The organism is Ruegeria sp. BA12 (assembly GCF_056539625.1).
Genome location: NZ_JBQFVF010000001.1, coordinates 450,245 through 505,172, shown reverse-complemented (window position 1 = coordinate 505,172; position 54,928 = coordinate 450,245). Strand labels below are relative to the sequence as shown.

Here is a 54,928-nt window from a genome sequence, read left to right as displayed (position 1 = left end):
ACGTATCATCTGCCTGTCCAGTCCCTTTGCTGTGATCTGGAATATCACCGTTCGTGATGCCAACTCATCCCTTGCCCCCGAAGGCAAACTTGCATAAGTACCACGCGATACACGCCACGCTGTACAGGAACACCATGGAAAACGTCGTTCTCATCATCCACCTCCTCTTGGCCCTGGGCCTGATTGCCGTTGTTCTGATGCAGCGGTCCGAAGGCGGTGGCCTTGGTATGGGCGGTGGTGGCGGTGGCGCCATGACAGGTCGCGCGGCAGCGACCGCTTTGGGCAAGGTGACCTGGATTCTGGCAGCCTGCTTTATCGTGACCTCGATCACGCTGACCATTCTGGCGGCTCAGAAGTCTTCGGGCAGCTCGGTTATCGACCGTTTGGGCGTTCCGGCACCTGCGGCAACCGAAGAAAGCACCCCGGCGGTTCCGTCGGCGGATGATCTGCTGCCACCGGCGCAGGGCGACAACGCACCTCTGATTCCTCAGGCCAACTGATCCACAAAACCTAGAAATCTGAAAGAGAGCTGCAACAGCATCTTGCGGTTCTCTTGCGCTATTGGCGCGAATCCTTTATACGTGAAGTCCCGTGATGCAGCGGTTTTTCGGAACCGTCGGGCAGCTGATTTTGACGTCTCACGGGAGCAGCCGAAAAACATGGCGCGTTTTATTTTCATCACTGGTGGTGTGGTTTCGTCCTTGGGCAAAGGGCTGGCTTCGGCGGCTCTGGGTGCCCTGTTGCAGGCCCGGGGATACTCGGTGCGTTTGCGCAAGTTGGACCCCTATCTGAACGTCGACCCCGGCACGATGTCGCCCTTCGAACATGGCGAAGTATTCGTCACTGATGACGGGGCTGAGACTGATCTGGACCTGGGCCACTATGAGCGTTTCACTGGCGTGGCGGCCCGCAAAACCGACTCGGTCAGCTCGGGCCGGATTTATTCCAACGTGCTGGAAAAAGAACGTCGCGGCGACTACCTTGGCAAGACCATTCAGGTGATCCCGCACGTCACTAACGAGATCAAGGATTTCATCGCTATCGGCGAGGATGAAGTTGATTTCATGCTGTGTGAAATCGGTGGCACCGTCGGCGATATCGAGGGCCTGCCCTTTTTTGAAGCCATCCGTCAGTTTAGCCAGGACAAGCCCCGTGGTCAGTGCCTGTTCATGCACCTGACCTTGCTGCCCTACATCAAGGCGTCTGGCGAGTTGAAAACCAAACCGACGCAACACTCGGTCAAAGAGCTGCGCTCGATCGGTTTGGCACCCGATATTCTGGTCTGCCGGTCCGAGGGCCCGATCCCGACCAAGGAACGCGAAAAGCTGGCGTTGTTCTGCAACGTGCGCCCCGACAGCGTAATTGCGGCGCAGGACCTTTCCACCATTTACGACGCCCCGCTGGCTTATCACCGCGAAGGTTTGGATCAGGCCGTACTGGACGCGTTCCAGATCAGCCCGGCCCCTAAACCCGATCTGACCAAGTGGGAAGACGTCAGCGACCGCATCCACAACGCCGAGGGCGAAGTTAAGGTGGCCATTGTGGGCAAATACACTCAGCTCGAAGACGCCTATAAGTCGATTGCCGAGGCGCTGACCCACGGCGGCATGGCCAACCGGGTCAAGGTCAAGGTCGAATGGGTGGATGCCGAAGTTTTCGATACAGAAGACGCCGCCCCCCATCTGGAAGGCTTCCACGCGATCCTCGTGCCGGGTGGGTTTGGTGAACGCGGTACCGAAGGCAAAATCAAAGCGGCGCAATATGCGCGCGAACACAAAGTGCCGTATCTGGGCATCTGTCTGGGCATGCAGATGGCCGTGATCGAGGCTGCGCGAAATGCGGCGGGGATCACCGAAGCCGGGTCCGAGGAATTCGACCACGAGGCCGGGAAAAAGCGTTTCGAGCCGGTAGTTTATCACCTGAAAGAATGGGTGCAGGGCAATCACAAAGTCGAACGTAAAGTCGGCGACGATAAAGGCGGCACCATGCGTTTGGGCGCCTATGACGCGGTACTAGCCGAGGGCTCGAAAGTGGCCGAGGTGTACGGTGGCACCAATATCGAAGAACGCCACCGCCATCGTTACGAAGTGGACATCAAATACCGCGAAAAGCTGGAAAAGGCGGGCCTGAACTTTTCGGGCATGTCACCGGACGGACGTTTGCCCGAGATCGTTGAATGGTCAGATCACCCTTGGTTCATCGGCGTGCAATATCACCCCGAACTGAAATCCAAACCGTTTGACCCCCACCCCTTGTTCCGCGACTTTGTGCGCGCAGCCAAGGACAGTTCGCGGCTGGTTTGACCTCGGACAAATCACTGTATTGTGTTGGTCGGCGCGAAACATCTTTACGCGCCGACTATTTGCACGGTTAACTGCCGCCATAGCAGCGACAGGAGACCGGCATGACCAACCAGATTACCCAAGCAGAAGAATTCGCCGCCCTACACAAAAAGGGCGAGCCGGTCATCCTGTACAATATCTGGGATCCGGGCAGCGCCGGGGCTGTCCGCGATGCAGGCGCCAAGGCAATTGCGACTGGCAGCGCGCCGGTTGCGATGGCGCAAGGGTTCGGGGACGGGCAGAAAATCTCACTGGATTCTGCCCTGGACAATGCACGCCGGATCGTTGCCGCGGTGGACCTTCCCGTGACGCTGGATTTCGAAGGCGCATATGCTGAGGATGTGCTAAGCGTCGCCGCCAATGTTCAACTTGCGCTGCAGACCGGTGTCATCGGCTTTAACTTTGAAGACCAAATCGTTGGCACCAGCGACCTCTACGACATCGAAACGCAGGAAGCACGCGTCCAGGCAATGCGCGAAGGCTGCGATGCTGCCGGCATCCCGGCCTTCATCAATGCCCGCACAGATATCTTCCTGAAAGCCAAGCCCGACACTCATGATAATTCGATGCTGGACGATGCGATCGCACGGGCCAAGGCCTATGCCGATGCCGGGGCCAGCGGGTTCTTTGCGCCGGGTCTCAAAGACGAAGGGCTGATCGCTCGGCTCTGCGAATCGACCGAGTTGCCCGTCAACATTATTGCCCTTCCCGGCACCCCCGATACGGCCACTCTGGCGTCACTGGGCGTGGCGCGGGTCAGCTATGGCCCTGTCCCCTATCGGCAGATGCTGGGCTGGCTGCAAGAGCAGGCAAAACAGGCGCTTCAGGCGGGTTGATCCATCCGCAGGTGGATCGCGCTCAGCGTGTTCCTGCCAAATCCGACAGTCTTGCGACCATTCTGCCTATGACGGGTGGTCTGTGCTTGGCGGCCCACAAAATATGGAATAACCTGAGCGCATGTTGAAGAAGTTCTTTCAGGCTTTTCGCCCACCGCAGCACGATAAACTGCCCGACCCGGATGCCGAGCTGGCTCTGGGTGCGCTTATGGTGCGTGTGGCGCAGGCGGATCGTGACTATAAGCTTGAGGAAATCAGCCTGATCGACCGCATCCTTGCGCGGCTCTATCAACACAATGCGATCGAAGCTGCCAAGGTTCGCGCGACCTGCGAAAAGCTGCACGCCGCCGCACCTGAGACGGACACATTCGGCAAGCTGATCCGCGAAACCACCGACCTTCACGAACGCCTTGCCGCGTTGGACGCCCTGTGGGAGGTCGTTCTGGCCGATGGCGATACAGACGAAGGTGAGATTAAGATCGTGGAAGAGGCACGCATCGCCATGGGCCTTAGCTTCAATGACAGCCAGACCGCCCGCGAGCGTGTTCAAAGAAGCTTGGAAGAGCATTAAGCCCCATCTATATCTAACCCATGTTTAGTGATTTCCTGTCCCGGCTGACACAGCCCGCCCCCGACCCGCTTGCCGATGATGATGCCCGTCTGGCCTTGACGGCCCTGCTGGTGCGCATCGCCAGATCCGACAACGACTATGCCGATACCGAGATGGCCCGAATCGACAAGATTTCAGCCGAACGTTATGGCCTGTCCCCGTTCGAGGCCGCCGCCCTGCGCGCCCGGGCCGAAGACCTAGAGTCTGAGGCCCCCGACACGGTCCGTTTCACCCGCGCGATCAAAGAGGCCGTGGCCTATGACGACCGTCTGGCCGTGGTGCAGGCGATGTGGTCCGTCGCTTTGGCCGACGGACAGCGCTCGGGTGAAGAGGATTCGCTGTTGCGGCTGGTGGTCAGCCTGCTGGGCGTCAGTGACGTAGATTCCGCCCTGGCACGTCAAAAGGCCGCCAAGTCGTGATCGCGATGCTGGGCATGTATGACATGCCCGCATTACAGCCTGCGAATGATCGGTTATGGGCGTTGATTCGCGATCACCTGGGCTTTGGCCCGGATCAGCTAACGCGAGACACCGATTTCTGGGATGTCTGGCAACACCCCGACCTGACCTTTGCGCAGACCTGCGGCATGCCTTACCGCACCCGCCTACATGGCAACGTACAGCTGGTCGGCACCCCGGACTATGGGCTTGAGGGGTGCCCGCCCGGTTATTATCACTCCGTTTTTGTGGCCCGAAAAAATGATCCGCGCGATCTGCACGGACTTTCGAACGGCACGTTTGCCTATAACGAGGGCCTGTCACAATCGGGGTGGGCTGCGCCAATGGTTCATCTAGAGGCGCTCAACCTGTGCCCCAAAACCATACTTGAAACTGGTGGGCATGCGCTTTCTGCCGACGCTGTGGCCGATGGCCAGGCTGACTACGCGGCGTTGGATGCATTGACCTGGGAATTGCTCAAGACGCATTCCGACCTTGACGCGTCCCTACGCGAGGTTGGAACGACGCCGCCGACGCCGGCCCTACCCTATATCACGGCCATCGGGCAGGATGCACCAGGTATCGCCCGCGCTGTTCGCGCAGCAATTGATGACCTGAACCCACAAGATCGCGACCTGCTGCATCTCCGCGGCCTGATCACCATCCCTGCCGAGAACTATTTGTCAGTCCCCAATCCGGTCCGAGATTGTGCCATCTGACCCAATCGGTGATCATTTTGGTTAGTACGTTTGGTCAATTTGACGGTTTCAGCACCCGATGATGTCAATTGCGCATTGCATTGCCCCGATTTTTGCGCCCTATTACCGCACCAACACCGACAACACATGGGCCACCCGTGACAGATTCCACTCCCGTTATCGAAATCAAAAACCTCCACAAAAGTTTCGGCCATCTCGAGGTGCTGAAAGGGGTCGATATTACGGCAAGACGCGGGGATGTGGTTTCGCTTATCGGATCGTCCGGGTCCGGCAAATCCACACTGTTACGCTGCTGTAACCTTTTGGAAGACAGCCAGCAGGGCGAGATTCTGTTCAAGGGTGAACCCGTACGCTGGGCCGGTGACCTTCACCATCGCCGCCCCGCCGACCCAAAACAGGTGATGCGCATCCGCACCAACCTGTCGATGGTGTTTCAACAGTTTAACCTGTGGGCTCATATGACCATCCTGCAAAACGTGATGGAGGCCCCGGTAACCGTTCTGGGCCGCGACCCGAAAGAGGTCGAGGATAGCGCCCGAAAATACCTGGCGAAGGTTGGCATTGGCGATAAGTGCGATGTCTACCCGGCGCAGCTTTCGGGCGGTCAGCAACAGCGCGCAGCCATCGCCCGCGGCCTGTGTATGGAGCCCGAGGCGCTGTTGTTCGACGAACCCACTTCGGCACTGGACCCGGAACTGGAACAGGAAGTGATCAAGGTGATCAAGGATTTGGCCGCCGAAGGGCGCACCATGATCATCGTGACCCACGACATGAAAATGGCGGCCGACATCTCAAGCCACGTCGTGTTCCTGCATCAGGGCCTGATCGAAGAAGAGGGCCTGCCAGAAGATGTCTTTACGTCCCCCGAATCCGAACGGCTTCGGGGCTTTCTATCCGCCACTCAGGCGGCTTAACTTCAGGACAGAAAACAAAACTGGGGAGTATCCAATGAAAAAACTGATTCTGACTACTGCAGCACTGGCGCTTGGCGCTGGTATGGCCATGGCAGACACCATCCGCCTGGGCACCGAGGGTGCCTATGCACCGTGGAATTTCGTCAATGACGCGGGCGAGATCGACGGGTTCGAGCGTGAGCTGGGCGATGAGCTGTGCAAGCGTGCCGACCTGGAATGCGAATGGGTCAAGAACGATTGGGATTCGATCATTCCGAACCTGGTGTCGGGCAACTACGACGCGATCATCGCAGGTATGTCGATCACCGACGAACGTGACGAAGTCATCGACTTCACCCACAACTACACCCCGCCGGATCCGTCGGCCTATATCGCCATGTCCGATGGCGTTGATCTGGCAGGCGGCGTGATCGCGGCGCAGACCGGTACTATTCAGGCCGGTTACGTTGCTGATTCCGGCGCAACTCTGGTTGAGTTCGCAAGCCCGGAAGAAACCATTGCCGCCGTACGCGGTGGTGAAGCGGATGCAGTTCTGGCAGACAAATCCTTCCTGGTGCCTTTCACCGAAGATGGCTCGGGTCTAGTCTTTGTTGGCGACGAAGTTCCGCTGGGCGGTGGCGTCGGCATGGGTATCCGTGAATCCGACGGTGAGTTGAAAGAAAAGTTCAACACCGCCATCCAGTCCATGAAGGACGACGGCAGCCTGAACGAGCTGATCACCAAGTGGGAAGTGTCCTCGACCTTCTGATCTTACATTCAGCGGCGCGCCTGATCTTTGGGCGCGCCGCCCATGCGCCCTTGCCAGTCAAAGAGGCCCGCCATTTTCTCGTTCTGCACTGATCCCGAAACACTCGGCACGTTCCGCTGGTTCTCGTGTTATCTGACCAACGGTGTGCATTGGGTGTTCTACCTGTCCTTCTTCAAGGTCTTGCTGTTGCTGGCCATTACGGCGCCGGTCGCGCTGGGTTTTGGGTTTTTGGGCGCTATGGCGGCTCGGTCGCATTTCTTGCCGCTCAGCCTGCTGGGCAAAGGTTATATCGCCGTCGTGCGCGGTGTGCCGGATATTGCCTTCTTCATGTTCTTCGTGATCGCACTGGATCAGGCGTTCGAATGGACTCGTCATCAAATATTGTGCCCGGAATGGACTGATCCGATCCGACAAGGCAATGACTTTATCGTCTGTCAGGCCGCCAAGCTGCCGCTTGGCACTGCCCCCGAATGGGTACACGAAACTTACGGCTTCTTTCTGGCCGTCATCACATTCTCAATCGTTTTCGGCGCCTTTGCCGCCAACGTACTATTTGGCGGTATGCGCGCTGTCCCACGTGCTCAGTTGGAAACGGCCGAGGCCTATGGCATGACCCGCCGCCAGACTTTTTGGCGTATTCTCGTGCCGCAGATGTGGGTATACGCCCTGCCCGGCCTGTCAAACCTATGGATGGTGCTGATCAAGGCTACACCGCTGCTGTTCCTGCTGGGCATCGAAGATATCGTCTATTGGGCGCGCGAGCTGGGTGGGTACAAGAACCCGAAATTCACCCAATACCCGCATGGCGACTGGCGCATGTGGTACTTCCTAGCCCTGCTGGTGTTCTATCTTGGCATGACCCGAGTCTCGGAAATCGGTCTTGAACGGCTGATGCGCCGCCTGTCCCACGGTCAGGCGACCTCGGGCGGAGAGCTGCTGCGCAAGGAGACCACCGCATGAGCTGCTTGCAAACGATCCAGGATTACGGCCTGCGCTCGATCGGGATAGGCGAACGTTTGTTGCCACGAAACGATTTCACCCTGTGCGAACAGTTTACCCTGATCGGCTCGGGCATGATCTGGAACATCTATTTCGGGATCATGGCGCTGGTGACCGGGTTCTTTCTTGCCACCGCGCTTGCCATGGGCAAGGCTTCCACGAATAAGTGGCTGCGCAAACCGGCAGAGTGGTTCATCTTCTTGTTCCGAGGCTCACCGCTGTTTATCCAGTTCTTCTTCGCCTATTTCTTTTTCCTGTCGCTGAAGCAGAGCTATCCGTTCCTCGACGCGCTCACCTCGGCCTGGCTTGGCGCGCTGATCGTGCTGTTCTTCAACACCGCCGCTTATTCCGGCGAGATCTTCTATGGCGCGCTGCGGTCGATCCCCAAGGGTGATATCGAGGCTGCTGATGCCTATGGCATGACAGGCTGGGCACGGTTCCGCCGCATCGTGTGGCCAACCATGCTGCGGCTGGCCTGGCCTGCCTATACGAACGAGGCGATCTTCCTCTTTCATGCCACTACGCTGGTGTTCTTCTCGGCCTTCCCGGTCTGGCAGCAACGTGGCGATGCGCTGTACTACGCGGGCTATTTTGCGGACAAAACATTTAACCCGTTCATCCCCTACCCGATTCTGGCCTTCTACTTTATCCTGCTGACCCTCGTGGTCATCTGGAGCTTTGGTCGCGTGAATAAGCACTTGAACCGACATTTGCCCGCAGAAAAGCGGAGCAAAATGAAGCTGAAACTGAACCTGGCGCGCTAATCACAGGCGCGCCAGTCGTCAAATCTGCCAACAACTACAGCAAAAACAGTCACTGCTCCAAGCAGCACATTTTGCACGTTTTTTCAGACTATATTGAGGGAGATGGTACCGCCTCCCTGGCTTGAACAGGGGACCTCTGGATCCACAATCCAGCGCTCTAACCAACTGAGCTAAGGCGGCACTCGTGAGGGGCGATGTATCGAACGCATCCAAGGAATGCAAGAGGATTAAAGCCGAATTTTCCAGCTTTGTTCGACAAGATCGACACCAAAGGAATGCACTGGCTTACTGTCCAGCAACTGCCATCCATTCGCACGATACAGCGTACAGGCCGCCCTGTGGCTTTCGTGGGTCCAAAGCCGCATTTCCGCGTACCCTGCACCACGCGCATAGCCCATACAGGTGTCCAGCATGCGCTTTCCCAACCCCCTCCCCCGTGCTTCGGGCAGCAACAGAAAGAGCCGTAGTTTTGCAGTATGTTCGTCCAATGCGACGCAGAATATGCTGCCAAGTCTTTGGCCGTCGCTTTCCGCTATCCAGCCGCGTTCACACGTCGGATCATGGCTGGCCACAAAATCCTCCAGAATGCTCTGCACCAAAGCGCCGAACGAGGAATCAAACCCCTCGTCGCGCGCATAATACCGGCCGTGCTGCTCTACTAGCCAGGCTGCATCAGTGGCGCGAAAGGGTCTGATCTGAATATTCTCCATACCTCATCAGACCGCAAAGGCAGCTTGATTCTCAACCCTTTGCGCGTTAGCACGAACACCTAGTCCCGGAGGCGAACATGGGCATCAATACCGAACGCGACATTCAGGCAAACCTGCAGATCGGGCCCACTGATCACGGCATGGTGCGGTTATTCATCGAGGCAGACAACCTCGAAATCCCAATGGATTTCGATCCCGAAGAGGCCGAGGAAATCGCGGATGAAATTCGCGCTGCTGCTCAGGCCGCCCGCGCTGTCCAAAGCTAATCGCTTAAATCCTGGGATCACGTAGCGCTTGCAACCTGCGCGCCGCGTCGGTTGCGAATTTCTGGATCATCTTCTTGCGCCGCGCCGGTGCAACCTTGTCTTCCGGCGCCATGCGCACAATCTCGGCGTCATAAGCGTCGGCGATGATCAGACCGGTTTCCGCAGGAAGCAGATCGGTTGGAAAGTCGATATCGACGGCCCAGAAGAATCGATCACACCACTCCAGATAGCCCTGCCATTTGGAATCGGACTGATAATCAGCTCGGCTGGATTTGCATTCGATCACCCAAAGCTCGCCCTTAGGGCCCAGCCCCATAACATCGACGCGCAGCCCACGCATCGGTACGAATTCTTCAACTGAAACAAAACCATGCGCCGACAAATGGCGGGCCACGCCGCGGGCCAGCTTTTGTCCGGGTTGCAGATCGAGTGTCATTTTAGAAATGTGAACAATTCGTGAACAAAAATCAAGAACCACTTCAGGCTTGACACGATACCATTTGGTACTGCATTTAATATGATACCAAAAGGTATTACGAATGGTGAAGCACATGCAGCCTCAAACCCAAAACGCATTTCGTGCGCTGGCCGACCCTACCCGCAGGGACATCGTTCAGATGCTCGCCGCGCAGGACATGACCATCGCTCAATTGACCGAACGGTTCGACATGACCCGCGCCGCCGTCAAAAAGCACCTGACTGTCTTGTCGGATGGCGGTCTGATCTCGGTCGAGACACGCGGGCGGGAACGTATCAACCGACTGGAGCCAATGGGGATGGCCCCTGTTCTCGACTGGTTCAGCTATTTCGACCAGTTCTGGGACGACCACCTGAACAAACTGAAAGAAGCCATTGAAAGGAAAGACACATGACACATACCGTTCTGCAAAAAACGATCTTTCTACGGGCCGAGCCCACAACCGTCTGGGCCTATTTGACGGACCCGGACCGTCTGGCCGAATGGTTTCACAAACCCGAACGCCCGCTGGCCGCCGGACAAAAGCTTGAGATGTTCGGAACAACCAGTGGTGATCTGTTGATCTGGGGAGAAGTGCGCGTTGCACGCCCACCGGAATACCTGGAATACACATTCACCGTCAAACCCATGGGGGACGCCGTCAGCGTGGTGAAATGGACGCTCGAACCCGTTTCGGGCGGTACACGGCTTGCGTTGCAACACGAAGGGCTGCCTCAGAGTGCCGAAGCCTTTGGTCTGATCCTGTCGCTCGATAGCGGCTGGGATGAGCATTTTGCCAAAATGCGCACCGCCCTGCACGAAACAGTCGATGCCTGACCCCTTGTGCAAACCCGCCGCAACCCCTACTTAGGCGCGTGGCGGGTTCTGCCCTTCTTGTGATAGGTAGCATTCTGGTGGCCTTAAGCAATTCCGAGGGGGCTGGCTCTGTTCAGGTCCTGGCCTGATTACCTGGCGCCCACCTGTACATACAGGTCCTCGGGAATCACACCGCACGGTTGACTGGCGGTCCCGCCACATTTTTCTGAAGCAAAATTACTTCGGCTCAGGCGCGTTCTGTTGAACTGCAACAGGTTCAAAGCTGTGTACGACGGGTGAGCCACGACGCGGACCACCCGGTTTCTCTGCCAAGCTCATGATGGAATAGGCAAATTGAACACCTGCGAAGACAATGCCGTTCATGAACCAGATCATGAACAGCGCTATCAGACCGATATCCGATCCGCCAATCAAACCGCGCAAATTGGCCACGTTAAGCGCCAACAGCACCCCGACAAAGATGGCCGAGATGACAAATCCCCAGATAACCTGAGTGATGTACAATCGGATCAGTTTGGGCATGGCGGACCTCATTGCGCTTGTACAGTCAGTGTAGCGCGTGTCGGACCATGGTAAAGGCGTCAGAACGCCTCGGGCTGGGCCTCGCGCGCCATGTGATCCAGCACGGCGTTGACGAATTTTGGCTCTTTGCCTTCCGGGAAAAAGGCACGGGCTACATCGACGAACTCGGTAATGACGACTTTGGGCGGAGTGTCGCCCTGAGTCAGTTCGGCCCCGGCGGCACGGAACGTGGCGCGCAAAGTCGGGTCGATGCGCGCAATGGGCCATTTGGCGACCAACGCGCGGTCGGTCATCTGGTCAATGGGCGCCTGATAGTTCACGGCGTCCTCGACCAGTTTGCGGAACACGCGGATATCGCCGTCCAACATCTCTTCGCCCTCATAGACAGCACCGAAACGGTGATCCAGAAACTCATTCACAACCTGTTCGGTCGTCTGACCCGACTGCTCCATCTGGAACAGAGCCTGCACGGCATAAAGCCGGGCGGCGGATTTCATCAGGCGTTTCTGGTTGGCCGGTTTCGGCGCATCTGTCTGGGTCATGCTGTCGTGGGTCCGTTGCTGTCGCCCGCCACAAGGATGGACTCGGACGGGGGCTTGAAGCCAACGCCCTTTTGTGAGGCGCCCCACTTACGGCTGAGCGCGATCAGATGCAAGGCCGCAGCGGCAGCCCCTCCACCTTTATTCATCTTTTCTGGATTTGCGCGGACTTCGGCCTGATTGTCATTTTCCACTGTCAGAATACCATTGCCGATGAGCAGACCTTGCAAACCCATCAGTTGGATGGCGCGACTGGAGTCATTGCACACCGTTTCATAATGCGTGGTCTCGCCACGAATGACGCAGCCCAGCGCGACGTAACCGTCGAAATTACACTGACGGTCCGCCATAGCGATGGCGGTCGGGATTTCCAACGCGCCGGGTACTTCGACCACGTCATAAGTACCACCAGCCGCTTCGATCTCGGCTTTTGCACCGGCTACCAGACTGTCGGCGATGGCGCGATAGAACGGGGCGACCACAATCAGCAGTTTCGCCGGTTTGTCGAAGGTTGGTGTCGGCAGGACGCCGTGTTTGTCTTGTTCAGCCACGATCAGTCATCCTTAAGGATTGAGCGGGTGCCGACGATGGATAGGCCAAAAGCGTCGAGCCCCAGATATACAGTTTCCGGCGAATCTGTCAGCAGTACCAACTCCTGGATACCCATCTTGGACAGGATCTGCGCGCCCAGGCCGGTTTGCTTGATGGTGCGCGGGCCTTCGTCCTCGACCGCGTAAAGCGAGTTGCGCGGCTGACGGAACAGGCACACCACGCCGCGGCCCTCTTCGGCTATCTTTTCCATTGCCCGCGGCAGTTCGCGCGAAGATTTCGGGCCCAGACCCAGAATATCGGGTGCTTCGTGCAGGGCGTGTGTGCGGGTCAGCACCGGGTCGGGTGTGGTGATGTCACCTTTGATCATGACGACATGTTCGATGCCGTGGGTCTGATCGGTGAAAATACGCAGCTCCCACTCTCCGCCATATTCCGAGGTAACAGTCTCGCGCGATGTTTCGACCACCAGATTGTCATTGCGAGACCGATACGCAATCAGGTCGCTGATCGTGCCGATCTTCATTTCATGTTCTTTGGCGAATTCGACCAGATCAGGCAGACGCGCCATGGTGCCGTCAGTCTTCATGATCTCACAGATCACGCCCGAAGGGTTCAGCCCAGCCAGACGCGAGATATCCACGGCGGCCTCGGTGTGGCCCGCACGGACCAGCACCCCGCCGCGCTTGGCGCGCAGGGGAAAGATGTGGCCGGGGGTGGCGATATGCGCCATCGTGTTCTGTTCGTTAATCGCAGTGGCGACCGTCAATGCCCTGTCAGCGGCGGAAATGCCGGTCGACACGCCCTCACGCGCTTCAATCGAAACGGTGAATGCAGTTTCGTGTCGGGATGAGTTGTTCACCGCCATCATCGGCAGTTCAAGGGCGTCCACCCGTTCGGCCGTCATCGGCAGGCAGATCAGCCCGCGCCCATGTGTGGCCATAAAGTTGATCGCGTCGGCATCGGCAAACTCGGCGGGGATCACCAGATCGCCTTCGTTTTCACGATCCTCGTGGTCGACCAGAATATACATCCGGCCCTTGCGCGCCTCGTCGATGATGTCTTCGATCGGGCTGATCGCGTCGCGCAGCTGGGCTTCGACAGGTCCTGGGGTTTCAAAGCTCATGAGGCAGCCTTTCACAGAGCATGTTTGACCCGGTGGATAGACTACCAGACGGTCAAAGGCCAGAGCACTTGCGGCACCAGGCAATCCCGACGCGACGTAGTTTCAGGACATTTCGGCCAGGCGCGCGACGTAGCGGGCCAGTGTGTCGATCTCAAGGTTCACCTTGTCACCAACCCCTACATCACCCCAGGTTGTGACTTCCTTGGTGTGGGGGATGAAATTGATGCCGAAATCACAATCATCCACATCGTTGACGGTCAGCGAGGTTCCGTTCAATGCAACCGAACCTTTTGGCGCGATAAACCGGGCCAGTTCTTTGGGGGCACGCAGGGTGACGCGCGTGCTGTCGCCGTCGTCCTGCACGGCGACCACCTCGGCCACACCGTCCACGTGACCTGAAACGATATGACCGCCCAGCTCATCCCCGACTTTCAGGGCGCGTTCCAGATTGACGCGCTTACCGACCTGCCAACTGTCCAGATTGGTTTTCGAAACCGTCTCAGCGCTGATCTGCACGTCATACCAATCATCGCCCAGCGCGATCACGGTCAGGCACACGCCATCACTGGCGATCGAGGCGCCGATATCAATTCCCGCCGTGTCGTAATCCGTTTTGATCCGCGCCCGCAGATCGCCTTGCTGATCCAGCTCGATGACGGTGCCGATATCGGTGACGATCCCTGTAAACATTCTGCTAACCCTCAGCTCTTAACCTGATCCAGTGTTCCAAGCCGAGGTAAGCGCAAGCGGCGTGACGGGCAAGCCCCACCTTGCCGGGAAAGGTCGAAACAGGCATAATTTCCTGAACAAAAGGCAAGAGCAGTAGTGATGTCACCCGACGCCAAAGGCCTGAACCGTCGTGTTTTCCTGTTTTTGCAGGGACCGCATGGCCCGTTTTTCAACGGGCTCGGGCGTATGCTGCGCTCTACGGGGGCCGAGGTTTGGCGCGTAGGGTTCAACGCCGGGGATCAGGCGTTCTGGTTTGACAAGGCCTCGTACATCCCATTTCTCGACACGCCCGAGCTTTGGCCGGACAGGTTGTCTGAGTTGATCGCAGATCGCGAAATCACGGATATTGTCCTGTACGGCGACACGCGCCCAATTCACGCCAGCGCCGTTAAGATTGCCCAAGCCAACGGCGTCACGGTTCACGTGTTTGAGGAAGGTTACCTACGCCCCTGGTGGGTAACGTATGAGCGGTTCGGCTCAAACGGAAACTCACGCCTGATGTCTTTGGGCGTCGATCAGATGCGACATGCACTGAATCAGTCGACAGCGCAGACACCACCGCCACCTTCGCATTGGGGGGATATGCGGCAGCACATCTTTTATGGGGCGCTCTATCATTGGTTTGTATTGTTTCGGAACCGACGTTATCGAAACTTCCGGCGGCATCGCGACCTACCTGTATCAAAGGAATTTAGCTTGTATTTCAAGCGGCTGGCACTGATGCCGTTTCACCGGCTTCAGCGCCGCTGGGCCACAGCGCGCGTTCTGGGGAGCAGTCACCCTTACCATCTAGCGCTGCTGCAACTGGGGCATGACAGCTCGGTTCAATCCCATTCGGACTATTCCTGCATGTCCGACTTTCTTGCGGATGTAATCCGTGGTTTTGCCAACGGCGCGCCCGCGCATCATCGGTTGGTGGTGAAAGAACATCCGCTGGAAAACCACCGCGAACCACTACGCCACCGTGTGTATGCGCTGGCTCAAGCGCATGGAATTGCGGATCGCGTGCATTATGTGCCCGGCGGCAAGCTCGCCAAGCTTCTGGATGGTGCGAGTTCTGCCGTGACGATCAATTCTACTGCCGGGCAGCAGGTTTTGTGGCGTGGCATCCCGCTGCGCATCTTTGGCAAATCGGTCTATGACAAACCCGAATTCGTATCGCGCCAACCATTGGCGGCGTTCTTTGCGGACCCGATGCCCCCGGATCAGGATGCCTATCAGACCTATCGCCGGTTTTTGTTGAAAACGAGTCAGGTGCCCGGAGGATTCTATTCCCGCCGGGGCCGCAGGCAGCTTTTGCGTGGCGTGGCGGATATGATGCTGAACGCCGCAGACCCCTATCAATCTGTCCTGTCCCACAAAGAGGCGCAGACGCCACAGTTAAAGCTTGTTGAGTAAAACTGGCCGGTTGGCGCTAGAAGTTATCGCGCGAACCGGGTAGCCTGCGCCCAACAAAAGACCATAACAAAAACGACCGAGGATGACCGGCAGTGCAGCGCTTTCCAATCCGATGGATACGGGGGATATCCCTTGTGACCGCAATTGGCCTGTTGGCCGGGTGTCAACTTCCGAAATCAGGGCCCAACAAGTCTGAAATTTTGGCGGGCTCCACGGAAAAAGGTGGCAATGCTTTTGTGGTCGAAGTTGATGACCGCGTCGCAAAGGCCACTTCAGCCATCCCTCAATACGGGTTTTCGTCCTCTTTTCGCAGTGCGCAACGCCTGGCGGCTGACACTGTTCGCCCCGGTGACGTCCTTGGTTTGACGGTTTGGGAAAACGTCGATGACGGCTTGTTGTCCGGTGAAATAAGCTCCTCCACTATCCTTGAACAGATACAGGTCGACAGCGACGGTTTTATCTTTGTGCCGTATGCCGGACGCATCCGAGCCTCGGGCAACACGCCCGAGCAACTGCGCCAACTGATCACCAGCGAACTGCAGGAACAAACACCTGATCCGCAAGTCGAAGTGCGCCGTGTCGCAGGGGATGGCGCAACCGTTTCGCTTAGCGGGGAAATCGGGGCAGCGGGCATTTATCCAATAGAGCGGCCAAGCCGTACCCTGTCCGGAATGCTGTCGCGGGCCGGCGGCGTTGCCGTAGGTTCGGACATCGCGCTGGTGACGCTGATCCGCGGAAATGACCGCGGGACGGTCTGGTATGACGATCTGGTGCGTAATCCCCAGTTGGACGTCGCGCTGCGCGGCGGAGACCGCATTCTCGTCGAAGCTGACAGCCGGTCCTACATCGCGCTTGGGGCCACCGGGCAGTCGCGCGTGGCATTCGACACACAAGACCTTTCGGCGCTTGAAGCTCTGGCGCAGGTGGGCGGCTTGCAATCCCTGTCCTCGGACCCGACCGGTATTTTCGTACTACGTAAGGAACGGCAGGACATCGCGCGCAACGTCATGGGACGTCAGGATTTGCAGGGCGATCAGCGCATGATCTATCTGTTGAACCTGACCGCGCCCAATGGATTGTTCGTCGCACGGGACTTCGTCATCCGTGACGACGACACTATCTATGTGACCGAAGCCCCGTATGCGCAGTGGAGCAAATCGATCTCTCTGATCGCCGGTGGCCTGACACCGGTTGCAAACGTCGCCACGCTGACGGGCGGCTGATGCAACTTGACCCAACAGCCGGGGCACAACGGACCCGGTTGCTTGTATATAACGGTGGTTTCCTGACCCAACGCCGCATACGGCGCATCCTACACCTCAAGGGTTACGACATCCGGCTGGGTCTTCCCCGCGACGGAGACGTAGTGGGTGTTTGGGGCAACAGCCCGACTGCGCATCGCGGCTTTAGCATCGCGGCCCGACACAACGCGCCGATTCTGCGTGTCGAAGACGCCTATTTGCGCTCGTTATATCCCGGGCGGACGGGTGAGCCCCCGCTAGGCCTTTTGCTTGATCGGTCGGGGGTTCATTTCGATCCGGCACAGCTTTCGGACCTTGAATCCCTACTGGCCACGCATCCGCTGGACGATACTGCCCTGCTGAATCGGGCCCGGTATGGGACCGAAAGGATGCGCGAATTGCACCTCAGCAAGTATTCTGCCGTCGATCCCACCCTGCCCCCACCTGAACCGGGTTACGTACTGGTGGTCGATCAGGCGCGAGATGATGCCTCGGTCACGGCAAGCGCGGGTGATGACGCACGCTTCCGCGAGATGCTGGTCATGGCACAAGAGGAAAACCCCGGTGCCCGTGTCCTGATCAAGACACATCCCGAAACCGCTGCCGGACATCGCAGCGGGTATTACTCGGATCAAGATATGACCGACCGGGTTTCGTTTGTAACCGAGCCCATCAGCCCATGGACTCTGCTAGAGGGTTCGGTCGGCGTCTACACCCTGTCATCGCAGTTGGGCTTTGAGGCTATAATGGCTGGCCACAAGCCGCGTGTCTTTGGCCAGCCCTTCTATGCCGGATGGGGGCTGACACAGGATGAGGTCTATTTCCCTCGCCGCCAGCGCAACCTGACCCGGGCACAGTTATTTGCCGCAGCGATGATTCTCTATCCTACATGGTACGACCCATACCGAGATCAGCTGTGCGAGTTGGAAACTGTGCTGGACACGCTCGAGGCGCAAACGAGGGCGTGGCGTCAGGATCATAAGGGGTGGACAGCCTCCGGCATGCGGCTGTGGAAGCGCAAACACCTGCAAGAGATGTTCGGTCGCGAAAAGAAGATTCGCTTCACTCCGACCCCGCCCGATACACCCGACTGCCCGCATATGGTTTGGGCCAACCACGCCCGCGATGCGGAAGACGCGATCAGGATCGAGGACGGTTTTCTGAGGTCCCGCGGGCTTGGCGCCAATCTGGTGCCGCCCCTGTCTTTGGCAACGGACGATCTGGGCATCTACTACGACCCGACACATCCAAGCCGGTTGGAGGAATTGATTACCGCGCGTGAAACCCTGCGCCCGGATCAGGAGTTACGGGCCGAACGGTTGGTGGCGCAGATCGTTTCGGGCCAACTCAGCAAATACAATACCGGCGGGGCGCCCCCGGAACTGCCCGAAGGGCATCGCATTCTGGTTCCGGGTCAGGTCGAGGATGATGCCTCAATCCTGCTTGGCACTACGACTGTCCACACAAACACCGACTTGCTGAGGGCCGCGCGTGAGGCGAACCCAAATGCGATCCTGATCTATAAGCCGCATCCTGATGTCGAGGCCGGACTGCGCGAAGGGTCGATTGACGACGAAAGTCTCGCCGACGTGATCGCCACAGACACCGATCCAGCCGCGCTGCTGGCCCAAACACACGAAGTCTGGACGATGACCTCTTTGCTTGGGTTCGAGGCCCTGTTGCGCGGGGTCCGTGTGACCACGCTTGGGGCCCCGTTTTATGCTGGGTGGGGGCTGACGAACGATCTGGGAACGGTACCGGCGCGACGTGGCGCAAGACCGTCCATCTTGGGTTTGGTTCATGCCGCGTTGATCGATTATCCACGATACCACGATCCGCTTACCGGATTGCCCTGCCCCGTCGAGGTCGCGTTGCAACGCCTGACAGAGGGCAATGAACGCAAGGGCGGTTTTTCTCTGCGCTTGTTATCGAAACTGCAAGGCGCGCTTGCCACGCACGCTCGCCTATGGCGTCGCCGCTAACGCAGCGCCCTCGCCCAGCGATGCAAAACATCCGGCCCGATGGCGCGGGTTTCGATCAGGTCAAACCGGGGGGCGGCGTCCAACTTGTCCAGCCCCATTGATCCAATGGCGGGCAAGCCTTCGGCACCAATTGTCAGCCCCGCGCTAAAGCCCACCAGCTCATCCACCAGATCATCGGCCAGCAAGGACGCCGCAAGCGCCGACCCACCTTCGCAGAAAACGCGCGTCAACCCGGCCTGGCCAAGTTGTTGTAACAGGTCAGCGGCATCTATGTGATGTTCCTGCAGCGCACAGGGGATCAGACGTGCGCCCAGCCCCTCCCACGCGCGGGCCCGATCGGCATCCGGGGACGGACCATGGCATAACCAAACCGGTATCTCAGCAGCCGTACGTGCCAATTGCCCCATCAGCGGAATATCCATGTGGCGTGACACTACCACTCGCACTGGCTGCGCCTCGACCCCCAGATCGCGAACAGTCAGAGACGGATCATCAGCCCTCGCTGTCCCTGCTCCGACTATCACCGCATCATGACGCGCGCGCATCGCGTGGACCGCCCGCCGCGCTTTCGGTCCCGTAATCCACTTGCTGTGACCGGTCGACGTCGCAATGCGCCCGTCAAAACTGCTGGCCAGTTTGAGCGTCACAAACGGGCGCCCCTGTTCGGTCTTCAGGAAAAACCCCGCGTGATCACGTGCGGCTTGTTCCGCCAAAACACCGGTGGTGACCTCAATCCCAGCCTCGCGCAACATGGCAAACCCCTGCCCTGCGACGCGCGGATCGCTATCCTCAATCGCGGAAACCACCCGCGACACACCTGCCTTGATCAGCGCCTCGGCGCATGGCGGTGTTTGACCGTGATGAGAACAAGGTTCCAGTGAGACATACGCAGTTGCGCCTCGCGCGGCCTCGCCCGCTTGGGCCAACGCTTGGGTTTCACCATGCGGTCGACCACCGGGTTGGGTCCAGCCACGCCCGACGATCCGACCGTCGCGCACGATAACACACCCTACCGCAGGGTTGGGCCAACACGTGCCCTGACCGCGCTGCCCCAATGACAAGGCCAGCGCCATATATCGCTTATCTGTTTCGCTCACTCGTCCGTCGAAGGCTGCGGCGGGCGCAGTTCGTGGACAAACTCCTCGAAGTCATCGGCCGCCTGGAAATTCTTGTATACACTCGCAAAGCGAACATAAGCCACGGTGTCGATCCGCGCCAGAGCTTCCATAACGATCTCACCGATCTTGCTGGACGGGATATCGGTTTCACCCATGCTTTCCAGACGGCGGACAATGCCCGAAATCATCTGGTCGATCCGGTCAGGATCAATGGGGCGTTTCTGCATCGAAATGCGGATCGAACGTTCCAGCTTATCCCGGTCGAAATCCTCTCGTTTTCCGTTGGTTTTGATCACCACCAGATCGCGCAATTGTACACGTTCATATGTGGTAAAACGCCCCCCACAAGCGGGACAAAACCGACGTCTGCGGATCGCGACGTGATCCTCTGCCGGGCGTGAATCTTTGACCTGAGTGTCGATATTACCGCAAAACGGGCAGCGCATTCGCCCTCTCCTCGTCCCTTGTTCCGCTTCTTATTGTAAGCGCAGTGGCTTAGTTATCCACAACTATAGGGCAGCCGCTAGGATTTGGGTAGTCGGAAATTTTAACCGCTAGATCATGAATCTACGCGAAATGCGCCGCAACCTTTCGGTGATGCGGCGCAGTTCGATGTTCAAACAGATATATACCCTGCCAAGTGCCCAGAACGGGTTGTCCGGACACCACAGGAATCGACAGGGAAACCGGCAAAAGCGCGGCTTTGATATGGGCTGGCATATCATCGGGACCTTCATAGGTGTGCCGCAGATACGCCATCGACGGGTGATCCGACGGCGGCACCAGCCGATCGAAGAACGCACGCAAATCCGCCTGCACTTCGGGGTCCGCGTTTTCCTGAATGACCAGCGAACAAGAGGTGTGCCGCACGAACAGTGTCAGCAACCCATCCCCCCCGACTGAGTTCAGCCAGTCACGCACATCCGGAGTGAACTCATAAAGTCCGGGACCCCGCGCTGAAATTAAAAACTCGGTCTTCATTAGGTGGACAGGCCTGTATTAGTCAAAGATTGGCCGAGCAGTACACCGGCCATTGGCGGCCGAAACTGACATACTGAAACCCGGCTGAAACCCCGCCGAGAAAACACCACTGCTTTGCTGCTGAACGGTCTCCGGTGCCGTAAGCGAAAACTGCACGGCTGTTCTGCGCCCCGTGGCTTCACTTGGACCATAACCGCGTTTGACATAAATCCGCTGTTGCCAGCTGGCGCCCAGTGTTCTGCGTGCAAAATCTGAAGCGGCACACCAATACCCGTCTATATCGGTCCGTCCGCGCGGGATCACCTCAAAGACTGTGTTGCTAAGCGCTACGGTCTGATAGCCAAACCGAGCGAACGTCGCCGATGCCGGCGTGGTCAACACCAACGCCGCGAATACCGCGTAAGTCATAACCTTTTTCATAATCACACTCTTTCCTGTTTCGAGGTAGGTATTGACCTAGTGTACTCTAAATTCAAACAAAGCCGGTTCACGATGAATTCAATCCGGGTCCATCTGTACGTGAACAAGTTTCAACCAGGCGCTACACCGGATCAATACCCCAAGGCCCGGCACTTTGGCCGAGACATCAAAGCAAAAATCCCCTGTTTCGCTCTGCCATTCTACGGTTGATGAGCGTGGCAGCAAAAATGCCGGGCAACGAAGACCCAAAATGCTCAGGCCCCGGATGTGGATCAACAGGTGTTCAGCTTCGACCTCGGGTTCCAGCCACAGCGTCAGCCAGCCCAGCTTTTCACGAACGCAATCTGCGCCGTGATCAAATGTCAGGAGGGATCGAGTCGTGTGGCCATCAAAATCACGTACCCACTGCCATGTGTCATCGTCACGGTCTATCCGAACTTGCACCGGTATGTCGTTGGCGCTTCGAGGAAACCGTCCGAGGTGCAAAGCAAGCCTGATCAGCCACCCTCGTCCCTCGACAATATCGCACCGTCCCGCGTAGTGACCTGTGTTGGAATGCAACTGCTGAAGGGCCAAGGGCACTTCTACCCCGGCAGGAAGGGATTGCAAAAACGGATCGGGTTCCACTCAAAATCCCTCGGGCAAAAAACGGGATCGCAGTGCGGCATCCGGGATCATACAGGTCGGATTGCGTCCGAATATCTTGTACCTGTTACGTGCAATGGCATGATACAGCGGGTCTTTGATCCAACTGGGCAGGAACCTACAAAAAGACAAGATCGGCCAAATCCCCGGCAGCGCGCCCATCGCCGCGGCGAAGGCATCCAGACGTTGATGTACATTGCCGTTCACGATCACCAGGTTGGTTTCAAAATCCTGCATGGGCAATCCAAGCTCTTGGTACAGCCTTTGCCCTAGCGGCGATTGCGCCGTTACGAATTTAAAACGCTGCGCTTTATCCCTCATCGTCATGAATTGAAAAAAACCTGAACACAGAACACATTCCCCATCAAAAACAATGGCATCCTGAGAATCCACCAATTCTGAGACGGCAAAGTTTGGCATATCTGTTGCGCCCGTTAGCTTTCCTACCCGCACCCTTTCACCATGGTCCGGACCGGGCAATGCGACATGAGGCCGTCTGTTTCAAACGCGTGAATGTGCCGGGGAGCCACCGGTTTTGGTGGTTTTTATCCAGGGCTCTGACCTCATCCCCACAAGGTGCTGACCCGACAACGGACGGGGAATACAAAATGTCTGACCTTGGGTCTTGTGTTTGCCGGCCAAAACCATTCGAATTCCAGACATTGAAGCAATACATGGGATCGACAAACGCCCAATACGCAACAACGGCATTAAACCCGATTGAAAACACGGTGGAACAGCCATGGAAGTTGATATCGCCCGCATTCAGCTATTGACCAAAGCGCTTGATCAACGAACAAACGGCACCGAAGCATCTGACCGTATACTGGAAAAGTGTGAACTCTCACGGGATAGAATTGCAGCGCCGACCACAACGTGCAGCGCCCATCAAGAAGCCCTGTTTGCACGCTATGCCTGCGATACCGTCGGAGATATTACCTTTGCCGCGCAGACCGGGTTGCAGTTTTCTTCGTCCTCTAGCCTGACGGCGTATATCAGTAAGTATTCGCGCGACCTGCGGCAGGTGATCGAGAACACCTCGCGCTTTCATATGTTCATCGACCCGGCCATAGCCTTTGCACTGCGCCTTGCCGGAAACTTTGCCACTATTGAGGCCGAATGGAAGGATGCCAGTTTTGCCCGGTATCACCGCCGGACCGAATTCCTCATGTTCGCCGGATTGGCCCGCATGCGCACCCTGACGCAATCGAATTTCCGTCCCATTGAGATACGGTTTCAGCACGAGGTTGGGAAAAGCAGAGAAAAATTTCAAAAACTTGCAGGGTTTCCCGTTGTTTTCGGTGCAGAGAGACTGGAAATCGTCTTTGCCGTATCCTCGTTGGATTTGCCGGTTCCGACCTACGATTCAAACCTGCGCGCGCACCTTCTGGAATATGGTGAACGTGTCCTGGCAGAGCGACGCTCGCCCAAGCAAAAACTGCGCGCGCAGGTCGAAGGGCTGATTACCCGCTCGCTGCCCGGCACTGTCATTCACGCCGATGAGGCCGCCGCAAATCTGGGGATGAGTCCGCGCACTTTCACACGGCGGCTCAAGGAAGAAGGGGCAACCTATCGCGATATCGTCGACGATCTTAGATGCGATCTGGCGCAAACCTTTATCACCAATGGCATGGCGCTGTCCGAGATTGCCTATTCGCTGGGCTACGCCGATCAACCGGCCTTTTCGACCGCTTTCAAACGCTGGACCGGTCAGGCCCCCAGCACTTTCCGCAGTCGTCTGGATTAATCGGATGCGCTATATGGCAAGTGGCCGGGGGTCATCAGCCGCAAAGCCTCACCCCGGCCTGTCCCATGAGTGGACAATGCGGATATAAAGAGGTGCAGGGGTCTTGCCTTGTGACTTCCCGCCAATTTGATCTTTCCAATAGACAATGTGAAAGCGCGTGGGGTGAAAGAAAAAAGGCGCCACTCTCGGGGCGCCTTGGTTTTATTGATCCAGGAAAGACCGCAGCTTTCGCGACCGGCTGGGATGTTTCAGCTTGCGCAACGCTTTCGCTTCGATCTGACGGATACGTTCGCGGGTCACACTGAACTGTTGACCGACCTCTTCCAGCGTATGGTCGGTGTTCATGCCGATGCCAAAACGCATCCGCAGCACCCGCTCTTCGCGCGGGGTGAGCGAGGCAAGAACCCGTGTCGTCGTTTCCTTGAGGTTTTCCTGAATGGCGCTGTCCAGCGGCAGCACGGCATTCTTGTCCTCGATGAAATCGCCCAGCTGGCTGTCTTCCTCGTCGCCAATCGGCGTCTCAAGGCTGATCGGCTCTTTGGCGATCTTCATCACCTTGCGAACCTTTTCCAGCGGCATCTGCAGCTTTTCAGCCAGTTCTTCTGGCGTCGGCTCGCGCCCGATCTCGTGCAGCATCTGACGGCCGGTCCGAACCAGCTTGTTGATCGTCTCGATCATGTGGACCGGAATACGGATCGTACGGGCCTGATCCGCAATTGAGCGCGTGATCGCCTGACGAATCCACCAGGTCGCATAGGTCGAGAACTTATAGCCGCGGCGGTATTCGAACTTGTCTACCGCCTTCATCAGGCCGATGTTACCTTCCTGAATAAGATCAAGGAATTGGAGGCCGCGGTTCGTGTACTTTTTGGCAATCGAAATCACCAGGCGCAGGTTTGCCTCGACCATTTCCTTCTTGGCCTGCCGCGCCTCTTTTTCACCCTTCTGAACCTGCTGCACGATGCGGCGGAATTCGGGGATGTCGAGACCGACATATTGCCCGACCTGAGCCATATCGTTGCGCAGTTCCTCGACTTTGGCAGTCGAGCGTTCGATGAACATCTGCCAACCCCGACCGGGTTTTTCAGCCATCTCGGCCAGCCAGTTCGGGTCCAGTTCACGGCCACGATAAGCGTCGATAAACTCGCGACGATTGATACGGGCTTGATCCGCCAGCTTCACCATCGCGCTGTCCAGCGACATGATACGGCGGTTGATGCCGTAAAGCTGGTCGATCAGCGCTTCGATACGGTTGTTGTGCAGGTGAAGACCGTTCACCAGTTCAACAATCTCGGCCCGTAGCTTTTGATAGGTCTCTTCGTCCTTGGCGCTGAACGTGCCATCTTCGTTCAGCGTGGCCGAAATCCGGCTGTCCTGCATTTCCGAAAGCATCGCGAAATCGGTCGAGATTCGCTCCAGCGTGGTCAGCACCTGATCTTTCAAAGCCGCTTCCATCGCGGCCAGAGACATGTTGGCCTGATCATCTTCGTCATCATCGTCATCATTGGCGATCGGATTGCCATCCGCGTCCAGTTCCGGTCCGCTGTCCTTGGCTGGCTTTGCCGCCTGTACGGCTGACGTGTCGACGACCGGTTCTTCGACATCGCCGTCTTCGTCCAACTGGTTGCCAAATGTGGCCTCCAGGTCAATGACGTCACGCAGCAGAATGTCTTCGGACAACAATTCGTCGTGCCAGATGGTAATCGCCTGGAAGGTCAGCGGGCTTTCGCACAGACCGGCGATCATGGTGTTGCGACCGGCCTCGATCCGCTTGGCGATCGCAATCTCGCCCTCACGGCTTAGCAGTTCGACGCTGCCCATCTCGCGCAGATACATGCGCACGGGGTCGTCAGTGCGGTCCAGCTTTTCCGTTGCAGCACCGGACAACGCAACCTCACGGTTGCTTTCCGTGGTGGTCAGTTCGGTCGAGCCTTTGTTCTCTTCCTCTTCGGCCTCTTCATCTTCGATGATGTTGATGCCCATTTCGGACAGCATCGACATAACGTCTTCGATCTGTTCCGAGCTGACCTGATCAGGCGGCAGCACCTGATTGAGCTGGTCGTAGGTGATGTAACCTTTCTCGCGGGCCTCGGCGATCATCTTCTTGACGTTGGCCTGGCTCATGTCCAACGAGATTTCCTGTTCCTGCTCGTCGGATTTGCGGTCTTCGTTCGTATCCTTGGCGGCCATTCAATGCTCCTGCAGGGATGGGTGATTCGTTTCAACCGAATCATTAGCGCGTAGAAGTGATTCGGCCACCCGTTTACCTGTTTTTCTTTTCCAGTGCCTTACGAAAACACCACTTCACCGGCGTTTCCGTTCAAAATTGATGCCCGACATGATTGCCTTGAACGCATCTTTCTCGTCGCGGTTGATCCGCGCGCCATTGTCGGCGATGTCGAAAACGGCCCTGTCCTCGTTCTGGCTGCGGCTTGTGCGGTTGCGTTCTTCGGCGGCTTGCGCCAATCGGTACGTCAACGCCTCATCGGCCAGATCGGACAGTTCCTCTGCAGCTTCGGCAATCTCAGCATCCAACCCCCGGAGCGCTTTGATCTTTGCGAGTTCCTCGGCCAGCGTCATCTCGGCCTTTTCAACGTCGCCTGGCTTGTACACACAAGGGATTACTGCGACATGGCGAAGGGCCAGCAGGTTTTCAAGGGCTTGGGGCCCCAAAGTTTCGGCAATGTGGTCTTTCAGGTTGTCAGGATCATCAATCGCGTGCCGCAGGATCGCATGGCGCAGGGCTGCATGGTCGGAATCGCGGCACTCCATATCCTCCAATTGATGCTCAAACTGCACAACGACTTCGGGGTTAAGCGCAGCAATTGCAAGAATAGCCGCTTCGCGCAGTTGAATCTCGGCACCTTCAGACGAAGCCAAAAACGATGCCCGCGCGTCAGGCGTTGCTGGCTGTTTCTGCGGTTGCCACTTGCCCCGAGGTTGCCATTGGCGGTTCCCAGATTGCCGCTGCGGGCGGAACAATTGCCACCGCAGATCCTTAATCTCTTGCCCGTAATGAGAGCGGATCGAAGGGTCACGGATCAGTTTGATCTTGTCCCTCAGCACCTTATCCAACGCTGCCTTACGTTCCGGGCTGTCAAAGACCTTGCCTTCGGTTTCGCGCTGCCACAGTAATTTGACCATCGGAATGGCCCCATCCAGCACGGCCTGCACCGCCCCTGCCCCTTCGGCACGCAACAGATCGTCGGGGTCCTTGCCTTCGGGCATCAGGGCAAAGCGCAGGGATTTCCCGGCCTCCAGCAACGGCAGAGCCAGATCAACCGCCCGCATGGCGGCCCGCAGACCCGCCGTATCGCCATCCAGTGCAATGATCGGCTCGTCCGAGATACGCCATAGCAATTGCAACTGATGCTCGGTAATCGCGGTACCTAGCGGCGCGACCGAGGCACCAAACCCAGCCTCTGCCAGAGCAATCACGTCCATGTACCCTTCGGCCACGACCAAGGGCAGCCCTTTGCCCGCAGACTGCCGAGCGGGCCCGTGGTTATAGAGGCTGCGTCCCTTGTCGAACAACTCAGTCTCGGGCGAGTTCAGATATTTGGCGTTGTCGGCCGGGTCCATCGCCCGCCCGCCAAAGGCGATGCAACGCCCGCGCGGGTCGCGGATCGGGAACATGATCCGATTGCGGAACGTATCATAAGGCTTTTTGCCCTTGTTCGAAGGTTTGGCCAAACCTGCGCCAAGGATCAAATCCTCGGCCACGTTCTTGCCCCGTAGATGGTCCCACAGCGCCTGCCAGCCGTCAGGGGCAAAACCAATTTCCCACCGCTCCAACGCCTGCACATCCAGCCCGCGATTGGCCAGGTAGTCACGCGCTGCTCCCCCTGCCCCGGTCTTAAGCTGCAATCGGAAGAACTGCACTGCCTGCTCCATGACCCCGGCCAGTTGCGACCGGCGATCCTGTTTTTCCTGTGCTTTGGGATCGCGCGCAGGCATCGGCATTCCGACCTCGCGCGCCAGAATCTCAACCGCTTCGATGAACGATACATTCTCGGTTTCTTTCACAAAGCTGATCGCATCGCCTTTGGCATGGCAACCAAAGCAGTAGTAGAATCCCTTTTGATCATCGACGTGGAAAGAGGCGGTCTTTTCATGATGAAACGGGCACGGTGCCCACATGTCACCCTTGCCCTGATTGGACTTTCGCGCATCCCACATGACCTTACGCCCAACGACCTGAGACAAGCTCAGCCGGGTGCGCAGTTCATCCAGAAATCCGGGGGGCAGTGACATGGGTTAAACTTGACAGAAACAGGAACGCGCGCCAAGGGTATGACGCGCGTTTGTCCACAGGGAAATGATGGTGCTGTGGATTATTGCTGCAAACACAGCTCAAGCCACGCGGCGCCCAGATCCTTTTTGCGCACGTCGCGCATCTTTTGCTCGTAAACCCAGGGGGCGATCAACGGAATGGCCGCGTTGTAGTTCTCGGGCCAGGTCGGGCTTGTATCAGCCACCGCCTGCGGTACGTCGCGCTCCTTGACCCTGTCCAGACGCGCCTTTTGGATTGCCGCAACGACATCAGCCTGATACTGGCAGCTTTGTTCTTTAGTTTCCTCAGCAGCCAGAGGTGTGGCCAACAAAAGGGCCGCGATGGCGGTACGCAACATGGGGATCTCCCGGAATCGTTTCTTTCGCGGCAGCTTACCTGTCAGGCGCACTGCCTGCCATCTTCCTTTTCACCGCTTGCGGTCAATTTAGGTCGGACAGCAACAGGGGCAATCGGATCGTGGCCCGACCGCCCCTGTAATGCAACGGATCAAAGCCCTTTGGCGCGGTAGCTTTTCGAGACGCGATCAATGGCCACGATATAAGCCGCCGTCCGCAGATCTTCGACATCATCACGACTGTGCCAGACCTCGCGCATGGATTGGTAGGCAATGCGCATCGTGTCATCGAGGCCCGAACGAACCAATTCCAGCTCATCCGCACCTTTGAGGTATTTGGCCTTAAAGTCCGGGGACATCGACCACGCATCGCCCAGATACCGATCCAGCCGCTCCAACTCGCTGACGATCAGCTCGTGGCGCGCTTCTTCCTGACGACGCTGCATCCGGCCAAAGCGGATATGGCTGAGGTTTTTCACCCATTCAAAGTAAGACACCGTCACACCGCCGGCATTCGCGTACATGTCCGGAATGATCACGGTGCCTTTTTTGCGCAGGATTTCATCCGCACCCGCCGTCACAGGACCATTCGCCGCCTCGATGATCAAGGGTGCCTTGATCCGTTCGGCGTTGGCTAGGTTGATGACACCTTCAAGGGCCGCCGGAATGAGGATGTCGCAGTCTGCTTCCAGAACCTCGGCACCTTCGGCAGAATGCGTTGCATCCGGATAGTCGCTAACACCGCCATGCTTGACGATCCACTGCCGGACCGATTCAACGTCAATCCCGTCGGGATTATAGAGCGCACCATCCCATTCAACGATACCGACAATACGAGAGCCGTCCTCTTCACTCAGGAACTTTGCGGCGTGATATCCCACGTTGCCCAACCCCTGCACGACAACGCGTTTGCCGTCCAGCTTGCCGGACAGGCCTGCCTTCTGCACGTCCTCAGGGTGGCGGAAGAACTCACGCAATGCGTATTGAATGCCTCGCCCTGTGGCTTCGACACGTCCGGCGATACCACCGGCATTCAGCGGCTTGCCGGTGACACAGGCACGCGCATTGATATCGGTTGTGTTCATTCGTGCGAACTGGTCCGCAATCCACGCCATCTCGCGCTCGCCCGTGCCCATATCGGGCGCAGGCACGTTCTGAGACGGGTTGATCAGATCGCGCTTGGCCAATTCATAAGCAAAACGCCGCGTGATCTGTTCCAACTCATGTTCTTCATACTGCCGGGGATCAATGCACAAGCCACCTTTCGAGCCGCCAAACGGTGTCTCAACCAATGCACACTTGTAAGTCATGAGTGCCGCCAGAGCTTCGACTTCGTCCTGGTTCACGGCCAGAGCATAGCGAATACCGCCCTTGACCGGCTCCATATGCTCAGAGTGAACCGACCGATATCCGGTGAAAGTATGAATCTCACCCCGCAGGCGAACGCCGAAACGCACGGTGTAGGTCGCATTGCAGACCCGGATTTTCTCCTCCAACCCCGGAGGCAGGTCCATCAGGGACGCTGCCCTGTTGAACATAAGGTCCACACTCTCGCGAAAGCTGGGTTCTTTAATGGCCGTCATTTAATCCTCCGTGCCAGCGAACGGTTTACGTTCTGACGTTTTGTCGCACCCATTGGGTAAACGATCAATAATTAAGCAGAAATAAAACTCGAAAAACGCATCAAAAATACTGTGACGGTCGCTGAGTCGCCCAATTCGGCACCCGACTTCGAAATTGTCGCCCAACCGAAGACAGAAGCGCCCATCGCCCGCGAATTATCCCGCTTTTGCTTGTAAATCAGTCAAGTCAGCAGCTTTTTCGCCTAAATCCCGCCACGATTCGGCGTTAATTTTTGAGAGTTAATATTTCCTTAGCAGTTTGGATGTCTGCTCAGCGAGGTCATCAAGATGAATAAGCGCGTATTTCAAAGCGGCTCAAAGAGATTTGAAAAAAAGGCTTCGGTCGCCCGCCGTTTCGCCAAAGACGAAGGTGGTGCGGTATTCACGCTTTTTGTGCTTATCGGCCTTCTGATGATGTTTGCGACAACCGGTCTGGGCGTCGACATCATGAAGTTCGAGCGCGAAAGAGCGACGATGCAAGCAACGTTGGATCGCGCTGTCCTTGCTGCTGCCAACTTGGATCAAGTTGATGTAGACCCCAAGCTGGTGGCTGAAGAGTACATCAAGAAATCTGGGTTGGGTGACGTCAACTACGACATCGAGGTCATTGAAGGCATCGGATCTCGGAAAGTGATCGCGTCGGCAGATAAAACCGTCACAACAAACTTCATGAGGTTTGTGTACATCGACACTTTGACCGCCTCAGCGACAAGTACCGCGGAAGAATCTGTTGGTTCTGTTGAAATTTCCCTAGTTCTGGACATGTCCGGTTCGATGACTCGGGCATCCGCCACGGAAGGCCGATCCAAAATTGCGGTTCTGCGCGATGCGGCTAAAAGTTTCGTGGACACAATGTATGAGAAAGAAAATCCGGATAAGATTTCAATCTCGATCATCCCCTACGCCACGCAAGTGAACGCGGGCGAGGATATTCTGGGCAAGTTCACAAACGTAACAAATGAACACAATTACTCGCATTGCCTGAACTTTAGCTCATCAGATTTCCGGCAGGCTGCTTTGGACCCAACCGCCTCGTTTGACCGCACCGCCCATTTTGATCGATATCGGACAAGCAGAACGCAATGGGAAGAACCCAGGTATCTTACTTGCCCAACGCGGGACGGTAGTGAAATCACCGCTCATACAAACGATATCGATAAATTGCATGACCGGATCGACGATCTTACGGCGCAGGGCAACACTTCGATCGACATCGGCGTAAAGTGGGGCATGGCGTTGCTGGACCCCGATTTTCAGGACATCATAAATGACTTGTCGACACAGAGAGTCAGCTCGTCTTCGACCGAGACCATTGTTCCTGCTACTTTCGGTGACCGTCCGAAAAACTATGAAGACGATGTAGAAAAAATTCTCATTGTGTTTACCGATGGCGAAAATACCTCACAATACAGGCTGGAAGAAGATCTGCGTGACGGGAATTCGGATGTCTGGTTCAACGCTGGATACACGCATTGGGACGGCAAAGTAGGTGAATACAGCGTCAGAATTACGGAACCTGGCGTAGAACCGCCCGTTTATTATTGGTCCCGTCAGCAGGAATACCGTAACCACCGTCATGGCGATCAAGAGGATGGTGATGCCATTCGCCTGACTTATCCTGAATTGTTCAACCGTGCGTCTCTGCGCTGGAACGCCGAAAACAACTACCGCTTTGACAGCAATCGTATCAACAACTGGTATTACGGTGCATATAACTCTATCGGTTCGTCCACTAAAAATATTCGCACCTCGGATATTTGTGCGGCCGCTAAAAATAAGGGTGTGATCGTCTACGGCATTGCCTTCGAAGCACCTGCAGTCGGCGTGACCACCATCGAGGATTGCGCCAGCAGCCCCAGCACAGTTTATGCAGTCAACAGCGATGGGACGTTGGGCAGCGCCAATCTGACCCTTCAACAGGTGTTCGAATCCATCGCTGCTTCGATCAAACAATTGAAGTTGACGCAATGACCCGTGGGTTTCTGAAAAATATACTACGGTTCAGACGGTCCGAGAAAGGCGGGTTGGCGGTTGAGTTCGTCATCCTGTTCCCCTTGTACCTCGTCGTCATACTGTGCGCCGTGGAATATGCACTGGTTTCCGTAAAACAAGTTATGCTGGAACGTGCTGTCGATATGGTTGTCCGTGATATTCGCCTTGGGACCGGATCAGGGCCCACGCACGATCAAATCAAGGATGCAATTTGCGAAAGATCCCTCGTAATTGACGATTGCACGAGTAACTTGCAGCTGGAAATGATCCGTCAGAGCGCCTTCACTGGCGTCACGCTGCCTGTGTCACCGGACTGTACGGACCGTGCGGAACCGACAAAACCCGTTCGGGAATTTACGAATGGTCCGGCAAATGAGCTGATGATCTTGCGCGCTTGCGCACAGATTGATCCGGTTTTCCCCGGATCAGACATGGCAGTCGCCTTAGTCAGTGACGATGGTGTGATCTCTCTAACTTCAACGACCGCTTTTGTTCAGGAGCCTTGATACAATGCGTTTTCTTACTAGAATCCGACAGTATCTGAGAAGCTCCGCACGGCGTGAGAGCGGGAGCCTCACCCTGGAGTCCCTGCTGTTATTCCCGATCTTCGTTATGACGATCTCGCTGACCTACACGTTCTTTGACGGCTTTCGCCAAAGCACTTTGAACGTGAAAGCCGCGTATACGGTAAGCGATCTGCTCTCGCGGGAAAAAGACACTGTTACTGACACTTACATCGAGTCCATGCACACCCTAATGCAACGGATGGTAAACAGCACCGCCGAGATGAGATTGCGTGTGTCATTCATCCGGTATTTCGAAAACGGTGGCGACGACTACTACGATGTGGAATGGTCAACAACCTGCGGATTTCCCGGGATATGGGACAACGGCAATATCGACAGGTTGCGCGACCGACTTCCACCCATGGCCGACCTAGAGCCGATGATTATCGTGGAATCGTCAAACGATTATGAATGGACAGTCAAGCCCGCCTGGCTGGATACCGACTATCAATTCGAGAACTACATCTTCACGCGTCCGCGCTTCGAAAATCAGATTATTGGGGTTGTTTCTCAACAGGGCTGCCAGTCGTAACCAGAGCCTGCAGTATTTCGCACATAAACTTGGTTTCGGCGGCCGTTGTTACCCCGCCGACACCCACCCGGCGTCCCAATCGCCACCACAGACCAGGCGCCCAGCTATTTTCGGCACTTTGCCGTGTCTTTAGAAGAAACCCGTTTGAGGGTTTGAACGCAAAGACACCCCGGTCAATGCTCTCGATATCTTCGACTTTGGCAATCAACCGCCCTGCCCCGGTTCTGAGTTCGGTTTGCGTCAACTCGATCGCATCATCGGTCGCGAACCACATTCGGTAGGCCAACCAGAAAGACGCACCACCCACCACAAGCAGGAAAACCAGCCATATCGGTTCGGATGGATGTGACAACGCGACATACAGAACAAGTACACCGACACAGCCCAACATTCCGGTGCCCAGCCAACGTCTGGCGATTGAGGGCCTGATGGTGGCCAAAACCTCTTGATGCATGTGACTCCCCGATATTTTCGTCACGGTTTAACGGTTTTGTTCCGGGAAGGACAGAGGGGTAGATTTCCGCACAGCACCCGTTCTTTTCTGCTGATTGACCCGACCCGCGCTTATCATACATGCAAGCCAAAGCTATGGAGGTCACAATGTCCCTACGACCGGTTTTGGAAACCCGTAAATCCACACCAACGCTTGAGGGCGCGGGCGTAAAACTGCACCGCGCGTTCGGGTTTCAGGACCCGACTGAACTGGATCCCTTCTTGCTGTTTGACGACTTTCGCAATGAGAACCCGCAGGATTATCAAGCGGGTTTCCCATGGCACCCTCATCGTGGCATCGAAACGATCACCTATGTTCTGGCTGGCACGGTTGACCACTCGGACTCATTGGGCAACAGCGGGACATTGGGCGCCGGAGATGTGCAATGGATGACAGCCGGGTCTGGGATTTTGCATCAGGAAATGCCGGTAGGTAATGCCGCTGGCCAAATGCATGGTTTCCAGTTGTGGGGCAACCTGCCCTCGGCACAGAAAATGACTGCGCCGCGCTATCAAGATGTGCAAAGCAAGGACATCCCGGAAATCACTGATGATGACGGAACAACTGTGCGTGTGATTGTAGGAGAGTTCTGGGGTAAAACCGGTCCGGTCGATGGGATCGCAGCCGACCCGCAATACCTAGACATTCAAATCCCCGCAGGGGTCAAGAAAACATTCCGGATAGATACCTATCGCCGTGCTTTCGCATATGTGTTTGAAGGTCAGGCAGCCTTTGCCGATGCCTCGCAACCAACCGGCGTTCTGCTGGAAAAAGAGGTTGCCGGGCAAGAAGTTAATATTCGGGACATGTCCGGTGATCGCACGCTTGTCCGCTTTGGCAGCGGCGATGAGATCACGGTGCAGGCCGGGGCCGGAGGCGTGCGATTCCTTTTGATCTCAGGGGCACCGATTGCCGAACCTGTGGCTTGGCACGGCCCCATTGTCATGAACACGCGGTCCGAATTGGAACAGGCCTTTCGCGAATTGCGTAATGGCACGTTCATTCGACCGGCACACTAGATCGAGACCGATCTGCGCACCATGTCCCAATAGACCAGCTCGACTTCGTCCAGCGACAAGCGTCCACCTGCGCGATACCAAGTCATTACCCCGTTCAGCATGGCAATGACGGCGAGGGTGGCGATCTTGGTATCCGCGATATCGAACACCCCGCCCTGCTGCCCGCTGCGCAAGATGGTCTCTAGCGCGTTTTCATAGCTGCGGCGCAAGGCCTCTATTTCCGAGAAGTTTTCCGGTGTCAGGTTGCGCAATTCCATATAGGCAATGAACACCTCATCTGGGCGCTCCAGGTGAAAGCGGATATGAAACCCTACGAACTGGCGCAACGCCTCGGACGCATCGGCAGGATGGTCAAGGTCGTCATAAGCCAAAAGCAGCTCTTGCATGTGTTCGTGCATCAGACGGTATAGCAGGCTTTGTTTATCCGGCGTGTAGTTATACAGAGCCCCTGCCTGCACCCCGACCTCGGACGCGATCTGGCGCATCGAGACGGCCGCATAGCCGTGACGGGCGAACAAACCCAGCGCCGCCTTGCGGATGCGTGGGCCGGTAATATCGGAATGTGAACCTTGCGTACGTGCCATTCCCACACAGTATCTGAACGTTTGTTCAGATAGAACCCCGCTTGAACCAAGTCACTAAAAGGTGCATCACAGTTTCAGTTGATGTTGAAAGAGTTCTGCATGAAACCCCTGCCTTTGCTGATACTGATGCTCGCATGTGCCGGATGCACCGATATTCCAGAATTGGAAGGGCGCGAGTTGCCGGAGCTGGAGTCGGCACGCTATCCTAAGCTTATCCCGCTGCAGGAAAAACTGGGCCCCGCCGTTGATCCGGTGAACGAGGCCGCCGTGGTCGAAGAAGACTTGATTGCGCGGCGTGAGGAACTTGAGAAAAAGTCAGAAGAACTCCAGAACGCGGAAATCAACTAAGCCCCTACGATTAAGCCCCATCCGGGACCGGTACGCATTGCACCCTAGCGCTGAACCCGCTAAGGCAGCGCTGAACGGGCAAAAGGCCCGAAACCACGTAAATTTCGAGCGGAAAGGAACCCACGGGATGACACAGGCGCTGCGGCTGGGAATTGCGGGCTTGGGAACGGTTGGCGTGGGTGTCGTAAAGATCATCCGCCGCCACGCAGACCTGCTGCAGGCGCGCACGGGCCGATCTGTCGAGATCGTTGCCGTTTCGGCGCGCGATGCGAATAAGGATCGCGGTGTGAACCTGTCGGACTACGCCTGGGAAACCGATCCCGTGGCGATGGCGAAGCGCAATGACATCGATGTGTTTGTCGAACTGATCGGCGGCGAAAACGGCCCGGCCAAAGCCTCGGTCGAGGCGGCGCTGGCCACTGGCAAGGACGTGGTGACCGCCAATAAGGCGCTGCTGGCGATCCACGGTCAGGACCTAGCCGAAAAGGCCGAAGCAGCCGGTCGTGTCATCCGGTTCGAGGCCGCCGTTGCAGGCGGTATCCCGGTGATCAAGTCGCTGACCGAAGGGCTGGCCGGAAATGAGATCACCCGCGTCATGGGCGTGATGAACGGAACCTGCAATTATATCCTGACCCGCATGCAATCGCAGGAGCTGGGCTATAACGCGCTGTTCGAAGAATGCGCGCAGCTTGGGTACCTTGAGGCCGATCCGAACCTGGACGTTGGCGGCATCGACGCGGCGCATAAGCTGGCGTTGTTGTCTTCGATCGCTTTTGGCACCAAGCCGAACTTCGATGGAATCCAGATCGAAGGCATTCAGCAGATCACCCTAGAAGACATTCATCAAGCCGCCGATATGGGCTATCGCATCAAACTGCTGGGCGTCGCGCAACGCTCGGCTCGTGGTTTGGAACAGCGTATGCAGCCGTGCCTTGTACCCAGCAGCTCACCCTTGGGGCAGTTGGAAGGCGGCACAAACATGGTGGTGATCGAGGGCGACGCGGTCGAGCAAGTCGTGCTGCGCGGCCCCGGAGCTGGCGAAGGCCCTACGGCAAGCGCAGTGATGGGCGATGTCTGCGATCTGGCACGCGGGCTGCAAATCCCGACCTTTGGTCGCCCCGCAACCTCGTTGCAAGATGCCAAGCCTGCGGTGACCGGACTGCCCGCCCCCTATTATCTGCGGCTTGCCCTGTTCGATAAACCTGGTGCGCTGGCCAAAGTGGCGGCTATTCTGGGCGATGCAGGTGTTTCAATCGACCGGATGCGCCAATACGGGCACACGGAAAGCACTGCTCCGGTTCTGATCGTCACCCACAAAGCCACGCGCGCCACGCTGGACGTTGCCCTGAACGGGCTGCGGGATACCGATGTGGTGGCGGATGAGCCAGTTGCATTGCGCATCGAAGAGGTTTGACCCTTGCGGCCTGCCCAAGACGCAGGCTATGCCGAAGAAAACGCCGATACTGACCTGAGGATAGTGAAAAATGAGTGCTGCCAAGATTGATTTCAACGACCGACTGTTGTCTCTGGGCCTTGCGCGGGTCGCAGAACAGGCCGCACTGGCGTCCGCCTCTCTGGTTGGGCGTGGCGACGAAAAAGCCGCCGATCAGGCAGCAGTAAACGCCATGCGCGAACAGCTGAACCTGCTGGATATCGCGGGTGTGGTTGTTATCGGCGAAGGTGAACGCGACGAAGCGCCGATGCTGTATATCGGCGAAGAAGTCGGCACCGGAAACGGACCTGGTGTGGATATCGCGCTGGACCCGCTGGAAGGCACCACCTTGACCGCCAAGGACATGCCGAATGCGCTGACCGTGATCGCCATGGGCCCGCGCGGCTCGATGTTGCATGCGCCGGACGTTTACATGGACAAGCTGGCCATTGGTCCGGGGTTCGCCGAAGGTGTGGTCAATCTGGACATGTCGCCCCGCGAACGGGTCGAAGCACTGGCCAAGGCCAAGGGTTGTGAGCCTGCCGATATCACCGTCTGCATTCTGGAGCGTCCCCGTCACGAAGCGATGATCGCTGAAGTCCGTGAAACCGGCGCCTCGATCCGCCTGATCACCGATGGTGACGTGGCCGGTGTCATGCACTGTGCCGAAAGCGAAGAGACCGGCATCGACATGTATATGGGTTCGGGTGGCGCGCCCGAAGGCGTTCTGGCTGCGGCTGCGCTTAAATGCATGGGCGGGCAGATCTTTGGCCGCCTGTTGTTCCGCAACGATGACGAACGCGGCCGCGCCGCCAAGGCAGGCATCACCGATCTGGACCGCGTTTATTCCCGCGACGAAATGGTCACTGCCGACGTGATTTTTGCTGCCACCGGTGTCACCGGCGGTTCGCTGTTGCCGCGCATCAAGCGCGAACCCGGCTGGGTCGAAACCACCACGCTGCTGATGCGGTCGAAAACCGGCTCGGTCCGCCGCATGTCGTATCGCACGCCAATGTGGCCCCACGACAAAGCGTGATGGCTTGCGCCATTGCCTTCGGCGAGAGTATTTGGAAAAAGATGAAGAGGCCGGATCCGAGAGGGTCCGGCCTTGGCGCATAAGAGGCACACCATGAGTTATCTTGGGGTTGAGCAGTCACTATCCGGGCGACGTTGGGTCGGCCCAGTGCCCGACGTTGAGCGGGCCGCTGAAATGCTGATCCAACAGGCCGGTCTGCCCCGCGCGGTGTGTCAGGTTCTGGCGCGACGCGGCGTCTCTGCTATGGAGGCGTCCGGGTTTCTGGAACCCAAACTGAAAGAACTGCTGCCTGACCCGCGCGACATGAAGGATATGGAAAAAGCCGCAATGCGATTCCTGTTAGCGGTCACGAACAATGAGCGGATCGCAGTGTTCGCGGACTATGACGTAGATGGCGCCAGTTCTGCGGCTTTGCTGCTGGTTTGGCTGCGGCAGATGGGCCTGCAGGCTACTTTGTACGTGCCCGACCGAATTGACGAGGGCTATGGCCCCAACGTGCCCGCGATGCAGGAACTGGCCGCCACGCATGACCTGATCATCTGCGTCGATTGTGGCACGCTGAGTCACGAACCGATTGCAGCAGCCAAGGGCGCAGATGTGATCGTGTTGGATCACCACTTGGGCGGCGAAACTCTGCCCGATTGTGCCGCCGTGGTGAACCCTAACCGGCAGGATGAAAGCGGCGAACTGGGCTTTCTCTGCGCCGCCGGTGTCGTGTTTCTGATGCTGGTCGAAGCCGGACGTCAACTGCGTGAGGCAGGTGTAAAGGGGCCTGACTTGATTGGTCTGCTGGATCTCGTGGCGCTGGCGACCGTGGCTGATGTGGCCCCGCTGATCGGAGCTAACCGGGCGCTTGTGCGACAAGGCCTGAAGGTTATGGCCCAACGGCAAAGGCCCGGTCTTGTGGCGCTGTCGGATGTGGCGCGCATGGACTCGGCGCCTAACAGCTATCACCTGGGGTTTCTGCTGGGTCCGCGCGTGAACGCGGGCGGGCGCATTGGTCAGGCGGACCTGGGCGCGCGGTTGCTAAGCACAGAATCGATGCATGAGGCGCAGGCGCTCTCGCAACGCTTGGATGAATTGAACACCGAGCGTCGTGACATCGAAAACGCCGTACGTGCCGCAGCGTTAGAGCAGGCCGAGGAACGTGGTCTGGATGCGCCGCTTGTTTGGGCTGCGGGTGAAGGCTGGCACCCTGGCGTGGTCGGCATCGTGGCCTCACGCCTGAAGGAGAACGCCAACTGCCCCGCGATTGTCATCGGTTTCGACGGGGATGAGGGCAAAGGCTCGGGCCGTTCGATCTCGGGCGTTGATCTGGGTGCGTCGATCCAGCGGCTAGCGGCCGAAGGGTTACTGGTGAAGGGCGGCGGCCACAAGATGGCGGCGGGGCTGACCGTGATGCGCGACCAGTTGGAACCTGCCATGGCGCGGCTCAGCGAATTGCTGGCCAAGCAAGGCGCGGGTGACGGCGGTCCGGCCGATTTGAAACTGGATGGCACCCTGATGCCTGGTGCAGCCACTATTGATCTGATCGAACAGATCGAAAAGGCAGGTCCGTTCGGGGCCAGCGCCCCAGCCCCGCGATATGCGCTGCCCGACCTGCAGGTGCGTTTTGCCAAACGCGTTGGTGAATCCCATCTGAAACTGTCCCTGTCCGACGGTGTTGGCGGCGGTCTGGATGCAATTGCCTTTGGGGCCTTTGACGGTCCGATGGGCGAAAAGCTGTCAAATCACGGCGGCGCGCGCTTTCATTTCGCCGGGCGGCTAGAGGTGAACTCATGGGGTGGACGCCAAAGTGTGCAACTTCGGCTGGAAGACGCAGCAGAGGCGATTTAAGCCCGATTTCGGGTCTGGGAAAAAACTTTCCCATCCTTGCATTTTTCGGCTTGCGGGGGTCCGGGTGAAACCGTAAAAGGCCCTCCACAAGCCAGCGTGGCCCGTTCGTCTATCGGTTAGGACGCCAGGTTTTCAACCTGGAAAGAGGGGTTCGATTCCCCTACGGGCTACCACTTGTGCTTGCGCCATACCAAATGGCCCGTTCGTCTATCGGTTAGGACGCCAGGTTTTCAACCTGGAAAGAGGGGTTCGATTCCCCTACGGGCTACCACTTCCCTATTTAGACACCAAACTTCTCGCGGCACAGATTTTGTATCTGCCCCCAGGTCGACTTGAATTCCGGTGTGTTTTCCGCCGCATAGTGAAAGTTCTTCATCAATCCTGTGAGCTGCGTAAACACCTGCCGAACCTCGGCCTTGTCAGCGAACTCCGCAGTTGATTGGGTCACGTCGTAGACCAGCTTGAAGGTCATTTTCTGACGTTCCAGCGGCACCGTCGCGTCCACTTTGTCAAACGCGTCCTGCTGTAGATAAACCATATCCACAAACAGCGCTTTTTGCTGGGTTACGAAATCTTGGATCGTGACGCCCTCTTCCCCCGTCACCTGCATCATCTGATCGACCTGTTCGCCTTTTTCGATCAGTGCCAGCAAATCGCGGACCTTGCCGGTCCAACCCGGTTCGGCGTTTTTGTCGTACCAGTCGGACAATTGATCCGTATAGCGCGACCAGCTAAGCATCGGATCGACCGCAGGATAAAACCGCTTGTAGGCGCGTTCCGAAGACAGGCCGAGGAAACATTTCACTGTGGACAGGGTCGATTGCGTGACCGGCTCGTCAAAGTTGCCGCCGGCGGGCGAGACGGTTCCGATCAAGGTAAGGCTGCCCAAATCGCCGTCATTGGTTTTCATTGCTCCGGCACGCTCATACAGCCCCTTGATCGAGCTTTCCAGATAGGCAGGAAAACCCTCTTCGCCCGGGATTTCCTCAAGTTTCCCGGATGTTTCGCGCATCGCCTGCGCCCAGCGGCTGGTACTGTCGGCAATCAGCAACACGTCATAGCCCATCTGTCGATAGTATTCGCCCAGCGTAATACCGGTGAAGATCGAGGCCTCGCGCGCGGCAACCGGCATGGACGACGTGTTGCAGATGATGATCGTACGATCCATCAGACTGCCACCCGTGGTTGGGTCGGTCATCTTGGGAAACTCGTGGATCGTCTCAACCACTTCACCCGCACGTTCGCCACAGGCTACGACAATGACGATATCCACCTTGGCATTGCGCGCGATCAGGTTTTGCAGAACGGTTTTGCCCGCCCCAAACGGCCCAGGAATACAGGCCGTCCCCCCGCGTGCGATGGGAAAGAACGTGTCGATCAGGCGCTGGGAGGTTAGGACCGGTTCGGTCGGATACAACCGCTCGGACAGCGCGCGTTTCAGAATGCTTTCCGATAAAGGCCGCCGCACTGGCCATTTCTGGCATAAGGTCAGCGTGTGCTCGCCGCCATGCTCATCTTCCAGACGGGCTACTATGTCGTGGATCGTGGCCGCGCCTTTTTGTACCCAGATGACCTTGTAATCGCCCATCCAGTTAAACGGCAGCATGATCTTGTGGGTGAAATGTCCCTCGGGGACCGTTCCGATGCTGTCACCGGCCGTCACCGTATCCCCGACCTTGATCGAAGGGCTGAACGACCATTTTGCCTGATCGTCCAGCGGAGCTACATCGGCCCCGCGGGGCAGGAAGGTGCCAAAATCAGCCGCTACTTTGGGCAAAGGCGATTGCAACCCGTCGAACACCTGCCCCAACAAACCCGGCCCCAGCTCGACCGACAGCAATTGGCCAGATTGTTCGACCGGGTCGCCCACGGCAACCCCGTCGGTGCTTTCATAGACCTGCACATCCGCCGTATCGCCGCGAACCCGCAACACTTCGGCCTTCAGACGTTCCTGCCGCCCACCCGGCCCGGGGCGTGTTGGCAAGATAAAGAGCACTTCGTTCTTGACCAACTGCCCGGGCTGGCCCGAGGCGTCATGGTTGGCCCGTATCTGCACCAGCCCCTCTTGCACCGAGACGACACGGGCGGTGGCGGTCTGTTTGGCAGAGGTTGGGGCGGTCATGCGTTAGCTCCGTCAAAATTGATATCGGCGACATTAGCCATGGCTTGCTGGGCCAGATGCTCAAATCTTTTGGCCGCCTCCTGCGCATTGCTTTGCGCCCAGCGGTCGAAAATGTTCCAGATCAGCACGTAGATCACCACCGCTTCGAAATCGAAATAATGGCGGGCAGCGTGGCGTTTCAGTTGCTTGTGGCTGACCGACAAGAGCAGCCGCTCCAAGCCCAAAGGATCTGCGGCGTCCAATAGTTGCTGGGCCTCCTTGATCCAAGGCATCGGACCTTCCAATCGAAAGCTCGGGTCGTTCCAATTGGCAGGGATATGGCGAGCCCAACGCCCCATACCGAACGATCCGGCAGGTGGGCTGACCCCCTGTTTGCGCAGGCGCAGCGCGGCCACTACAGTACGCAAGTCCATCCGCTCAATAAGCATCTTGCGCAAGGTGGGCTGCGAGATATCGTGCAACGCCTCGTTGCAGCGCCCAATGGCCTGCGCGTCGGTTACCCCGATGTCGTAGTCGCCCCAGTTCAAAGCATGCTCCAACACCTTCAAAACGCGCGCATCCTCGGGTGTCAGCGCCGTTAAACGTCGATCCAGCCGCAACCGCGACAAGGGCGGCTGTTTGGCGACAAACAACCGCTCCGACCCCGGTAAGCTGCTGATCAGCGCGATATAGGCGTCAGGGTTTGGCATTCTAACGGATCACCCCCTCCAGAACGGCCCGGAAACGCGGCTGTAGATGCTCCATCAGCAACGAGGCCACCGCTTTATCCGTCAGATCCAAAGCCACGCCTTGATCGTCTGCCCGCACCTGTATGCCACCCTCGGCATCATCCGAGGCGTGCAGTTCGACCTGCTCGCGCAGCATTTCAGCGGTCAGACCCAGTACGTATTTGGTAAGCTTGCCAGATTGGATATCGTCGGCATTCTGTTTGATATCCTCTTGCGTGGCGATCTTCGCGGGCAAAATGACTTCTACCTTTCCGTCCAGATTGGCGCCTTCTGCCGCACGGCCCACAACTTCGAGTATCATCTGCTTCAGCAGGTCTGGATCAGCCATTTCCTTGGTGACCAAACGTTCGACATCTTCGCGGAAGCGGTCCGTCAGGCCGGCTTTCATGGTCAGCACCGCATCCCGCATGGCAGTGTTCAGCGCCTCTTCGCCCGCTGCACGGTAGTTGTCAGAATCCGTGCGGGCCTTCTTTTGATACACGTCCGCCTCGCGTTTGGCGTCGGCCAGAATCTTTGCCGCTTCGGCCTTGGCATCGGCGCGCAGTTTATCTGCATCCGCCTGGCCAGCTGCCACCCCATCATTGCGCAGCTTGTCGATCAGCGCGTCAACACCGTGAGAGATCATGCCATCCTGCGCCATCAGCTTATCCCCGCGCTAATGACCAGGGCAAAGACGAAGGCAAAGACGCCAAAGCCTTCGATAATTGCAGCAGGTGCCAACGACAGCCCGAAGATTTCCGGCTTTTCCTTGGTTGCATTGATCGCTGCTGCACAGGCCCGGCCCTGCCAGATACCGCAATACATCAAGGCGATGCCCGACAAGATGCCGATCCCGAACAACCCGCCCGCATTTTCAGGCGTCACCTCACGGTTCAGGGTGAACATGATGACGATGCCATAGATCACCATGGTCGACGGAAAGGCCGAAACGCCGACGAACCGACCATAGCCCCCCTCGGTCTCGGTCATGGCCCCGATACTGGCCATTCCGGCAATGGAACAGCCAATGGCGCTTGCCGCCGCACCCAGTGCCATCGGTGCGTAAATCCCCAGCCAACCCAATGTAAGAACAAGCTCATTCATTCCTGAACCTCCTTGCGGGCAAACGGGCGAAAGACGATGCCTTCATCCGGCAAACCCCATTTAAAGAATTCGATGTAATTTAGACGCAGCCCGTGGACGACGCCGCTCATCATCGCTAGGGCGAAGTTCAGGGCGTGACCGACGATCAGGATCAGCAGAGCGAACAGGATCCCGGGTCCCTTCAGCGCGTGCATCACTGACACCGCCAGATCGTTGAATGTGATCGCCAGCGAGGCCGAGGCCAAGCCCAGCGCGAACAGGCGCATATAACTGAGTACGTCACCAAACGCCCCCATCGCTCCGGCCAGGGCTTGGATGCCGCCAATCAGACGCCATAACCAATCGATTGGCTTGTTGATCTGGCGATCGCTGGAAAACCAAAGGATCGCCAGAACGCCCGCGCTAAGGATCACCGCACCGGGTGTTGCAGAGTTTCCCTTCACATAGCTGAGCCACAAAACAAATCCGCCAATCAGTGCAGCGATCCAGCCCAGATTGGCAATCGCATTGCGCTGTCCCCAGGCAGCGTGGGCGGCCAGTGCATTGGCCAGCACCAGATGCAGAACTCCCACAACAATCGAGACCATCATCATGGCACCAAAATTGTTCAGATCGAGCAGTTTCACCTTGGCGAGGATCGACCCTTCCGGCGGTGACACACCGAAATAACTGCCCACCAGAACGCCATATACAATCGTCGCGCCCGAAATGATCAATCCGTACCGACGCCATGATTTCTGCCCGGCAGTTCCGTCCATTCGTTTCCAAAACAGCAGCAAGCCCAGCAGTATGGTCGCGCCGTACCCTGCATCAGCTACAATCATGGCAAAGAAGAACGCGAAGGACACGGCGACGATGACGCTTGGGTCCCAATCTTTGTAACCTGGAACTTGATAAAACAGCGCCAAATCTACGGCAGCGTTACGTTTTTCCGGCTGCTCCAACAGAGTGGGTGGCGAGTCTTCGGGGCCTGGGTCCTCGATCAGAATCGCGGCGTCCTTACCCTTCGCCATGTCCAACACGGCATCAACGCGATCTTCTGGCACCCAGCCCTGAAGGGCAAACATCGCCTCTTCGTCGCGCACTTTCTGCGTCGCATGGGCAAGCTCTGCTGCGCTCTCAGCCACCGAGAGGTTACGCCGCATCAGCGTCAAGTAGCGGGTCTGGGCGACCCGTTCGGCCTCAAGCGCTTCGATGGCAATTTCCGCCTCTTCCAACTGGGCCTCAAGCTCATGAATGGGCAGTGACCCCGTATGGGTGCGCGGTACTGGCAGAATGTCGTCGGCGGGCTCATCCGACGAGATCAGGACCGCATAGATAAACCGATGATCATGCTCCAGAATCGCCCAGGGCAGCGTCAGGTCATTCAAAGCATCTCGACGCTTTAACGGCAGTTGGTAGAACCATAGCCGGTTGCCCGCCAGAACGTCATCGGGCGGAAAATCCAGATCGCCCCACGGCCGCACCTTCGCAATGCGATCGGCCAGAAAATCCCGCCTGTCTGTCATGTCGCGGCTGCGTTGCATCAGGTCGCGCACATCCTTGACGAACTGATCCATATTAAAGTCCGTGTCGCGCTGAATTTGGCGGCGTGGCTCAGGTACATCTGTCAGGAATCGCAACGCCTTATAGGCATCTCTTGCACCGCGCGCGCTGATCTTTTCCGGCTCAGATGGTGGCGGGGCCAGTGGCAATACATGCATGCACCCCAGTTCCTGCAAAGCCTCAAGCGTTTCGGTTTTCTGCGCTGCTCGTCCTACCAGCGAGAGCTTTTTGAGGCGGGCGATACTCATGACGCCGCCTCTTGCGCATGTTTACGCTTGGAGATTTTCGAGCGGACGACGGCCTGCATCTGCTCATCACTCAGGTAGATGCGGATCTTCTTGATATTGGCCTTGGCGCGCGGGATCAGAACCTTTTCGAACAGGTTCACCCGCTGCGTGATCGTGGCAACGGCCTTGTCGAAAATCCTGACCCGCTCTTCGGCCACTTTGACCCGCAGGCGCGCCTCGATCATATCATGCAGCAACTGCGCCGCGGCATCCACCCAATGGGGTTTTGCCAACAGCGAATAAGGGCGCACAGCAACCTCGATCCGGTCCAGATCAGGCATCTTGACGCCCACCACGTTGACCTCTTTGACCCTGTAGTCTTTCAGTTCCACCAGCCCGTCCAGATCGATGCTTTGCTGTGCCAGCATTGGCAGCTTTGCCCCCACCTGCTGGGCCAGGTCTTGCACCTCGTCCTCTAGCCGTCTCACCTCCTCACGGGCTTTCACACGTTCCGCCATCAATTGCTGGCGCTTGAGGTCCAGTGACGGCAGGAACCGCTCATAGCTTTTCAGCTGCGTCTGCTCGCGGGCGAGCGACGATTTATTCAGCTGCAACCGCGCCATCGGCATCCTTTGGGAAATATTTGTCGACCAGAGATTGCTTCATCAGCAATTGTTCTGGGGCAAAACACTCAGCCAGGGTTTTCCAGCCCAGATCAAGCGCATCCTCCAGCGGGATCGAGACGTTGATATCCATGAATCGCTTGCGGAACAGCGCGCCAAACTTCAGCAGTTGGTGATCGTAATCCGACAGGTCAAAGGCCATCGCCTGCTTCTGCGCGGCGTCCCGGCTTTCCGAATAAAACCGGATCATCGTGTTCATAATCTGCCCGTGGTCTTCGCGGGTCGTCTTACCAACTACGTTCTGCTTGAGGCGCGACAGGCTGCCGAACGGGTCGATCACACCCGAATGCAGGTAAATCTGGCCTTCGGTGATATAGCCCGTGTTGTCCGGCACCGGATGGGTCACGTCATTGCCTGGCATTGTCGTCACGGTCAACACGGTGACCGACCCGCCCTTGGCGAAATCACACGCCTTTTCGTACCGGCGCGCCAACTGCGAATAGAGGTCACCCATATATCCGCGCTGCGATGGAACGCGTTCCTGACTGATCCCCACTTCTTTCATCGCATCGGCGAAAGCGGTCATGTCAGTCATCAGAACCAGCACGCGCTTGCCCTCTTCCACCGCGAATTTCTCGGCCACGGCCAACGCCATATCCGGCACCAATAAGCGTTCGACCAGAGGGTCCATCGCCTGATTGACGAACATCACGGTGCGCGAGAACACGCCCGCATCCTCAAAGGAGGTGCGGAACGTGTAATAGTCATCAAAGATCAATCCCAGCCCGCCGAACACCACGATATCGGCATCCGCCTGAATACCGATTCGGCTGAGAAAGGCGTTGAACGGCTCACCTGAAACCGAGAAAATCGGGATTTTCTGGCTTTCGACAAGCGTGTTGAACACGTCGATCATCGGCACATCCGTGCGGATCATCTTGTTGGGAACCGCACGCTCGGCCGGGTTTACGGTCGGACCACCGATGTCGATGCGCGGCTCGGCAGTCAGGTCGGGTCCGCCGTCGATCGCCACCCCCGCCCCGTCGAACACGCGCCCCAAAATGTTGGCCGAATAGGGCGTCTGCATTGGGTGGCCAAGAAAGGTCGCCGTCGCCTCGGTGGATATGCCCTTGGTGCCCGAGAACACCTGCAACGTCACCACGTCCCGATCAATTAAGATCGCCTGAGCCAGAGTTTTGCGGCCATCCACCGTCTCGATCACCGCCAGATCGTTAAAGCGAACGGCTGGGTCGCGCGCGCCATCAATCGGCACCCGAACCTTGATCGTGTCACCGACAATTTCCAGAACACGCGTGTACTTCAACAGGCTTCGGGACATCACTTACCCCCATGCGTCAAAGAGATTTTCAGTAAATTCGCCACGGTGGTCAGTGGCATTTTTTGTAATTGTAAGGACAGCTTACAACGAATTCAGAAATTGGCAACCGAGGATAAATCAACCCTTCGAAACCGGCGGAATTTTCATTTACTAAAAATTTAGTTTGACAGGTGCGCAGAAAATCGCTGATGCTGTCGGTCATCCGGTTAGCACCGGACAACCATAATTTTTGGGAGGAGACAGATGCGGAGACATCTACTTTCCGCAGTGGCGGCGGCTGCCGTCATTGCGGGGCACGGTCCCGTTTGGGCCGACGAAGCCGCAGCACAACGTTGGATCGACGACGAATTCCAGCCATCGACCTTGTCGAAAGACGAACAGATGTCGGAAATGCAGTGGTTCATCGAAGCTGCACAGCCTTACGCTGGCATGGAAATCAACGTCCTGTCCGAAGGCATCCCGACACATTCTTACGAATCCGAGGTCCTGACCAAGGCGTTCGAGGAAATCACTGGCATCAAAGTCAACCACCAGATCCTCGGTGAAGGCGAAGTGGTTCAGGCGGTTCAAACCCAGCTGCAGACCGGCCGGAATCTGTATGACGGCTATGTCAACGACAGTGACCTGATCGGCACCCACTCGCGCCTGCAACTGGCCTATCCGCTGACCGACATGATGGCTGGCGATTGGGCGGCGACAACTTCGCCGACGCTGGATCTGGATGACTTCATGGGCATTCAGTTCACCACCGGTCCGGACGGCAAGCTGTACCAGCTGCCTGACCAGCAGTTCGCGAACCTTTACTGGTTCCGCAAGGACTGGTTCGACGACGAAGCCAACAAAGCCGCGTTCAAAGAAAAGTACGGCTATGACCTGGGTGTTCCGGTCAACTGGTCGGCTTACGAAGACATTGCCGAATTTTTCACCAATGACGTAAAGGAAGTCGACGGAGTGGCGATCTATGGCCACATGGACTACGGCAAGCGCGCACCTGACCTTGGTTGGCGTATGACCGATGCGTGGCTGTCAATGGCCGGTGCCGGCGACGTTGGCGAGCCGAACGGCATTCCGGTTGATGAGTGGGGTATCCGCATGGAAGCGGGCACCTGTAACCCTGTTGGTGCATCCGTGTCCCGCGGCGGCGCTGCAAACGGTCCCGCTGCGGTCTATGCGATCCGCAAATGGGATGAGTGGCTGCGGGCCTATGCGCCTCCGGGTGCGGCGTCCTATGACTTCTACCAGTCGCTACCAGCGCTTAGCCAAGGCAACGTCGCCCAGCAGATCTTCTGGTACACCGCCTTTACTGCCGACATGGTGAAGCCGAAATCCGAAGGTAACAACACCGTGGATGACGAGGGCACGCCGCTGTGGCGGATGGCACCCAGCCCGCACGGCCCCTACTGGGAAGAAGGCCAGAAGGTTGGTTATCAGGACGTGGGGTCTTGGACCTTCCTGAAATCGACCCCTGCGGATCGTGCTCAGGCGGCTTGGCTCTATGCTCAGTTCGTGACCTCCAAGACTGTCGATGTGAAGAAGTCCCACGTGGGTCTGACCTTCATCCGCGACAGCTCGGTCAATCACGAGTCCTTCACCGAGCGCGCACCCAAGCTGGGTGGTCTGGTCGAGTTCTATCGCTCGCCTGACCGTGTGGCATGGTCGCCCACCGGCATCAACGTGCCGGACTATCCGAAGCTGGCCCAGATCTGGTGGCAGCAGATCGGTGACGTGAACTCGGGTGCGTTTACCCCGCAAGAGGCGATGGACCGTCTGGCTGAAGAGATGGACATCACCATGGCCCGTATGCAGGCTGCGGACGAAAGCGCCGGTGTCTACGGTGGTTGTGGTCCACGCCTGAACGACCCGCAGGATCCTGCCTTCTGGCTGGAAAAAGAGGGTTCGCCTAAGGCCAAGCTTGAGAACGAAAAACCGCAAGGCCAGACCGTCAACTATGACGAACTGGTTCAGCGCTGGCAGGCTCAGTAGACCATTGAAACCCGGGGGTGCCGGTTCAGGCATCCCCACCCCAAAGACCAGTGCGATGCACTGAAGGACCGGAACTCACGGACATGATCGAATTACAAGATGCCACCAAACGGGTTGGCAACGTCATCCATATCAAACCCACCAACCTGACACTGCAAACGGGCCATTTCAACGTGCTGTTAGGCGCGACGGGTTCGGGCAAGACCTCTCTGATCAAGATGATGGCCGGGCTGGACCCGATCGCCTCGGGCAAGGTTTTGATGGATGGGCAGGATGTGACACGGCTGAACACGCAAAAGCGTCAGATCAGCTTGGTACACCAGTTCTTCGTGAACTACCCGCATATGAGTGTTTTCGACAATATCGCCTCGCCCCTGCGCGTGGCTGGTATGGCGCAATCCGAGATCGAGGGCCGCGTGGAAGAGGCCGCCGATCTGCTGCAATTGCGCCCGATGCTTAACCGTCGACCGCATGAGCTGTCGGGCGGGCAACAACAACGTACCGCGCTGGCCCGTGCCATCGCGAAAGAAAGCCGCGCCGTGTTCCTGGATGAACCGTTGGCGAACCTTGACTACAAATTGCGCGAAGAGCTGCGCGAACAATTACCAGACCTGTTTGCAGGTCGCGGTGCCGTCGTGGTTTATGCCACCTCGGAACCAGAAGAGGCCCTGCTGTTGGGTGGATACACCGCGCTGATGGAAGATGGCCACGTTACTCAGTTCGGCCCAACCGCTGATATCTATCGTAATCCCGAAAACATCGCCGCTGCGCGCGTATTCTCGGACCCGCCAATCAACGTAGCCCGCATATCGGTATCCAGTGCTCAGGCGCAACTGGCGGGCGGGGGCGGCTGGACCGTTACGGATATGGCTGATGGAGAATACATGGTCGCTGTGCGTCCGCACCGCGTGACCCCGGTCCGCACCTCGGACGCAGATGTGGAACTGACCGGTCGTGTGATCGTCACTGAACTGTCCGGTTCCGATTCCAGCGCGCATTTCCAACATGGGGATGAAGCGTGGGTCTCGCTGGCTGCCGGTGTGCATCCCTACCAGGTCGGTGAGGATCACAGCTTCTATATGAACCCGGCGCATTGCCGGTATTTCGGCCAAGACGGCAAAAGGGTGGCCTGACATGGCACAGATCAAACTTTCAAACCTGCGACACAGCTATATGCCAACGCCAAAAGGCCAGGAAGATTACGCGCTGAAGGAAATCGATGTGACCTGGCGCGATGGTGGGGCCTACGCGCTGCTCGGCCCGTCGGGCTGCGGCAAGTCCACTCTGCTGAACATCATCTCGGGTCTGTTGACGCCGTCCGAGGGGCAGATTCTGTTCGATGACCGCGACGTCACCACCCTGCCCCCCGATCAACGCAACATTGCGCAGGTGTTCCAGTTCCCGGTGATCTACGACACGATGACGGTGGGTGAAAATCTTGCCTTCCCGCTGAAAAACCGCGGCGTGGACCCAGCGACAATCAAACGTCGCGTGGATGAGATTGCCGAAATGCTGGACGTCACGGATATGCTCAACACCCGCGCATCGGGCCTGAGCCCTGACAACAAACAGAAAATCTCGATGGGGCGCGGTCTTGTGCGCGATGATGTAAACGCGGTGATGTTTGACGAACCGCTGACGGTGATCGACCCGCATCTGAAATGGAAACTTCGGTCAAAGCTGAAAGAACTGCACCAGCGCGTGCAGGCCACGATGATCTATGTGACCCACGACCAGACCGAGGCGCTGACTTTCGCGGACGAAGTCGTCGTAATGCAGGAAGGCGAAGTGGTTCAGATCGGCACTCCAGTCGAACTGTTTGAACGCCCCCAGCACACATTTGTCGGACACTTTATAGGTTCACCCGGTATGAATGTCCTGCCCTGCGAGGCCAAAGGCGACCGCGCCGTGTTCGAAGGCCACGAGGTGATGCTGGAAGGTCCCACCCTTGGTGACGGAGGCCGTACACACCTGGGAATCCGCCCTGAGTATGTGGGCTTTGGGGACACCGGCATCCCGGCGCATGTGACCAAAGTGGCCGATATCGGCCGCCACTTTGTTGTCAGTGCGATGGTCGGGAACACGGCCCTTAAGGCTGTGACCGAACACAGTGTACCCGAGCCCGGATCACAAGTCTTTCTGCAATTCAAACCTGAACAATCCCGCGTCTATCGTGACGGCTGGATCGCAACCGAGGAGCGGGTGCAATGAGAACCGAAAACCAAAAGGCATGGTTCTTTGTCTTACCCGTTCTGGCGCTGGTCGCGTTCAACGCGCTGGTGCCGATGATGACCGTGGTCAACTACTCGGTGCAGGAAACATTCGGCAACAACCAGTTCTTCTGGGAAGGTCTTGGTTGGTTTGAACAAATCTTGCGATCTGACCGATTCCAGGCCGCACTGGGGCGGCAGTTTCTGTTCACCTTCCTGATCCTGATCATCGAGGTCCCGCTGGGTATCATCGTGGCCCTGTCGATGCCACGCAAAGGGTTCTGGGTGCCGGTTTGTCTGGTGCTTATGGCGCTACCGATGCTGATCCCGTGGAATGTGGTCGGCTCGATGTGGAATATCTTCACCCTGCCCCAGATCGGCCTGTTGGGTTACTTTCTGAATGACGTTTTGGGCATCAATTATGACATGACCCAACAGCCAATCTCGGCTTGGATCACTGTCGTCGTCATGGATGTCTGGCACTGGACCTCGCTGGTGGTCTTGCTGTGCTATGCGGGGCTCGTGTCGATCCCTGATGCGTACTACCAAGCGGCCAAGATCGACGGTGCCACCCCGTGGTCGGTGTTCCGCTATATCCAGTTGCCCAAGATGAAAACGGTTCTGACCATCGCAGTCTTGTTGCGGTTCATGGATAGTTTCAACATCTACACCGAGCCATTCGTTCTGACCGGCGGCGGCCCCGGCAACTCGACCACCTTGCTTTCGATCGACCTTGTGAAGATCGCGCTGGGGCAATTTGACCTTGGTCCTGCGGCCGCGATGAGCCTGATCTATTTCGCCATCACGCTGCTTGTGTCGTGGCTATTCTACACTCTGATGACAAAGGATGACGCAGAATGAAAAAGCGTTCCATCATCCCGATCCTCTATATCGCATTCCTGATGCTACCGATCTATTGGCTGGTGGCGATGTCCTTCAAGACCACGAATGAAATCCTGTCGGGCTTTTCCCTGTTTCCCCAGACCTTTACGTTGGAAAATTACATCACCATCTTCACTGACCCAACATGGTATTGGGGCTACATCAACTCGATCACCTATGTGACTCTGAACACGGTGCTTTCTGTCTGCGTGGCTTTGCCTGCCGCCTATGCGTTCTCGCGCTATCGGTTTCTGGGTGACAAACAGCTGTTCTTCTGGCTGCTGACCAACCGTATGGCCCCAGCGGCGGTCTTCGCCCTGCCGTTTTTCCAGCTTTATTCGTCGATCCACCTGTTCGACACGTATCTGGCCGTGGCGTTGGCGCATACGCTGTTCAACGTACCGCTTGCGGTGTGGATTTTGGAAGGCTTCATGCGTGGCATCCCGAAGGAACTGGATGAGACGGCTTATGTCGATGGTTATTCCTTCCCGCGTTTCTTCGTGACCATCTTCCTGCCCAACATCAAAGCGGGCGTGGGCGTCGCGGCGTTCTTTTGCTTCATGTTCTCATGGGTTGAGATGCTGCTGGCCAAAACCCTGACCGCGGTCGAGGCCAAACCTATCGCAGCCGTGATGACCCGCACCGCGTCCAGCGCGGGGTATGAGTTGGGCCTGCTGGCCGCCGCCGGAACGCTCACCATCATCCCTGGCGCCATCGTCATCTGGTTTGTCCGCAACTACATCGCGCGTGGTTTCGCGATGGGTCGTGTATGAGGTTCGAAATGCGAAAATTGCTACTCATCCTTCCCTTCCTGCCCTCGACGGCTTTTGCACAGGCTCAGGCCGGATGGGGCAATGTCGGCCAGCAAGAGGAAAAGGGCTTTTCCTGGACCGCACCCCTGTGGCCCGATTTCTGGATGGCCTGGACCCCGGCCACATTGGCCGTATTCGTAGGCATCTTTTCGGCCATTGCCCTGATCGGCGTTCTCGAAGGTTTCAAGTACCGCGACGGCATCGAACGACGGGGTGTTTTAGGCCTGACAACCACGCTGGGCGACCGGCTGTTCATCACCCTGCTGGGATCAGCCTATATCTTTCTGGCCTGGCTTGGTCTGGTGGGTCAGCCGGTCTGGACACCACTTTTTCTGTCCGTCGGCTGGGGCATCTTCGTCTTCTGGAAAGTTTAAGCTTTGCGAAACAGCGAAAGGATGCTTGTCTGTCAGGCATACTAAAAAATGCGACACGAAAGACCGATGCGAAAGAAAAAAACAACAAACCTGCTGACCGAAGTAGAACTTGAGTTCATGAACGAGCTCTGGGCGCTGGGTCAGGGCTCGGTCCGTGACGTGCTTGATCGCCTGCCAGCCGAACGCAATCTGGCTTATACATCTGGCGCCACCATCCTGCGTATTCTCGATGAAAAAGGATTTGTCGAAAGCCGCAAGGATGGAAAGACGCTGATCTATACGCCGCTGCTGGAGAAGGACAGATATCAGGCGCGGTCGCTGCAAAACTTGTCGCGGACCCTGTTCGACGACACGCCCGCCACACTGGTCGCGCGATTGGTTGACGACGCAGGGCTCAGCGAAGCCGATCTGGAGGAAATTCGAGCACTGGTAGAGAGGAGACTGCAAAATGACAGCGGTTAAACCGGTTCTCGACGCGTATCTTGAATTGAATCTGGTCCTTGGGTTAGCCGCGCTTGTGTGGCTGGCAGCCCGAGGCATTCTGTCCAAAACATCCTTCAGCCACGGATTTGTGGCGCAACTGCGCGCGCTCAAGGCGCTTTGCCTGTGCGTCGTCCTCAGCCCCGTTCTGGCATTGGGTGTGTCCGTGCTGGCCACTCACACCCCGGCAAAAGGCACTGTAGCCATCGGTGACATCGCCGTGGCGGCCTATCTGCGTGGTGATATTGCCATGCCAGCCACCCAGTTCGAAGCCTTGCTGAACACACGCCAGCGTTGGGTCGATGTTTTGTTCAGCGGGGATCACCCCGTTGTTTTGGTGATCCTTGCGCTGTTGGCGCTGGCAGCGTTGATTTATACCCTGCGCGTCATCCGCGACGGGCTGTCGATCCGCGAGACAGTGAACACCAGCTTTCTTTGGCGACGCTCTGCCAAGGTGGACATCCGCCTGTCCGACCGCATCGCCGTTCCCTTTGCTGTACGCGGCCTGCGTCGACGCCATGTAGTGCTGCCCAGCCATCTGCTGGATTCCCCGCACGAAATGCGCTTTGCCCTTGCGCATGAGCTGCAACACATCCGCGCCGGTGATGTAGAGTGGGAGCTGGGGTTCGAACTGCTGCGTCCCCTTCTTTTCTGGAACCCCGCCTATCTGGTCTTAAAATACCAGTTCGACCGCCTGCGTGAGTTGGCCTGTGATCAATCGGTCGTTGCCCGCAAAGGCATCGACACGCAGGACTACACCAGCTGTCTTTTGGACTATTGCGCCCGAACAGTTGTG

59 protein-coding genes and 3 tRNA genes (1 of these 62 only partly in view) are annotated in these 54,928 nt (G+C 57.4%); 35 read left to right on the top strand and 27 right to left on the bottom strand.

Features of this window, described 5'->3' with window-relative positions; genetic code table 11:
• Positions 1-134 precede the first annotated feature (134 nt).
• From secG to ACR0B0_RS02500, 10 genes are all read left to right on the top strand, one after another.
• On the top strand, positions 135-500 hold the full coding sequence (gene secG, locus ACR0B0_RS02545; RefSeq protein ID WP_058280875.1) for a preprotein translocase subunit SecG: 366 nt from the start codon (positions 135-137) through the stop codon (positions 498-500).
• 159 nt (positions 501-659) lie between these two features.
• Positions 660-2,303 carry a CTP synthase gene (locus ACR0B0_RS02540; RefSeq protein WP_170348279.1) on the top strand — a complete coding sequence of 548 codons (1,644 nt, stop codon included), beginning with the start codon at positions 660-662 and terminating at the stop codon, positions 2,301-2,303.
• A 101-nt stretch (positions 2,304-2,404) separates the two neighbouring features.
• The gene (locus tag ACR0B0_RS02535) at positions 2,405-3,178 is read left to right on the top strand and encodes an isocitrate lyase/PEP mutase family protein (protein WP_480646284.1); all 774 of its coding nucleotides are present in this window, start codon (positions 2,405-2,407) and stop codon (positions 3,176-3,178) included.
• Positions 3,179-3,299: 121 nt separating this feature from the next.
• Entirely contained in the window at positions 3,300-3,749 is a 450-nt protein-coding gene (locus ACR0B0_RS02530) for a tellurite resistance TerB family protein (protein ID WP_170348277.1), read from the top strand.
• 20 nt (positions 3,750-3,769) lie between these two features.
• Positions 3,770-4,207, top strand: a complete 438-nt coding sequence (locus ACR0B0_RS02525) for a tellurite resistance TerB family protein (protein WP_170348276.1) — start codon at positions 3,770-3,772, stop codon at positions 4,205-4,207.
• Positions 4,204-4,944 (top strand): phosphate/phosphite/phosphonate ABC transporter substrate-binding protein, encoded by a 741-nt coding sequence (locus tag ACR0B0_RS02520; RefSeq protein ID WP_480646282.1) that lies wholly within the window; start codon positions 4,204-4,206, stop codon positions 4,942-4,944. The genes ACR0B0_RS02525 and ACR0B0_RS02520 overlap by 4 nt, the downstream gene beginning before the upstream one ends.
• Positions 4,945-5,081: 137 nt before the next feature.
• The gene (locus tag ACR0B0_RS02515; RefSeq protein WP_480646280.1) at positions 5,082-5,858 is read left to right on the top strand and encodes an ABC transporter ATP-binding protein; all 777 of its coding nucleotides are present in this window, start codon (positions 5,082-5,084) and stop codon (positions 5,856-5,858) included.
• A 34-nt stretch (positions 5,859-5,892) separates the two neighbouring features.
• Positions 5,893-6,606, top strand: coding sequence for a transporter substrate-binding domain-containing protein (locus tag ACR0B0_RS02510; protein ID WP_170348273.1), 714 nt, complete (start codon positions 5,893-5,895; stop codon positions 6,604-6,606).
• Between the two features lie 72 nt (positions 6,607-6,678).
• On the top strand, positions 6,679-7,566 hold the full coding sequence (locus ACR0B0_RS02505; RefSeq protein WP_170349373.1) for an ABC transporter permease: 888 nt from the start codon (positions 6,679-6,681) through the stop codon (positions 7,564-7,566).
• Positions 7,563-8,369 (top strand): ABC transporter permease, encoded by an 807-nt coding sequence (locus ACR0B0_RS02500; protein ID WP_170348272.1) that lies wholly within the window; start codon positions 7,563-7,565, stop codon positions 8,367-8,369. The genes ACR0B0_RS02505 and ACR0B0_RS02500 overlap by 4 nt, the downstream gene beginning before the upstream one ends.
• A gap of 103 nt (positions 8,370-8,472) precedes the next feature.
• On the opposite strand, the gene ACR0B0_RS02495 is transcribed toward ACR0B0_RS02500, so the two are convergent.
• Positions 8,473-8,549, bottom strand: a tRNA-His gene (locus tag ACR0B0_RS02495).
• A 47-nt stretch (positions 8,550-8,596) separates the two neighbouring features.
• A complete protein-coding gene (locus ACR0B0_RS02490; RefSeq protein WP_480646278.1) occupies positions 8,597-9,079 on the bottom strand; it encodes a GNAT family N-acetyltransferase in 483 nt (160 codons plus the stop codon).
• A 77-nt stretch (positions 9,080-9,156) separates the two neighbouring features.
• On the opposite strand from ACR0B0_RS02490, the gene ACR0B0_RS02485 reads away from it, so the two are divergent.
• A complete protein-coding gene (locus ACR0B0_RS02485; RefSeq protein ID WP_226688614.1) occupies positions 9,157-9,345 on the top strand; it encodes a DUF6324 family protein in 189 nt (62 codons plus the stop codon).
• Between the two features lie 4 nt (positions 9,346-9,349).
• Here ACR0B0_RS02485 and ACR0B0_RS02480 read toward each other — a convergent pair whose 3' ends face one another.
• Entirely contained in the window at positions 9,350-9,781 is a 432-nt protein-coding gene (locus ACR0B0_RS02480) for an MmcB family DNA repair protein (protein ID WP_170348269.1), read from the bottom strand.
• Between the two features lie 115 nt (positions 9,782-9,896).
• Here ACR0B0_RS02480 and ACR0B0_RS02475 point away from each other — a divergent pair, with 115 nt between their 5' ends.
• A complete protein-coding gene (locus ACR0B0_RS02475) occupies positions 9,897-10,217 on the top strand; it encodes an ArsR/SmtB family transcription factor (RefSeq protein WP_480646275.1) in 321 nt (106 codons plus the stop codon).
• On the top strand, positions 10,214-10,639 hold the full coding sequence (locus ACR0B0_RS02470; RefSeq protein ID WP_170532836.1) for an SRPBCC family protein: 426 nt from the start codon (positions 10,214-10,216) through the stop codon (positions 10,637-10,639). The genes ACR0B0_RS02475 and ACR0B0_RS02470 overlap by 4 nt, the downstream gene beginning before the upstream one ends.
• 216 nt (positions 10,640-10,855) lie before the next feature.
• Here ACR0B0_RS02470 and ACR0B0_RS02465 read toward each other — a convergent pair whose 3' ends face one another.
• From ACR0B0_RS02465 to ACR0B0_RS02445, 5 genes are all read right to left on the bottom strand, one after another.
• Positions 10,856-11,161 carry a hypothetical protein gene (locus ACR0B0_RS02465; protein ID WP_480646273.1) on the bottom strand — a complete coding sequence of 102 codons (306 nt, stop codon included), beginning with the start codon at positions 11,159-11,161 and terminating at the stop codon, positions 10,856-10,858.
• 59 nt (positions 11,162-11,220) lie between these two features.
• Entirely contained in the window at positions 11,221-11,703 is a 483-nt protein-coding gene (gene nusB, locus ACR0B0_RS02460; RefSeq protein ID WP_170348265.1) for a transcription antitermination factor NusB, read from the bottom strand.
• Positions 11,700-12,251, bottom strand: coding sequence for a 6,7-dimethyl-8-ribityllumazine synthase (locus ACR0B0_RS02455; RefSeq protein ID WP_480646271.1), 552 nt, complete (start codon positions 12,249-12,251; stop codon positions 11,700-11,702). Before ACR0B0_RS02455 ends, nusB begins: the two co-directional genes overlap by 4 nt.
• A 2-nt stretch (positions 12,252-12,253) precedes the next feature.
• Positions 12,254-13,375 carry a 3,4-dihydroxy-2-butanone-4-phosphate synthase gene (gene ribB, locus ACR0B0_RS02450; protein WP_170374729.1) on the bottom strand — a complete coding sequence of 374 codons (1,122 nt, stop codon included), beginning with the start codon at positions 13,373-13,375 and terminating at the stop codon, positions 12,254-12,256.
• Positions 13,376-13,477: 102 nt separating this feature from the next.
• On the bottom strand, positions 13,478-14,065 hold the full coding sequence (locus ACR0B0_RS02445) for a riboflavin synthase (protein WP_480646269.1): 588 nt from the start codon (positions 14,063-14,065) through the stop codon (positions 13,478-13,480).
• Positions 14,066-14,203: 138 nt separating this feature from the next.
• Between ACR0B0_RS02445 and ACR0B0_RS02440 the strand changes: the two genes are divergently transcribed.
• From ACR0B0_RS02440 to ACR0B0_RS02430, 3 genes are all read left to right on the top strand, one after another.
• Positions 14,204-15,502: a capsule biosynthesis protein gene (locus tag ACR0B0_RS02440; protein WP_480646267.1), complete on the top strand. Its 1,299-nt coding sequence runs from the start codon at positions 14,204-14,206 to the stop codon at positions 15,500-15,502.
• Between the two features lie 92 nt (positions 15,503-15,594).
• Positions 15,595-16,725, top strand: coding sequence for a polysaccharide biosynthesis/export family protein (locus ACR0B0_RS02435; protein WP_170348260.1), 1,131 nt, complete (start codon positions 15,595-15,597; stop codon positions 16,723-16,725).
• Positions 16,725-18,725: a capsular polysaccharide biosynthesis protein gene (locus ACR0B0_RS02430; RefSeq protein ID WP_480646265.1), complete on the top strand. Its 2,001-nt coding sequence runs from the start codon at positions 16,725-16,727 to the stop codon at positions 18,723-18,725. Before ACR0B0_RS02435 ends, ACR0B0_RS02430 begins: the two co-directional genes overlap by 1 nt.
• Here ACR0B0_RS02430 and ribD read toward each other — a convergent pair.
• From ribD to ACR0B0_RS02400, 6 genes are all read right to left on the bottom strand, one after another.
• Positions 18,722-19,822 carry a bifunctional diaminohydroxyphosphoribosylaminopyrimidine deaminase/5-amino-6-(5-phosphoribosylamino)uracil reductase RibD gene (gene ribD / locus ACR0B0_RS02425; RefSeq protein WP_480646263.1) on the bottom strand — a complete coding sequence of 367 codons (1,101 nt, stop codon included), beginning with the start codon at positions 19,820-19,822 and terminating at the stop codon, positions 18,722-18,724. The two genes, ACR0B0_RS02430 and ribD, sit on opposite strands and share 4 nt — an antisense overlap.
• Positions 19,819-20,289, bottom strand: coding sequence for a transcriptional regulator NrdR (gene nrdR, locus ACR0B0_RS02420; protein ID WP_005983889.1), 471 nt, complete (start codon positions 20,287-20,289; stop codon positions 19,819-19,821). Before nrdR ends, ribD begins: the two co-directional genes overlap by 4 nt.
• Before the next feature lie 121 nt (positions 20,290-20,410).
• Positions 20,411-20,824 carry a secondary thiamine-phosphate synthase enzyme YjbQ gene (locus ACR0B0_RS02415; protein WP_170348257.1) on the bottom strand — a complete coding sequence of 138 codons (414 nt, stop codon included), beginning with the start codon at positions 20,822-20,824 and terminating at the stop codon, positions 20,411-20,413.
• A gap of 18 nt (positions 20,825-20,842) precedes the next feature.
• A complete protein-coding gene (locus ACR0B0_RS02410; protein WP_170348256.1) occupies positions 20,843-21,244 on the bottom strand; it encodes a hypothetical protein in 402 nt (133 codons plus the stop codon).
• 78 nt (positions 21,245-21,322) lie between these two features.
• Positions 21,323-21,871, bottom strand: coding sequence for a DUF4166 domain-containing protein (locus ACR0B0_RS02405; RefSeq protein WP_480646261.1), 549 nt, complete (start codon positions 21,869-21,871; stop codon positions 21,323-21,325).
• Positions 21,872-22,309, bottom strand: coding sequence for a thiol-disulfide oxidoreductase DCC family protein (locus ACR0B0_RS02400; protein WP_480646259.1), 438 nt, complete (start codon positions 22,307-22,309; stop codon positions 21,872-21,874). It abuts the gene before it with no gap.
• Between the two features lie 322 nt (positions 22,310-22,631).
• On the opposite strand from ACR0B0_RS02400, the gene ACR0B0_RS02395 reads away from it, so the two are divergent.
• Positions 22,632-23,636 carry a helix-turn-helix domain-containing protein gene (locus ACR0B0_RS02395; protein WP_480646257.1) on the top strand — a complete coding sequence of 335 codons (1,005 nt, stop codon included), beginning with the start codon at positions 22,632-22,634 and terminating at the stop codon, positions 23,634-23,636.
• A 201-nt stretch (positions 23,637-23,837) separates the two neighbouring features.
• On the opposite strand, the gene rpoD is transcribed toward ACR0B0_RS02395, so the two are convergent.
• The 4 genes from rpoD to ACR0B0_RS02375 form a co-directional block, all read right to left on the bottom strand.
• Positions 23,838-25,826, bottom strand: a complete 1,989-nt coding sequence (gene rpoD, locus ACR0B0_RS02390) for an RNA polymerase sigma factor RpoD (RefSeq protein ID WP_170348252.1) — start codon at positions 25,824-25,826, stop codon at positions 23,838-23,840.
• 114 nt (positions 25,827-25,940) lie between these two features.
• Entirely contained in the window at positions 25,941-27,890 is a 1,950-nt protein-coding gene (gene dnaG / locus ACR0B0_RS02385) for a DNA primase (RefSeq protein WP_480646255.1), read from the bottom strand.
• Between the two features lie 80 nt (positions 27,891-27,970).
• Positions 27,971-28,267: a hypothetical protein gene (locus tag ACR0B0_RS02380; RefSeq protein WP_170357791.1), complete on the bottom strand. Its 297-nt coding sequence runs from the start codon at positions 28,265-28,267 to the stop codon at positions 27,971-27,973.
• A 149-nt stretch (positions 28,268-28,416) separates the two neighbouring features.
• Positions 28,417-29,847, bottom strand: a complete 1,431-nt coding sequence (locus tag ACR0B0_RS02375; RefSeq protein ID WP_170374714.1) for a Glu/Leu/Phe/Val family dehydrogenase — start codon at positions 29,845-29,847, stop codon at positions 28,417-28,419.
• Positions 29,848-30,174: 327 nt separating this feature from the next.
• Here ACR0B0_RS02375 and ACR0B0_RS02370 point away from each other — a divergent pair, with 327 nt between their 5' ends.
• Genes ACR0B0_RS02370 through ACR0B0_RS02360 form a run of 3 tightly spaced genes read left to right on the top strand, consistent with a single transcriptional unit; the run spans position 30,175 to position 32,976 of the window.
• On the top strand, positions 30,175-31,857 hold the full coding sequence (locus ACR0B0_RS02370; protein WP_480646253.1) for a TadE/TadG family type IV pilus assembly protein: 1,683 nt from the start codon (positions 30,175-30,177) through the stop codon (positions 31,855-31,857).
• Positions 31,854-32,384, top strand: coding sequence for a TadE/TadG family type IV pilus assembly protein (locus ACR0B0_RS02365; RefSeq protein WP_170348247.1), 531 nt, complete (start codon positions 31,854-31,856; stop codon positions 32,382-32,384). Before ACR0B0_RS02370 ends, ACR0B0_RS02365 begins: the two co-directional genes overlap by 4 nt.
• A gap of 4 nt (positions 32,385-32,388) precedes the next feature.
• Positions 32,389-32,976, top strand: a complete 588-nt coding sequence (locus ACR0B0_RS02360) for a TadE/TadG family type IV pilus assembly protein (protein ID WP_170348246.1) — start codon at positions 32,389-32,391, stop codon at positions 32,974-32,976.
• Here ACR0B0_RS02360 and ACR0B0_RS02355 read toward each other — a convergent pair.
• Positions 32,939-33,430, bottom strand: coding sequence for a hypothetical protein (locus tag ACR0B0_RS02355; RefSeq protein WP_170393488.1), 492 nt, complete (start codon positions 33,428-33,430; stop codon positions 32,939-32,941). The two genes, ACR0B0_RS02360 and ACR0B0_RS02355, sit on opposite strands and share 38 nt — an antisense overlap.
• 146 nt (positions 33,431-33,576) lie before the next feature.
• Between ACR0B0_RS02355 and ACR0B0_RS02350 the strand changes: the two genes are divergently transcribed.
• Entirely contained in the window at positions 33,577-34,488 is a 912-nt protein-coding gene (locus tag ACR0B0_RS02350; RefSeq protein WP_170548188.1) for a pirin family protein, read from the top strand.
• Here ACR0B0_RS02350 and ACR0B0_RS02345 read toward each other — a convergent pair.
• A complete protein-coding gene (locus tag ACR0B0_RS02345; protein WP_480646251.1) occupies positions 34,485-35,072 on the bottom strand; it encodes a TetR/AcrR family transcriptional regulator in 588 nt (195 codons plus the stop codon). The two genes, ACR0B0_RS02350 and ACR0B0_RS02345, sit on opposite strands and share 4 nt — an antisense overlap.
• A gap of 99 nt (positions 35,073-35,171) precedes the next feature.
• On the opposite strand from ACR0B0_RS02345, the gene ACR0B0_RS02340 reads away from it, so the two are divergent.
• From ACR0B0_RS02340 to ACR0B0_RS02315, 6 genes are all read left to right on the top strand, one after another.
• Complete coding sequence (locus ACR0B0_RS02340; RefSeq protein WP_170348242.1) at positions 35,172-35,420, top strand: hypothetical protein; 249 nt, start codon at positions 35,172-35,174, stop codon at positions 35,418-35,420.
• A gap of 127 nt (positions 35,421-35,547) precedes the next feature.
• Positions 35,548-36,834, top strand: a complete 1,287-nt coding sequence (locus ACR0B0_RS02335) for a homoserine dehydrogenase (protein ID WP_480646249.1) — start codon at positions 35,548-35,550, stop codon at positions 36,832-36,834.
• A gap of 70 nt (positions 36,835-36,904) precedes the next feature.
• Positions 36,905-37,888, top strand: a complete 984-nt coding sequence (glpX, locus tag ACR0B0_RS02330; RefSeq protein WP_170348240.1) for a class II fructose-bisphosphatase — start codon at positions 36,905-36,907, stop codon at positions 37,886-37,888.
• A gap of 93 nt (positions 37,889-37,981) precedes the next feature.
• Positions 37,982-39,724 (top strand): single-stranded-DNA-specific exonuclease RecJ, encoded by a 1,743-nt coding sequence (recJ, locus tag ACR0B0_RS02325; protein ID WP_480646247.1) that lies wholly within the window; start codon positions 37,982-37,984, stop codon positions 39,722-39,724.
• Positions 39,725-39,822: 98 nt separating this feature from the next.
• Positions 39,823-39,897, top strand: a tRNA-Glu gene (locus tag ACR0B0_RS02320).
• Positions 39,898-39,920: 23 nt separating this feature from the next.
• Positions 39,921-39,995, top strand: a tRNA-Glu gene (locus tag ACR0B0_RS02315).
• Positions 39,996-40,004: 9 nt separating this feature from the next.
• Here ACR0B0_RS02315 and ACR0B0_RS02310 read toward each other — a convergent pair.
• The 7 genes from ACR0B0_RS02310 to ACR0B0_RS02280 are packed head-to-tail and all read right to left on the bottom strand — an operon-like array spanning position 40,005 to position 47,391.
• On the bottom strand, positions 40,005-41,846 hold the full coding sequence (locus ACR0B0_RS02310) for a V-type ATP synthase subunit A (RefSeq protein ID WP_480646245.1): 1,842 nt from the start codon (positions 41,844-41,846) through the stop codon (positions 40,005-40,007).
• Positions 41,843-42,535, bottom strand: a complete 693-nt coding sequence (locus ACR0B0_RS02305; protein ID WP_480646243.1) for a hypothetical protein — start codon at positions 42,533-42,535, stop codon at positions 41,843-41,845. Before ACR0B0_RS02305 ends, ACR0B0_RS02310 begins: the two co-directional genes overlap by 4 nt.
• A 1-nt stretch (position 42,536) precedes the next feature.
• Entirely contained in the window at positions 42,537-43,214 is a 678-nt protein-coding gene (locus ACR0B0_RS02300) for a hypothetical protein (RefSeq protein ID WP_425080881.1), read from the bottom strand.
• Positions 43,214-43,657, bottom strand: coding sequence for an ATP synthase subunit C (locus ACR0B0_RS02295; protein ID WP_170348235.1), 444 nt, complete (start codon positions 43,655-43,657; stop codon positions 43,214-43,216). The genes ACR0B0_RS02300 and ACR0B0_RS02295 overlap by 1 nt, the downstream gene beginning before the upstream one ends.
• Positions 43,654-45,450 carry a V-type ATP synthase subunit I gene (locus tag ACR0B0_RS02290; RefSeq protein WP_170348234.1) on the bottom strand — a complete coding sequence of 599 codons (1,797 nt, stop codon included), beginning with the start codon at positions 45,448-45,450 and terminating at the stop codon, positions 43,654-43,656. Before ACR0B0_RS02290 ends, ACR0B0_RS02295 begins: the two co-directional genes overlap by 4 nt.
• On the bottom strand, positions 45,447-46,052 hold the full coding sequence (locus ACR0B0_RS02285; RefSeq protein ID WP_480646241.1) for a V-type ATP synthase subunit D: 606 nt from the start codon (positions 46,050-46,052) through the stop codon (positions 45,447-45,449). The genes ACR0B0_RS02290 and ACR0B0_RS02285 overlap by 4 nt, the downstream gene beginning before the upstream one ends.
• On the bottom strand, positions 46,030-47,391 hold the full coding sequence (locus ACR0B0_RS02280) for a V-type ATP synthase subunit B (protein ID WP_170348232.1): 1,362 nt from the start codon (positions 47,389-47,391) through the stop codon (positions 46,030-46,032). The genes ACR0B0_RS02285 and ACR0B0_RS02280 overlap by 23 nt, the downstream gene beginning before the upstream one ends.
• 243 nt (positions 47,392-47,634) lie before the next feature.
• Here ACR0B0_RS02280 and ACR0B0_RS02275 point away from each other — a divergent pair, with 243 nt between their 5' ends.
• The 8 genes from ACR0B0_RS02275 to ACR0B0_RS02240 all read left to right on the top strand — a co-directional run.
• Positions 47,635-49,374, top strand: a complete 1,740-nt coding sequence (locus ACR0B0_RS02275) for an ABC transporter substrate-binding protein (RefSeq protein WP_170348231.1) — start codon at positions 47,635-47,637, stop codon at positions 49,372-49,374.
• A gap of 83 nt (positions 49,375-49,457) precedes the next feature.
• On the top strand, positions 49,458-50,507 hold the full coding sequence (locus ACR0B0_RS02270; RefSeq protein WP_170532827.1) for an ABC transporter ATP-binding protein: 1,050 nt from the start codon (positions 49,458-49,460) through the stop codon (positions 50,505-50,507).
• Between the two features lies 1 nt (position 50,508).
• Positions 50,509-51,585, top strand: a complete 1,077-nt coding sequence (locus ACR0B0_RS02265) for an ABC transporter ATP-binding protein (protein ID WP_170348229.1) — start codon at positions 50,509-50,511, stop codon at positions 51,583-51,585.
• On the top strand, positions 51,582-52,445 hold the full coding sequence (locus tag ACR0B0_RS02260) for a carbohydrate ABC transporter permease (protein ID WP_170348228.1): 864 nt from the start codon (positions 51,582-51,584) through the stop codon (positions 52,443-52,445). Before ACR0B0_RS02265 ends, ACR0B0_RS02260 begins: the two co-directional genes overlap by 4 nt.
• A complete protein-coding gene (locus tag ACR0B0_RS02255) occupies positions 52,442-53,239 on the top strand; it encodes a carbohydrate ABC transporter permease (RefSeq protein ID WP_155139158.1) in 798 nt (265 codons plus the stop codon). Before ACR0B0_RS02260 ends, ACR0B0_RS02255 begins: the two co-directional genes overlap by 4 nt.
• 8 nt (positions 53,240-53,247) lie before the next feature.
• Complete coding sequence (locus ACR0B0_RS02250; RefSeq protein ID WP_170348227.1) at positions 53,248-53,652, top strand: DUF2160 domain-containing protein; 405 nt, start codon at positions 53,248-53,250, stop codon at positions 53,650-53,652.
• 66 nt (positions 53,653-53,718) lie between these two features.
• Positions 53,719-54,114, top strand: a complete 396-nt coding sequence (locus tag ACR0B0_RS02245; protein ID WP_170348226.1) for a BlaI/MecI/CopY family transcriptional regulator — start codon at positions 53,719-53,721, stop codon at positions 54,112-54,114.
• Positions 54,101-54,928 carry the 5' portion of a M56 family metallopeptidase gene (locus ACR0B0_RS02240; RefSeq protein WP_480646239.1) on the top strand. The gene runs 270 nt beyond the window's last position, so 828 of the gene's 1,098 nt are visible here — the first part of the coding sequence; the start codon lies at positions 54,101-54,103; its stop codon lies off the right edge, out of view. The genes ACR0B0_RS02245 and ACR0B0_RS02240 overlap by 14 nt, the downstream gene beginning before the upstream one ends.

Bases quoted from the DNA above. Each gene is read 5' to 3' on its own strand.
- ACR0B0_RS02525 (WP_170348276.1), top strand. From the start codon at position 3,770: ATGTTTAGTGATTTCCTGTCCCGGCTGACACAGCCCGCCCCCGACCCG.
- ACR0B0_RS02335 (WP_480646249.1), top strand. From the start codon at position 35,548: ATGACACAGGCGCTGCGGCTGGGAATTGCGGGCTTGGGAACGGTTGGC.
- ACR0B0_RS02445 (WP_480646269.1), bottom strand. From the start codon at position 14,065: ATGTTTACAGGGATCGTCACCGATATCGGCACCGTCATCGAGCTGGAT.
- ACR0B0_RS02310 (WP_480646245.1), bottom strand. From the start codon at position 41,846: ATGACCGCCCCAACCTCTGCCAAACAGACCGCCACCGCCCGTGTCGTC.
- ACR0B0_RS02430 (WP_480646265.1), top strand. From the start codon at position 16,725: ATGCAACTTGACCCAACAGCCGGGGCACAACGGACCCGGTTGCTTGTA.
- ACR0B0_RS02265 (WP_170348229.1), top strand. From the start codon at position 50,509: ATGGCACAGATCAAACTTTCAAACCTGCGACACAGCTATATGCCAACG.
- rpoD (WP_170348252.1), bottom strand. From the start codon at position 25,826: ATGGCCGCCAAGGATACGAACGAAGACCGCAAATCCGACGAGCAGGAA.
- ACR0B0_RS02270 (WP_170532827.1), top strand. From the start codon at position 49,458: ATGATCGAATTACAAGATGCCACCAAACGGGTTGGCAACGTCATCCAT.
- ACR0B0_RS02295 (WP_170348235.1), bottom strand. From the start codon at position 43,657: ATGAATGAGCTTGTTCTTACATTGGGTTGGCTGGGGATTTACGCACCG.
- ribB (WP_170374729.1), bottom strand. From the start codon at position 13,375: ATGAGCTTTGAAACCCCAGGACCTGTCGAAGCCCAGCTGCGCGACGCG.
- ACR0B0_RS02285 (WP_480646241.1), bottom strand. From the start codon at position 46,052: ATGGCGCGGTTGCAGCTGAATAAATCGTCGCTCGCCCGCGAGCAGACG.
- ACR0B0_RS02250 (WP_170348227.1), top strand. From the start codon at position 53,248: ATGCGAAAATTGCTACTCATCCTTCCCTTCCTGCCCTCGACGGCTTTT.
- ACR0B0_RS02475 (WP_480646275.1), top strand. From the start codon at position 9,897: ATGCAGCCTCAAACCCAAAACGCATTTCGTGCGCTGGCCGACCCTACC.
- ACR0B0_RS02500 (WP_170348272.1), top strand. From the start codon at position 7,563: ATGAGCTGCTTGCAAACGATCCAGGATTACGGCCTGCGCTCGATCGGG.
- ACR0B0_RS02280 (WP_170348232.1), bottom strand. From the start codon at position 47,391: ATGTCCCGAAGCCTGTTGAAGTACACGCGTGTTCTGGAAATTGTCGGT.
- ACR0B0_RS02245 (WP_170348226.1), top strand. From the start codon at position 53,719: ATGCGAAAGAAAAAAACAACAAACCTGCTGACCGAAGTAGAACTTGAG.
- ACR0B0_RS02350 (WP_170548188.1), top strand. From the start codon at position 33,577: ATGTCCCTACGACCGGTTTTGGAAACCCGTAAATCCACACCAACGCTT.
- ACR0B0_RS02465 (WP_480646273.1), bottom strand. From the start codon at position 11,161: ATGCCCAAACTGATCCGATTGTACATCACTCAGGTTATCTGGGGATTT.
- ACR0B0_RS02365 (WP_170348247.1), top strand. From the start codon at position 31,854: ATGACCCGTGGGTTTCTGAAAAATATACTACGGTTCAGACGGTCCGAG.
- ACR0B0_RS02300 (WP_425080881.1), bottom strand. From the start codon at position 43,214: ATGGCGCAGGATGGCATGATCTCTCACGGTGTTGACGCGCTGATCGAC.
- ACR0B0_RS02480 (WP_170348269.1), bottom strand. From the start codon at position 9,781: ATGACACTCGATCTGCAACCCGGACAAAAGCTGGCCCGCGGCGTGGCC.
- ACR0B0_RS02345 (WP_480646251.1), bottom strand. From the start codon at position 35,072: ATGGCACGTACGCAAGGTTCACATTCCGATATTACCGGCCCACGCATC.
- secG (WP_058280875.1), top strand. From the start codon at position 135: ATGGAAAACGTCGTTCTCATCATCCACCTCCTCTTGGCCCTGGGCCTG.
- ACR0B0_RS02360 (WP_170348246.1), top strand. From the start codon at position 32,389: ATGCGTTTTCTTACTAGAATCCGACAGTATCTGAGAAGCTCCGCACGG.
- ACR0B0_RS02255 (WP_155139158.1), top strand. From the start codon at position 52,442: ATGAAAAAGCGTTCCATCATCCCGATCCTCTATATCGCATTCCTGATG.
- glpX (WP_170348240.1), top strand. From the start codon at position 36,905: ATGAGTGCTGCCAAGATTGATTTCAACGACCGACTGTTGTCTCTGGGC.
- recJ (WP_480646247.1), top strand. From the start codon at position 37,982: ATGAGTTATCTTGGGGTTGAGCAGTCACTATCCGGGCGACGTTGGGTC.
- ACR0B0_RS02370 (WP_480646253.1), top strand. From the start codon at position 30,175: ATGAATAAGCGCGTATTTCAAAGCGGCTCAAAGAGATTTGAAAAAAAG.
- ACR0B0_RS02290 (WP_170348234.1), bottom strand. From the start codon at position 45,450: ATGAGTATCGCCCGCCTCAAAAAGCTCTCGCTGGTAGGACGAGCAGCG.
- ACR0B0_RS02485 (WP_226688614.1), top strand. From the start codon at position 9,157: ATGGGCATCAATACCGAACGCGACATTCAGGCAAACCTGCAGATCGGG.
- ACR0B0_RS02470 (WP_170532836.1), top strand. From the start codon at position 10,214: ATGACACATACCGTTCTGCAAAAAACGATCTTTCTACGGGCCGAGCCC.
- ACR0B0_RS02410 (WP_170348256.1), bottom strand. From the start codon at position 21,244: ATGAAAAAGGTTATGACTTACGCGGTATTCGCGGCGTTGGTGTTGACC.
- ACR0B0_RS02275 (WP_170348231.1), top strand. From the start codon at position 47,635: ATGCGGAGACATCTACTTTCCGCAGTGGCGGCGGCTGCCGTCATTGCG.
- nusB (WP_170348265.1), bottom strand. From the start codon at position 11,703: ATGACCCAGACAGATGCGCCGAAACCGGCCAACCAGAAACGCCTGATG.
- ACR0B0_RS02305 (WP_480646243.1), bottom strand. From the start codon at position 42,535: ATGCCAAACCCTGACGCCTATATCGCGCTGATCAGCAGCTTACCGGGG.
- ACR0B0_RS02395 (WP_480646257.1), top strand. From the start codon at position 22,632: ATGGAAGTTGATATCGCCCGCATTCAGCTATTGACCAAAGCGCTTGAT.
- ACR0B0_RS02260 (WP_170348228.1), top strand. From the start codon at position 51,582: ATGAGAACCGAAAACCAAAAGGCATGGTTCTTTGTCTTACCCGTTCTG.
- dnaG (WP_480646255.1), bottom strand. From the start codon at position 27,890: ATGTCACTGCCCCCCGGATTTCTGGATGAACTGCGCACCCGGCTGAGC.
- ACR0B0_RS02510 (WP_170348273.1), top strand. From the start codon at position 5,893: ATGAAAAAACTGATTCTGACTACTGCAGCACTGGCGCTTGGCGCTGGT.
- ACR0B0_RS02535 (WP_480646284.1), top strand. From the start codon at position 2,405: ATGACCAACCAGATTACCCAAGCAGAAGAATTCGCCGCCCTACACAAA.
- ACR0B0_RS02340 (WP_170348242.1), top strand. From the start codon at position 35,172: ATGAAACCCCTGCCTTTGCTGATACTGATGCTCGCATGTGCCGGATGC.
- ACR0B0_RS02490 (WP_480646278.1), bottom strand. From the start codon at position 9,079: ATGGAGAATATTCAGATCAGACCCTTTCGCGCCACTGATGCAGCCTGG.
- ACR0B0_RS02380 (WP_170357791.1), bottom strand. From the start codon at position 28,267: ATGTTGCGTACCGCCATCGCGGCCCTTTTGTTGGCCACACCTCTGGCT.
- ACR0B0_RS02540 (WP_170348279.1), top strand. From the start codon at position 660: ATGGCGCGTTTTATTTTCATCACTGGTGGTGTGGTTTCGTCCTTGGGC.
- nrdR (WP_005983889.1), bottom strand. From the start codon at position 20,289: ATGCGCTGCCCGTTTTGCGGTAATATCGACACTCAGGTCAAAGATTCA.
- ACR0B0_RS02440 (WP_480646267.1), top strand. From the start codon at position 14,204: ATGTCACCCGACGCCAAAGGCCTGAACCGTCGTGTTTTCCTGTTTTTG.
- ACR0B0_RS02400 (WP_480646259.1), bottom strand. From the start codon at position 22,309: ATGCCAAACTTTGCCGTCTCAGAATTGGTGGATTCTCAGGATGCCATT.
- ACR0B0_RS02530 (WP_170348277.1), top strand. From the start codon at position 3,300: ATGTTGAAGAAGTTCTTTCAGGCTTTTCGCCCACCGCAGCACGATAAA.
- ACR0B0_RS02415 (WP_170348257.1), bottom strand. From the start codon at position 20,824: ATGAAGACCGAGTTTTTAATTTCAGCGCGGGGTCCCGGACTTTATGAG.
- ACR0B0_RS02355 (WP_170393488.1), bottom strand. From the start codon at position 33,430: ATGCATCAAGAGGTTTTGGCCACCATCAGGCCCTCAATCGCCAGACGT.
- ACR0B0_RS02375 (WP_170374714.1), bottom strand. From the start codon at position 29,847: ATGACGGCCATTAAAGAACCCAGCTTTCGCGAGAGTGTGGACCTTATG.